General features: G+C 70.4%; 68 protein-coding genes (2 of these 68 running past the window's edge). 25 read left to right on the top strand and 43 right to left on the bottom strand.

The genetic code is table 11. The annotated features are described in order from the left end of the window. The 4 genes from E7742_RS09105 to E7742_RS09090 all read right to left on the bottom strand — a co-directional run. Positions 1-724, bottom strand: the 5' portion of a protein-coding gene (locus tag E7742_RS09105; protein ID WP_137798660.1) for a GNAT family N-acetyltransferase. The gene continues 35 nt to the left of window position 1, outside the view; 724 of the gene's 759 nt are visible here — the first part of the coding sequence; its start codon is at positions 722-724; the stop codon falls past the left edge of the window. A gap of 62 nt (positions 725-786) precedes the next feature. After that, on the bottom strand, positions 787-2304 hold the full coding sequence (locus tag E7742_RS09100) for an FAD-dependent oxidoreductase (protein WP_137798659.1): 1518 nt from the start codon (positions 2302-2304) through the stop codon (positions 787-789). Positions 2305-2309: 5 nt separating this feature from the next. Then, a complete protein-coding gene (locus tag E7742_RS09095) occupies positions 2310-2567 on the bottom strand; it encodes an SAP domain-containing protein (protein ID WP_137798658.1) in 258 nt (85 codons plus the stop codon). 139 nt (positions 2568-2706) lie between these two features. Further along, entirely contained in the window at positions 2707-3717 is a 1011-nt protein-coding gene (locus E7742_RS09090) for an aldo/keto reductase (RefSeq protein ID WP_137798657.1), read from the bottom strand. Between the two features lie 277 nt (positions 3718-3994). On the opposite strand from E7742_RS09090, the gene cynR reads away from it, so the two are divergent. From cynR to E7742_RS09070, 4 genes are all read left to right on the top strand, one after another. After that, on the top strand, positions 3995-4894 hold the full coding sequence (cynR, locus tag E7742_RS09085) for a transcriptional regulator CynR (RefSeq protein ID WP_137798656.1): 900 nt from the start codon (positions 3995-3997) through the stop codon (positions 4892-4894). Between the two features lie 111 nt (positions 4895-5005). Beyond that, positions 5006-5605 (top strand): carbonic anhydrase, encoded by a 600-nt coding sequence (locus E7742_RS09080; RefSeq protein WP_137798655.1) that lies wholly within the window; start codon positions 5006-5008, stop codon positions 5603-5605. Between the two features lie 40 nt (positions 5606-5645). Then, on the top strand, positions 5646-6116 hold the full coding sequence (gene cynS / locus E7742_RS09075; protein WP_137798654.1) for a cyanase: 471 nt from the start codon (positions 5646-5648) through the stop codon (positions 6114-6116). Between the two features lie 63 nt (positions 6117-6179). After that, complete coding sequence (locus tag E7742_RS09070; protein ID WP_137798653.1) at positions 6180-6695, top strand: nucleoside deaminase; 516 nt, start codon at positions 6180-6182, stop codon at positions 6693-6695. A gap of 25 nt (positions 6696-6720) precedes the next feature. Here E7742_RS09070 and E7742_RS09065 read toward each other — a convergent pair whose 3' ends face one another. Beyond that, positions 6721-6942 carry a hypothetical protein gene (locus E7742_RS09065; protein ID WP_137798652.1) on the bottom strand — a complete coding sequence of 74 codons (222 nt, stop codon included), beginning with the start codon at positions 6940-6942 and terminating at the stop codon, positions 6721-6723. A 108-nt stretch (positions 6943-7050) separates the two neighbouring features. On the opposite strand from E7742_RS09065, the gene E7742_RS23605 reads away from it, so the two are divergent. From E7742_RS23605 to E7742_RS09055, 3 genes are read left to right on the top strand one after another with little or no spacing between them, the layout of a single operon-like run. Then, the gene (locus tag E7742_RS23605) at positions 7051-7173 is read left to right on the top strand and encodes a hypothetical protein (protein WP_302661141.1); all 123 of its coding nucleotides are present in this window, start codon (positions 7051-7053) and stop codon (positions 7171-7173) included. 35 nt (positions 7174-7208) lie between these two features. After that, a complete protein-coding gene (locus E7742_RS09060; RefSeq protein ID WP_137798651.1) occupies positions 7209-8600 on the top strand; it encodes a cytochrome P450 in 1392 nt (463 codons plus the stop codon). A 23-nt stretch (positions 8601-8623) separates the two neighbouring features. Next, the gene (locus tag E7742_RS09055; RefSeq protein ID WP_137798650.1) at positions 8624-9028 is read left to right on the top strand and encodes a hypothetical protein; all 405 of its coding nucleotides are present in this window, start codon (positions 8624-8626) and stop codon (positions 9026-9028) included. A 6-nt stretch (positions 9029-9034) separates the two neighbouring features. Here E7742_RS09055 and E7742_RS09050 read toward each other — a convergent pair whose 3' ends face one another. Beyond that, positions 9035-9931: an SDR family oxidoreductase gene (locus E7742_RS09050; protein ID WP_137798649.1), complete on the bottom strand. Its 897-nt coding sequence runs from the start codon at positions 9929-9931 to the stop codon at positions 9035-9037. 160 nt (positions 9932-10091) lie between these two features. Between E7742_RS09050 and E7742_RS09045 the strand changes: the two genes are divergently transcribed. Next, a complete protein-coding gene (locus E7742_RS09045) occupies positions 10092-10664 on the top strand; it encodes a hemerythrin domain-containing protein (protein WP_137801114.1) in 573 nt (190 codons plus the stop codon). 84 nt (positions 10665-10748) lie between these two features. Here E7742_RS09045 and E7742_RS09040 read toward each other — a convergent pair whose 3' ends face one another. Beyond that, the gene (locus E7742_RS09040; RefSeq protein WP_137798648.1) at positions 10749-11639 is read right to left on the bottom strand and encodes a manganese catalase family protein; all 891 of its coding nucleotides are present in this window, start codon (positions 11637-11639) and stop codon (positions 10749-10751) included. A gap of 236 nt (positions 11640-11875) precedes the next feature. On the opposite strand from E7742_RS09040, the gene E7742_RS09035 reads away from it, so the two are divergent. Then, positions 11876-12838: a TIGR03557 family F420-dependent LLM class oxidoreductase gene (locus tag E7742_RS09035; protein ID WP_137798647.1), complete on the top strand. Its 963-nt coding sequence runs from the start codon at positions 11876-11878 to the stop codon at positions 12836-12838. Positions 12839-12878: 40 nt separating this feature from the next. Further along, positions 12879-13304: a ChaB family protein gene (locus E7742_RS09030; RefSeq protein ID WP_137798646.1), complete on the top strand. Its 426-nt coding sequence runs from the start codon at positions 12879-12881 to the stop codon at positions 13302-13304. A 62-nt stretch (positions 13305-13366) separates the two neighbouring features. Here the strand turns inward: E7742_RS09030 and E7742_RS09025 are convergent, their stop codons facing one another. The 5 genes from E7742_RS09025 to E7742_RS09005 all read right to left on the bottom strand — a co-directional run bounded on the left by E7742_RS09025 (position 13367) and on the right by E7742_RS09005 (position 16163). Further along, positions 13367-14044 carry a DsbA family oxidoreductase gene (locus E7742_RS09025; RefSeq protein WP_254699209.1) on the bottom strand — a complete coding sequence of 226 codons (678 nt, stop codon included), beginning with the start codon at positions 14042-14044 and terminating at the stop codon, positions 13367-13369. A gap of 130 nt (positions 14045-14174) precedes the next feature. Further along, entirely contained in the window at positions 14175-14615 is a 441-nt protein-coding gene (locus tag E7742_RS09020; RefSeq protein WP_137798645.1) for a hypothetical protein, read from the bottom strand. A gap of 155 nt (positions 14616-14770) precedes the next feature. Beyond that, entirely contained in the window at positions 14771-15493 is a 723-nt protein-coding gene (locus E7742_RS09015; protein ID WP_137798644.1) for a HemK2/MTQ2 family protein methyltransferase, read from the bottom strand. Between the two features lie 4 nt (positions 15494-15497). Then, on the bottom strand, positions 15498-15743 hold the full coding sequence (gene mbp1, locus E7742_RS09010; RefSeq protein ID WP_137798643.1) for a microaggregate-binding protein 1: 246 nt from the start codon (positions 15741-15743) through the stop codon (positions 15498-15500). Between the two features lie 135 nt (positions 15744-15878). Then, positions 15879-16163 carry a hypothetical protein gene (locus tag E7742_RS09005; RefSeq protein WP_137798642.1) on the bottom strand — a complete coding sequence of 95 codons (285 nt, stop codon included), beginning with the start codon at positions 16161-16163 and terminating at the stop codon, positions 15879-15881. Positions 16164-16399: 236 nt separating this feature from the next. Between E7742_RS09005 and E7742_RS09000 the strand changes: the two genes are divergently transcribed. Next, positions 16400-17584: a zinc-dependent alcohol dehydrogenase gene (locus tag E7742_RS09000; RefSeq protein ID WP_137798641.1), complete on the top strand. Its 1185-nt coding sequence runs from the start codon at positions 16400-16402 to the stop codon at positions 17582-17584. Positions 17585-17630: 46 nt separating this feature from the next. Here the strand turns inward: E7742_RS09000 and E7742_RS08995 are convergent, their stop codons facing one another. The 22 genes from E7742_RS08995 to E7742_RS08890 form a co-directional block, all read right to left on the bottom strand. Continuing rightward, a complete protein-coding gene (locus E7742_RS08995) occupies positions 17631-18116 on the bottom strand; it encodes a CinA family protein (RefSeq protein ID WP_137798640.1) in 486 nt (161 codons plus the stop codon). A gap of 146 nt (positions 18117-18262) precedes the next feature. Then, complete coding sequence (locus tag E7742_RS08990; protein WP_254699208.1) at positions 18263-18730, bottom strand: STAS domain-containing protein; 468 nt, start codon at positions 18728-18730, stop codon at positions 18263-18265. 278 nt (positions 18731-19008) lie between these two features. Next, positions 19009-19785: a SigB/SigF/SigG family RNA polymerase sigma factor gene (locus E7742_RS08985; protein WP_137798639.1), complete on the bottom strand. Its 777-nt coding sequence runs from the start codon at positions 19783-19785 to the stop codon at positions 19009-19011. Continuing rightward, the gene (locus tag E7742_RS08980; protein ID WP_137798638.1) at positions 19782-20222 is read right to left on the bottom strand and encodes an ATP-binding protein; all 441 of its coding nucleotides are present in this window, start codon (positions 20220-20222) and stop codon (positions 19782-19784) included. The genes E7742_RS08985 and E7742_RS08980 overlap by 4 nt, the downstream gene beginning before the upstream one ends. Positions 20223-20310: 88 nt before the next feature. Beyond that, positions 20311-21345, bottom strand: a complete 1035-nt coding sequence (locus E7742_RS08975; RefSeq protein ID WP_137798637.1) for a glycosyltransferase family 9 protein — start codon at positions 21343-21345, stop codon at positions 20311-20313. Next, positions 21342-22868, bottom strand: a complete 1527-nt coding sequence (locus tag E7742_RS08970) for an HAD-IIIA family hydrolase (RefSeq protein WP_137798636.1) — start codon at positions 22866-22868, stop codon at positions 21342-21344. The genes E7742_RS08975 and E7742_RS08970 overlap by 4 nt, the downstream gene beginning before the upstream one ends. Then, entirely contained in the window at positions 22865-24493 is a 1629-nt protein-coding gene (locus E7742_RS08965) for a carbamoyltransferase family protein (RefSeq protein ID WP_137798635.1), read from the bottom strand. The genes E7742_RS08970 and E7742_RS08965 overlap by 4 nt, the downstream gene beginning before the upstream one ends. Continuing rightward, entirely contained in the window at positions 24484-25479 is a 996-nt protein-coding gene (locus tag E7742_RS08960; protein WP_137798634.1) for an NAD-dependent epimerase/dehydratase family protein, read from the bottom strand. Before E7742_RS08960 ends, E7742_RS08965 begins: the two co-directional genes overlap by 10 nt. Continuing rightward, entirely contained in the window at positions 25476-26693 is a 1218-nt protein-coding gene (locus tag E7742_RS08955) for a glycosyltransferase (protein ID WP_137798633.1), read from the bottom strand. The genes E7742_RS08960 and E7742_RS08955 overlap by 4 nt, the downstream gene beginning before the upstream one ends. A 3-nt stretch (positions 26694-26696) precedes the next feature. Continuing rightward, positions 26697-27698, bottom strand: a complete 1002-nt coding sequence (locus E7742_RS08950; RefSeq protein WP_137798632.1) for a glycosyltransferase — start codon at positions 27696-27698, stop codon at positions 26697-26699. Positions 27699-27784: 86 nt separating this feature from the next. Next, on the bottom strand, positions 27785-28678 hold the full coding sequence (locus E7742_RS08945) for a glycosyltransferase family 2 protein (RefSeq protein ID WP_137798631.1): 894 nt from the start codon (positions 28676-28678) through the stop codon (positions 27785-27787). Next, positions 28675-29565 (bottom strand): glycosyltransferase family 2 protein, encoded by an 891-nt coding sequence (locus E7742_RS08940; protein WP_137798630.1) that lies wholly within the window; start codon positions 29563-29565, stop codon positions 28675-28677. The genes E7742_RS08945 and E7742_RS08940 overlap by 4 nt, the downstream gene beginning before the upstream one ends. Positions 29566-29605: 40 nt before the next feature. After that, positions 29606-29905 (bottom strand): gas vesicle protein K, encoded by a 300-nt coding sequence (locus tag E7742_RS08935; protein ID WP_137801111.1) that lies wholly within the window; start codon positions 29903-29905, stop codon positions 29606-29608. 35 nt (positions 29906-29940) lie between these two features. Then, positions 29941-30141, bottom strand: a complete 201-nt coding sequence (gene gvpJ / locus E7742_RS08930) for a gas vesicle protein GvpJ (protein WP_137798629.1) — start codon at positions 30139-30141, stop codon at positions 29941-29943. After that, positions 30138-30917, bottom strand: a complete 780-nt coding sequence (locus E7742_RS08925; RefSeq protein WP_137798628.1) for a GvpL/GvpF family gas vesicle protein — start codon at positions 30915-30917, stop codon at positions 30138-30140. Before E7742_RS08925 ends, gvpJ (E7742_RS08930) begins: the two co-directional genes overlap by 4 nt. Continuing rightward, positions 30904-31323, bottom strand: a complete 420-nt coding sequence (locus E7742_RS08920; RefSeq protein ID WP_137798627.1) for a gas vesicle protein — start codon at positions 31321-31323, stop codon at positions 30904-30906. Before E7742_RS08920 ends, E7742_RS08925 begins: the two co-directional genes overlap by 14 nt. Then, a complete protein-coding gene (locus tag E7742_RS08915; protein ID WP_137798626.1) occupies positions 31320-31619 on the bottom strand; it encodes a gas vesicle protein GvpO in 300 nt (99 codons plus the stop codon). The genes E7742_RS08920 and E7742_RS08915 overlap by 4 nt, the downstream gene beginning before the upstream one ends. Positions 31620-31622: 3 nt before the next feature. Beyond that, on the bottom strand, positions 31623-31877 hold the full coding sequence (locus E7742_RS08910; RefSeq protein WP_137798625.1) for a gas vesicle protein GvpG: 255 nt from the start codon (positions 31875-31877) through the stop codon (positions 31623-31625). Positions 31878-31881: 4 nt separating this feature from the next. Then, positions 31882-32664, bottom strand: a complete 783-nt coding sequence (locus E7742_RS08905) for a GvpL/GvpF family gas vesicle protein (protein WP_137798624.1) — start codon at positions 32662-32664, stop codon at positions 31882-31884. Continuing rightward, positions 32661-33047 (bottom strand): gas vesicle protein GvpJ, encoded by a 387-nt coding sequence (gene gvpJ / locus E7742_RS08900; RefSeq protein ID WP_137798623.1) that lies wholly within the window; start codon positions 33045-33047, stop codon positions 32661-32663. Before gvpJ (E7742_RS08900) ends, E7742_RS08905 begins: the two co-directional genes overlap by 4 nt. Positions 33048-33054: 7 nt before the next feature. Further along, a complete protein-coding gene (locus tag E7742_RS08895; protein ID WP_137798622.1) occupies positions 33055-34161 on the bottom strand; it encodes an SRPBCC family protein in 1107 nt (368 codons plus the stop codon). 5 nt (positions 34162-34166) lie between these two features. Beyond that, complete coding sequence (locus E7742_RS08890; protein WP_254699207.1) at positions 34167-34925, bottom strand: hypothetical protein; 759 nt, start codon at positions 34923-34925, stop codon at positions 34167-34169. A gap of 215 nt (positions 34926-35140) precedes the next feature. On the opposite strand from E7742_RS08890, the gene E7742_RS08885 reads away from it, so the two are divergent. Then, a complete protein-coding gene (locus tag E7742_RS08885) occupies positions 35141-35392 on the top strand; it encodes a DUF6480 family protein (RefSeq protein ID WP_137798620.1) in 252 nt (83 codons plus the stop codon). Between the two features lie 42 nt (positions 35393-35434). Here the strand turns inward: E7742_RS08885 and E7742_RS08880 are convergent, their stop codons facing one another. Further along, positions 35435-36043, bottom strand: coding sequence for a flavodoxin family protein (locus tag E7742_RS08880; protein ID WP_137798619.1), 609 nt, complete (start codon positions 36041-36043; stop codon positions 35435-35437). 119 nt (positions 36044-36162) lie between these two features. On the opposite strand from E7742_RS08880, the gene E7742_RS08875 reads away from it, so the two are divergent. The 5 genes from E7742_RS08875 to E7742_RS08855 are packed head-to-tail and all read left to right on the top strand — an operon-like array spanning position 36163 to position 41097. Further along, positions 36163-36735, top strand: a complete 573-nt coding sequence (locus tag E7742_RS08875) for a D-sedoheptulose-7-phosphate isomerase (protein WP_137798618.1) — start codon at positions 36163-36165, stop codon at positions 36733-36735. After that, positions 36732-38180, top strand: a complete 1449-nt coding sequence (locus E7742_RS08870; RefSeq protein ID WP_137798617.1) for a PfkB family carbohydrate kinase — start codon at positions 36732-36734, stop codon at positions 38178-38180. Before E7742_RS08875 ends, E7742_RS08870 begins: the two co-directional genes overlap by 4 nt. Next, positions 38177-38866 (top strand): SDR family oxidoreductase, encoded by a 690-nt coding sequence (locus E7742_RS08865; RefSeq protein ID WP_137798616.1) that lies wholly within the window; start codon positions 38177-38179, stop codon positions 38864-38866. The genes E7742_RS08870 and E7742_RS08865 overlap by 4 nt, the downstream gene beginning before the upstream one ends. Next, positions 38857-39783, top strand: coding sequence for a glycosyltransferase family 9 protein (locus E7742_RS08860; protein ID WP_137798615.1), 927 nt, complete (start codon positions 38857-38859; stop codon positions 39781-39783). Before E7742_RS08865 ends, E7742_RS08860 begins: the two co-directional genes overlap by 10 nt. A 6-nt stretch (positions 39784-39789) precedes the next feature. Beyond that, positions 39790-41097 carry a UDP-glucose dehydrogenase family protein gene (locus E7742_RS08855; protein ID WP_137798614.1) on the top strand — a complete coding sequence of 436 codons (1308 nt, stop codon included), beginning with the start codon at positions 39790-39792 and terminating at the stop codon, positions 41095-41097. A 49-nt stretch (positions 41098-41146) separates the two neighbouring features. On the opposite strand, the gene E7742_RS23170 is transcribed toward E7742_RS08855, so the two are convergent. Beyond that, positions 41147-41317 (bottom strand): hypothetical protein, encoded by a 171-nt coding sequence (locus tag E7742_RS23170; protein ID WP_175420443.1) that lies wholly within the window; start codon positions 41315-41317, stop codon positions 41147-41149. A gap of 30 nt (positions 41318-41347) precedes the next feature. Continuing rightward, on the bottom strand, positions 41348-41779 hold the full coding sequence (locus E7742_RS08850; RefSeq protein WP_137798613.1) for a hypothetical protein: 432 nt from the start codon (positions 41777-41779) through the stop codon (positions 41348-41350). 176 nt (positions 41780-41955) lie between these two features. Between E7742_RS08850 and E7742_RS08845 the strand changes: the two genes are divergently transcribed. After that, positions 41956-42432, top strand: a complete 477-nt coding sequence (locus tag E7742_RS08845) for a DUF4383 domain-containing protein (protein WP_137798612.1) — start codon at positions 41956-41958, stop codon at positions 42430-42432. 17 nt (positions 42433-42449) lie between these two features. Here the strand turns inward: E7742_RS08845 and E7742_RS08840 are convergent, their stop codons facing one another. The 4 genes from E7742_RS08840 to E7742_RS23165 are packed head-to-tail and all read right to left on the bottom strand — an operon-like array spanning position 42450 to position 45805. Then, positions 42450-43517, bottom strand: coding sequence for an NAD-dependent epimerase/dehydratase family protein (locus tag E7742_RS08840; protein WP_137798611.1), 1068 nt, complete (start codon positions 43515-43517; stop codon positions 42450-42452). Positions 43518-43519: 2 nt separating this feature from the next. Then, positions 43520-45124, bottom strand: a complete 1605-nt coding sequence (locus E7742_RS08835; protein ID WP_137798610.1) for a phytoene desaturase family protein — start codon at positions 45122-45124, stop codon at positions 43520-43522. Positions 45125-45128: 4 nt separating this feature from the next. Beyond that, positions 45129-45602 carry an SRPBCC family protein gene (locus E7742_RS08830; RefSeq protein WP_137798609.1) on the bottom strand — a complete coding sequence of 158 codons (474 nt, stop codon included), beginning with the start codon at positions 45600-45602 and terminating at the stop codon, positions 45129-45131. Between the two features lie 47 nt (positions 45603-45649). Continuing rightward, positions 45650-45805: a DUF6131 family protein gene (locus tag E7742_RS23165; protein ID WP_175420442.1), complete on the bottom strand. Its 156-nt coding sequence runs from the start codon at positions 45803-45805 to the stop codon at positions 45650-45652. Positions 45806-45993: 188 nt separating this feature from the next. Between E7742_RS23165 and E7742_RS08825 the strand changes: the two genes are divergently transcribed. Continuing rightward, positions 45994-46458, top strand: coding sequence for a DUF6098 family protein (locus tag E7742_RS08825; protein WP_254699206.1), 465 nt, complete (start codon positions 45994-45996; stop codon positions 46456-46458). 25 nt (positions 46459-46483) lie between these two features. Here the strand turns inward: E7742_RS08825 and E7742_RS08820 are convergent, their stop codons facing one another. Next, a complete protein-coding gene (locus E7742_RS08820; protein ID WP_137798608.1) occupies positions 46484-47548 on the bottom strand; it encodes an NAD-dependent epimerase/dehydratase family protein in 1065 nt (354 codons plus the stop codon). A gap of 63 nt (positions 47549-47611) precedes the next feature. Between E7742_RS08820 and E7742_RS08815 the strand changes: the two genes are divergently transcribed. Continuing rightward, entirely contained in the window at positions 47612-47791 is a 180-nt protein-coding gene (locus tag E7742_RS08815) for a tautomerase family protein (RefSeq protein WP_137798607.1), read from the top strand. An 8-nt stretch (positions 47792-47799) separates the two neighbouring features. On the opposite strand, the gene E7742_RS08810 is transcribed toward E7742_RS08815, so the two are convergent. Further along, a complete protein-coding gene (locus tag E7742_RS08810) occupies positions 47800-48294 on the bottom strand; it encodes a MarR family winged helix-turn-helix transcriptional regulator (protein ID WP_137798606.1) in 495 nt (164 codons plus the stop codon). Positions 48295-48448: 154 nt separating this feature from the next. On the opposite strand from E7742_RS08810, the gene E7742_RS08805 reads away from it, so the two are divergent. The 5 genes from E7742_RS08805 to trpB all read left to right on the top strand — a co-directional run. Then, positions 48449-49216, top strand: coding sequence for a dioxygenase family protein (locus E7742_RS08805; protein WP_137801109.1), 768 nt, complete (start codon positions 48449-48451; stop codon positions 49214-49216). 70 nt (positions 49217-49286) lie between these two features. Further along, positions 49287-50888 (top strand): anthranilate synthase component I, encoded by a 1602-nt coding sequence (locus E7742_RS08800; protein WP_137798605.1) that lies wholly within the window; start codon positions 49287-49289, stop codon positions 50886-50888. Next, on the top strand, positions 50881-51549 hold the full coding sequence (locus E7742_RS08795) for a TIGR02234 family membrane protein (protein ID WP_137798604.1): 669 nt from the start codon (positions 50881-50883) through the stop codon (positions 51547-51549). The genes E7742_RS08800 and E7742_RS08795 overlap by 8 nt, the downstream gene beginning before the upstream one ends. Before the next feature lie 79 nt (positions 51550-51628). After that, positions 51629-52438, top strand: coding sequence for an indole-3-glycerol phosphate synthase TrpC (gene trpC / locus E7742_RS08790; protein ID WP_137798603.1), 810 nt, complete (start codon positions 51629-51631; stop codon positions 52436-52438). Between the two features lie 60 nt (positions 52439-52498). Further along, a protein-coding gene (gene trpB, locus E7742_RS08785) for a tryptophan synthase subunit beta (protein ID WP_137798602.1) crosses the window boundary here: on the top strand, positions 52499-52836 show its start. The gene runs 985 nt beyond the window's last position; only the first 338 of its 1323 coding nucleotides appear in the window; it begins with the start codon at positions 52499-52501; its stop codon lies off the right edge, out of view.

The following is a 52836-nucleotide window of genomic DNA, read 5'->3' as shown; positions in this document are numbered from 1 at the left end:
GAAGGGTTTCGAAGCCGAGACGCCGGTACAGGTCGATCGCCCGGGTGTTGGTGTGGACGACGTGGAGGAACGCCCGCTCGTCGCGAGCCGCGATCCGACGCGTCAGGGCCTGGACGAGGCGGGCGGCGTGGCCGTGGCCGCGCGCCTCCGGAGCGGTGCACACGGCGCTGATCTCGGTCCAGCCGGGCGGACGGAGCCGTTCGCCGGCCATGGCGACCAGCACGCCGTGGTCGCGCACCCCGAGGTAGATACCGAGGTCCGGGGTGCGGACGCGGAACGGGCCGGGTTGTGTCCGGGCGACGAGGTCCATCATGGCCGGCCGGTCCGGAGCGCCGAGTTCGACCAGCTCCGAGCCTGCGGGGAGGTCGCGGCCCGGCGCTCCGACCGGTTCCGCTGTCGGCGCCACCATGCGCAAGCCGGTGACGTCGAACACCGGTTCCCAGTGTGCCGGTGGCGGTTCCGGGCAGTCGAAGAGGTCAGCGAGCTCACCGTGTCCGAGTAGCCGCGCGAGATCGGACCAGTCCTCGGGGGTCGGTTTCGGCGGGACGGCGCAGAACGTCGCCACGTCCGGGTGATACGTCGCGGCGCGTCCCACCCGACGCGCGAGCGAGGAATGATTGCCGCGCAACGACCAGTGCACCGGGTGCGCCAGACCGGGATCGTGGGCGGGCGGCGTGTCGCCCGCGATGAAAGAGTCGGTGTCGGGAAGGGGTGCCGCAGCCATGACTCTCAGCCTCGCACCCCGCACCGTGTCCCGGTTCGCCGGGTGCGCCACTGCCGCCGGGCCTACGCGTCCGGTGTCGGCGCGTCGTGCGACGACAGCGACCGCGTGGCCGGCCCTTCCAGGAGACGCCCGTCGGCAGCGAAGCGGGATCCGTGCAGGGGGCAATCCCAGCTGCGCTCGGCGTCGTTCCACCGCACGATGCCGCCGAGATGCGGGCAGACCGCCGAGACGCGGTGGGTGCTGCCGTCCACCGTGCAGACCGCCTCGGGCCGAGGGATTCCGGCGCGCACGTGACCGGCCCCCTCCACGGGTGTCGACGAACGAGAGCCGGCGAGTGGTGCCACCCATCCCTTCGCCATCTCGACGGCGACCGCCGCGTTGAGTTCGACGGTCGGCAGGACGCTTCGCGGCCCCCGGCTCGCGGCCCACGGATCGAACGCCCAGCCCCAGTCCGCCTCTTCGCCACGAACGCGGGCAGCGAGCATCGTGGCCGCCGCGACGGCGTTCGTCATGCCCCACTTGTCGAACCCGCTCGCCACCAGGATTCGATCGTCACCGGGGAGGAGCCCGCCGACCACAGGCATGTCGTCGGTGCAGTGATAGTCCTGAGCCGACCACGCGTGCGTGACCTCGCCCGCGGGGAAATGCTGCCGCGTCCACTCGATCAGATCCGCGATGCGCGGTTGCGTGGCCCCGCCCCGGCCTACGGTGTGCCCGTTTCCTCCGACCACGAGAACCTCGCCGTCGGAGGTCGGGGCGTAACGCAGGGAGCGCGTGGGGGAGTCCGCGGACAGGTACATACCGCGCGGCGGTCGGTCCAGGCCGCCGACTGCGATGCAGTAGGAGCGCCGGGGCTCGAGGCGAGCGAAGAACGAACCGCGGTCGAGGATCGGAATTCCGGTCGCGAGCACCACCCGGTCGGCGACGACACTGCCGCTGTCGTGCCGGACGGTGAGTTCACCGGGTCCGTGGCTGACGGTCCGTACCCGGGTGCGCTCGAGGACGGGGACGCCGCGACCCTGCAGTTCGTGCACCAGCGCCGTCGTGAATTCGACGGCGTCGAACTGGGCCTGGTCGGCGAGGGCGACCGCCCCGGTGACGGGGAACGGCAGTTCCGCGGCATCGTCCCAGTGGACGTCGAGTCCGGCCGCGGTGGCGGCATCGAACTCCGCCGCCACCGACTCGGCGCCGTCGGGCGTGGTCGCATATGTGTACGCCGTCTCGATCTGCACAGGCACGCCGAGGGTTCGGCAGTTCTCGAGGAGCCGCGCCTGCGCGGCCCTGTTGGCCTCGACGTAGGCGAGCGCGACGTCGGCCGGGTATCGCTCGGTCAGCTTCGACAGCTTGGTGCCTTGGAGGAGCGAGATCTTCCCTGTGGTGCGGCCCGTGGTGACCGAAGCGGCGCGCCGTGCTTCGAGAACCGCGACGGTGCGCCCCGACTGGGCCAGTTCGAGCGCAGTGCTCAGTCCGGTCAACCCCGCACCGACCACCACGACGTCGAAGCGACTGCCCTCCGGGAGCGTGAGCCTCTCGGTCGGTCGTGGCCGGTCGAGCCACAACGCCGTGCGTGTCGGAGGCACGACGGTCAGTGGTTGCGAAGTTCGGAAATGAGGTCGGCCTTTCGTTTGGAGGAGTAGCCGGACAGGCCGATCTCCTTGGCGCGCTTCTTCAATTCGTCGACGGTCCAATCCTCGTACGACGGCGCCTTTCCGCCCTTGTGGCCCACGTTCGAGCGCCCGCGGTTGGCGCTCGCATTGGCGATCCGGGCGGCCTTCTCCTTGGATTCGCCCTTCTCGCGCAACTTTTCGTACTGCTCTTCGTCCTTGATCGACGATCGGGCCATGGTCGTCTCCTTCCTCGGGGCTGCTGTCGTCGACATACCCAGAGGTGGTGGGTGCTACACCTGCCGCGCAGCGCGGTGCGTGAGGAGCTGAGGGGTCGGTCTCAGCCGGCAGCCGCGCCCGCGGGGCGTCGAAGCCGGGTCAGGCGTCGATGGGCAGCGGCGCGGCCGGGTTGACGAGACCTCGGGCCCGGAGTTCGTGCCAGAACGCGGCCGGAACGGACTGGTCGAGTGCCGCGGTGTCCTCGGTGATCCGACTGGGGCGCGTGGCGCCGGGAATGGCTGCCACCGACACCGGGTGCGCGAGCGAGAACTGCAGGGCGGCGGCCTTGATGCTGATGCCGTGCTCGTCCGTAAGGGCCTTGATCTTGCCGACCCGCTCGACGATCTCCGGCGGGGCCTGCTGGTACTCGAAGTTGGTGCCGCCGGCGAGCACACCGGAGCTGTAGGGCCCGCCGACGACCATGCTGACGTTCTGTTCCTGGGCCATCGGAAGCAGGCGTTGCAGCGCGTGCTCGTGGTCGAGCAGGGTGTAGCGCCCCGCGAGCAGGAAGCCGTCGGGTCGCGGTTCGTCGAGTTCCAGCGTCATTTCGATCGGCTCGGTGCGGTTGACCCCCAGTCCCCAGCCCCTGATGACGCCCTCGTCGCGCAGGCGCGTCAGCACCCGGAAGGCGCCCGTGCGGGCCTCCTCGAACTTCTGCACCCACAGATCACCGTGGAAGTCCTGGGCGATGTCGTGGACCCAGACGATGTCGAGGCGGTCGACGCCGAGCCGCTTCAGCGATCCTTCGATCGAGCGTTCGGTGGCGTCCGCGGTCCACTCGTGGAGGATCTTGTTCGGGTTGCCGTGCTCGAACAGGCCACCCTTCTCTCCGAAGTCGGGTTCGGATGACTCCGGTTCGTCGAGGATCACCCGTCCGACCTTGGTCGAGAGGACGAAGGAGTCGCGCGGCTTGGTCGAGAGCAACGTGCCGAGGCGTTCCTCCGCGAGGCCGGCGCCGTAGAAGGGCGCGGTGTCGAAGAATCGGATGCCTTCCTCCCATGCGGCTTCGAGTGTGGCCTCCACGTCTGCGTCGGGGATCGCCCGGAACATGTTGCCGAGCGGTGCGGTGCCGAATCCCAGGCGGCCGGGGACGATGTCGGTGAGCGACATGGTGTTCTTCTCCAATGTGGTCGTGGTGGCGCGATGCCGGACTCGGAACGGGACTCCCGACCGGCGGAACGCAGACGAGATATCTGCAAGCGCGCGTTGTATGTGATCCACAGTAATTGCAGACGCGGGATATGGGCAAGCGCAGGTGGTTGTGACGTGTGCGGCCCCGCGACGGCGCCACGCGAGTGGAGTGCCCGGCGGCGGGCCAACCAAACGCCGGGCGGGGCCTCCGTCCGGGGCGGATCCGGGCGCAGAGGGCGCCGCATATTGTCCTTGCATGGAGTTGCGCCACGTCCGATATCTGCTCGCGGTCGCCGACCACGGCAACTTCACTCGCGCGGCCGAATCCCTGCACATCTCCCAGCCGACGCTGTCTCAACAGATCAAGCAGCTCGAGCGCGCGCTGCGGGTGCAGTTACTGGATCGTTCCGGTCGGGCGGTTCGCCTCACCGACGCCGGGCAGGTGTACGCGGAGCACGTGCGGCGCGCTCTCCGCGACCTCGATGCCGCCGAGCGTGCCGTCCACGATGTCCAGGACCTCACGCGGGGCCAGCTGCGAGTGGCGATGACGCCGACCATCACCGCGTATCTCATCGGCCCGGTCGTGCACCGGTTCCATGCTGCCCACCCGGCGGTCACGGTGACCGTCGTCGAGACGACACAGGACCGGATCGAGGAGGGGCTGCTCGCCGACGACCTGGATCTGGGTATCGCGTTCGCCGGTGCACACGTCGCCGGAATCGAGAGCGAGGCGCTGTTCACGGAAGACCTTAGTGTGGTGTCCGGGCCGGGGCACGTCCTCCTCGGGCGCTCGGGACGGTTGCCTCTCCACGAGCTGGCGCAACATCCGCTTGCCCTGCTCAGTGGCGACTTCGCAACTCGAGTCCACATCGACCGGTACTTCGCCGAGAACCGCATCGATCCGCGCATCGCGTTGGAAGCCAACTCCATCAGTGCATTGCTCGAGTTCGTACGCGGTGGATCGCTCGCGACGGTCCTTCCGGACGCCATCACTCGCGCCCAGCCGGAGCTGGAACCGCTCGGTGTGGACCCGGCGCTGCCGAGCCGGACCGTCGAACTCCTGCGACGCCGCACCGCGTACCACTCGGTGGCCGCGCGCGCCTTCGCATCGATCGTGAGGTCCGAGGCGGTCGGACTGTCTAGCAACCGCGATTGACCACGTCTATGGAAACGATGGAAGACAAGTATTGGACGCTATAGCCGCCGCGGGGGCAGGGTGGATCTCGTCGGGCAACCTCGCCCGACCGATCCCATCACAGGAGGCTCGATGCCTGATCTCGCAGACGGCGTCACGCACTTCCAACGCGACGTCTTCCCCACCAAGGCAAGTCTTTTCGCCGAACTTGCCGCAGTGCATGCTCCACACACGTTGTTCATCGGATGCTCCGATGCGCGTGTAGTTCCGGAGCTGATCACCAGTAGCGAGCCGGGGGAGCTGTTCGTCGTTCGCACAGCTGGAAACATCGTCCCGGCCTACGGGCCGGGAGGAGACGGTACCGCCGCCAGTATCGAGTACGCGGTCGCGGTACTCGGTGTCGCCCGCGTCGTCGTCTGCGGCCACTCCGGCTGCGGAGCGATGACTGCGGTCGCGGAGCACCACGACCTGACAGGCGTGCCGGCAGTTGCGCAGTGGCTGCGGCACACCGACGCTTCCGCGGCCCGAGCCGTCCGCCGCACCGACGACGCCGTCTCGGCGCTGGTGGAGGCGAACGTCGTTGCGCAGCTGAGCAATCTGGCCACCCATCCGGCGGTGGCCCGAGCCCTGACCCGAGAAACCCTCACCGTCGAAGGTTGGGTGTTCGACATCCCGACCGGCGCCGTCACCGTCGCCGAGCACGCCGGTGGCGTCTCGACGCCCGCCGCGTGACCGCGCATCCGACAAGACCCTCCCCGAAAGGAACCACATCATGGTGCACGCACAACTCGACCCCACCGCCCGCCGAAATCTGGCCGTCGACGCCGTCGCCGCCAAGATCGAGAAGGATGTGACGTGGCAACAGATCGCGGATGCCGCCGACCTGTCGGTCGCCTTCGTCACGGCCGCGGTTCTGGGCCAGCACGCGCTCCCCGAGAAGTCCGCCCGCGCGGTCGCCGAACTGCTCGATCTCGGTGCCGATGCGGCGACGTTGCTTCAGACGATCCCCACCCGAGGTTCGATTCCGGGCGTCGTACCCACCGATCCGACGATCTACCGCTTCTACGAGATGCTCCAGGTGTACGGCACGACACTCAAGGCACTGGTACACGAGCAGTTCGGTGACGGCATCATCAGCGCCATCAATTTCAAGCTCGACGTGAAGAAGGTCGCCGATCCCGACGGCGGTGAGCGCGCCGTGATCACATTGGACGGAAAGTACCTGCCCACCAAGCCCTTCTGACCGGTGGAACCGCACCTCACCGCCCTCCGAGTCGCCCGGAACCGAGACGCCCAGGACATCACCATGGACTTTGCACAACGCACCATCGACCTCGCCCGCCGCAACGTCGCGGAAGGGGGACGCCCCTTCGCGACAGTCATCGTCGAGGACGGCACGATCCTCGCGGAGAGCCCCAATCTGGTGGCACAGACCGGTGACCCCACGGCGCACGCCGAGATACTCGCGATCCGGGAGGCATGCGTGCGTCTCGGGACCGAGCACCTCGTCGGCGCCACGATCTACGTTCTCGCGCAGCCGTGCCCGATGTGCCTGGGCGCGCTGTACTACTGCTCGCCCGACGAGGTCGTGTTCCTCACGACGCGGGAGGCGTACCAACCGCACTACGTCGACGATCGGAAGTACTTCGAACTCGATACGTTCTACGACGAGTTCGGCAAGAGCTGGGACGAGCGTCGTCTGCCCATGCGCTACGAACCGCGCCAGGACGCGGTCGACGTGTACCGCGCATGGCAGGAGGCCAACGGTGGTGACCGTCGCGTTCCCGGTGCGCCGACTTCCGGCCACGACGATCGACGGTAGCCGCGTCCGGACCCGGCAGCGCGCCTCACGCGTCGGGTCCGGGGGCAGCCGGGTCGTCACCCGAGGACGATCCGGCGTCCATCACTCGCCGCCACCACGGATCCAGCGGGCTCGGCTGCGGATAGCGGACGTCGGCGTCGTCGCTCTCCTCGTCGTCCGGGTCCGGCGAGGGCGCCGACGGGTCGCGCCGCGTCATACCGGGCACGGCGCCGGTGGAAGCGCAGCTCTCGGGGGTCTGGGTCCGCACATACCCCCAGGATTCCCCCGCCACCCGGATCCGAAACGCCCGAGGGGCGTGGTGGCGGCGGCCCGGCGCGCAGGTGTCAAGGTCGCCGAACCGGGGTACCAGCGCGACATGACGTCGAGGGACCGCATACTGACGGCGTTGTCCGCGCGGTGCCACCCCGAGACGCTTCGCCGGCTGCGCTGGGCCAACGCGATGCTGAAGACGCTGTCTCCGCAGGTGCTGGCCTCCTAGGGTTTGCGTTCGGGCTGTGCGGGTAGGTCATCGGCATGACCGGAAACCACACAGCGCTCGAGCCGGGCATTCGCGGAGCGGTCCCGGACGCCGCGACCGGGCTGCCCGTCCTCACCGGACTGCGAGCGGCGAGGGCCGTGGCCGCGTTGGGGGCGCCCTCCGTCGCTGCGGGCGTCATCGCGCGCCGACACCTCGTGATGCCGTTGCTCGAGAAGACCGGAGCCGACGCACTGTCGATCGACATGTTCCGGCGTCTGCGCCGCGAGTTCGGGCGGGGCCCGGTGGAACTGCGCCTGCCCGGCCGGCGCCTGGTGCTGCTGCTCGATCCGGACGACGTGGCCCGGGTCCTCGCGGACAGTCCGGAACCGTTCACCCCCGCCAACAAGGAGAAGCGAGCAGCGCTCGGCACGTTCCAGCCGCGCGGCGTGCTGATCTCCACCGGAGCTGCCCGCAGCCGACGCCGAGCCGTCAACGAGGCCGCGCTCGAGACACCGAAGCCGTTGCACAGCGCCGCCGAGTCCATCGCCGCGACGATCGACCGGGAGATCGGGGCATTCGCCGAGGACGTCCGCGTCTCCGGTCGACTGGACGCCGCCGACTTCGTCCGGACCTGGTGGCGCATCGTGCGGCAGGTGACGTTGGGTGCCAGTGCGCGAGACGACTCCGACGTCACCGACCGGCTGTGGAAACTTCGATCGGGCGGCAACTGGTCGTACCTGACCCCGCCCCGCCGTCACCGCCGCGACCGCTTCTTCGACAGCCTCTACGAGTACGCCGAGCGGGCGGAGGAGGGCACGCTGATCCACGCGCTCGCCGCCGCGGGATCGTCGCCGGACGTCGATCCGGTGGGCCAGATTCCGCACTGGCTCTTCGCCTTCGACGCGACCGGCATCGCCACCCTGCGCGCGCTCGCGCTGCTGGCGGCGCACCCCGACGACCTCGTCCGGGCGCGAGAGGAGGCGACCGGACGCGCGACGGGCACGGTGTCCACGCTGCCGTTCCTGCGCTCCTGCATCCTCGAGTCGCTGCGGCTGTGGCCGACGACGCCCGCGATCCTCCGGGACTCCACCGAGCCGACGTCGTGGCGGACCGGCGGCGGTACGACCGTCGTCCCTGAGGGCAGCGCGTTTCTCGTCCTCACCCCGCCCCTGCACCGGGACCGGGACCGGTTCGACTTCGCCGACGCGTTCGCCCCCGACATCTGGACGGACGGCCGCGCCGAGGGCCTGCGAACCCTCCTGCCCTTCAGCGCGGGGCCGGCCGAATGCCCGGGACGCAACCTCGCGCTGTTCGCGTCGAGCACCGCGCTGGCGGCCGTGCTGGCTGCGTTCGACCACCTCGAACAGACCAGCACACCGCGACTGCAGCCCGATGCGCCGCTGCCCCCGACTCTCAATCACTACGGACTGAAGTTCGCGGCGGCGTAGCCGCCCCCTACGGAGGAGTGCTCATGATCATCATCGGACTAGTCATTCTCGTCGCCGCCGTCGCGATCGGCGTAGCGGGCGTCGTGAACAACACCGGAACCGAACACGCCCTGCAGGACGACTTCACCATCTTCGGTGTCCACGTAACGGGTTCGACCGGCACACTGTTCCTCGTCGGCCTCGTGGTGGGCGCGGCCGGCATGCTCGGCCTGGCACTGTTGCTCGCCGGTGCACGCCGGTACTCGCGCCGGGAACGCTATGCGCGCCACGAGCTCGAGCGCCGCGACGCGGCCACCGCGGTTCCCGGACGCGACACCGCGGCGGTCACCACGCCACCGGCGGATGCGCGGCAGACCGCGCACCCGCGCAGCCTGCGGCATCCGTTCGGTGGCGATACGGGCCAGGGGACTCCGCACCCGTCGCACTGAGCGGCCTCACGTGAAGGGCGTGCCGCCCGTGACGCCGAGAACTTCGCCTGTGACGTAACTGGATTCGCGGGACGCGAAGAACACGTACGCAGGCGCGAGCTCGGCGGGCTGTCCCGGACGGCCGAGCGGCACGTCCTTCCCGAACTCGCGGTACTGCTCGGGCGGCATGGTCGCGGGAATGAGCGGCGTCCAGATCGGTCCGGGCGCAACAGCGTTCACCCGAATACCGCGGTCGGCGACGTCGTCGGCGAGGGCCTTGGTGAAATCCACGATGCCGGCCTTGGTGGTTGCGTAGTCCATCAGCGACGGCGACGGATTCCGGCCCTGGATCGACGACGTGTTGACGATCGTCGATCCGGGCGGCATCACCTCGACGGCAAACTTGCACAGCCAGAACAGTGCGTAGAGATTGGTCTTCATGACGCGGTCGAACTGCTCGGTGGTGATCTCCGCGATCCCGCCGGGCCTGGCCATCTGGTAGGCAGCGTTGTTGACGAGAATGTCCAGGCCGCCGAATTCCTGCACGGTGGTGTCCACCAGGGCGCGGCAGTGGTCCTCCGCCCGGATGTCGCCGGGCAGGGGGAGGGCGCGGCGTCCCGCAGCCTCGATCAGACGAACGGTCTCCTGTGCGTCCGACTCTTCCTCCGCCAGGTAACTGACGGCCACGTCCGCACCCTCGCGGGCGAATGCCACCGCGACGGCGCGCCCGATCCCGGAGTCGCCTCCGGTGACGAGGGCTCGGCGGCCCTCGAGTCGCCCGCTGCCCCGGTAGTCGTTTTCACCGTGGTCGGGTTTCGTCACCATTTCGGAGGTCAGCCCGGGATGCGCGATCGCCGGCTGCTCCTGCGACGCGGGAGCGGGGTAGCGGGTGGTGGGGTCCTGCAACGGTTCTCGCTCGTGCATACCGGTTCTCCCTACGGTCCTGTGACGGATCTGCGGCGGGTCGTGGTGCCCACCGTGCCCTGTCCGCTCCTTCCTGTCCACCGGGTCGCGCGTGTTTGAGATCGCTGCGATTCGGTTATGTCCTACCGGACAGCCCCGGACTCTGGAGGTGATGGGTGTGGTGAACGCGTTGACGTTTCTGCGCGCCGAACACGAGAGTGTGCTCGGAATGTTGGAGGTGCTCGAGGGCGCAGGTCCGGGGGCACCGGGCCGCGACGACATGGTGGCCAACCTGGTGATCGCGGAATCGCGGCACGAGACGATCGAACAGGAGATCTTCTGGCCGATCGTCCGTGACGTCGTGCCGGGCGGTGACGAGCTGGCCGACACCGCGATCGGTCAGGAGGTGGAGGGCGAGAAGTTGCTCGACACCATCGAGCACGGGAAGGCGGGTGAGGAGGAGTACGAATCGGCCCTCCGCCAATTCCTGTCGGCCGCACGCGAACACATCGAGTACGAGCAGAACGAGGTCTGGCCCCGGGTGCGGGAAGCGGTGCCGGAGTCGGACCTCGAGGATGCCGGCAATCGGTTGGAGGTCGCCCGTAAACGCGCCCCCACCCGTCCTCACCCGAAGACCCCGCCCAACCCGGCGGTGCTCAAGACGACGGGAGCGATGGCGGCGGCGGTGGACAAGGTGCGCGACGCGCTCAGTGGGCGGAGCCGGCACCATCCGCCCGAGACGCCCCCCAGCTGACGGGCCGGAGCAGCACAGGCACCGGAACTCCCCGCCGACCGGAAGGGGGCGGGGAGTTCCGGTTCGTCCTCGGGTCTGTCGTCCTCAGGTCGCCGCCACGTGCTGCTCGTGCGTGAACGGCTTGGTTCCCTGCACGGCCGGCTCACCCTGCGGGCTCGCGGTCTCGCCGCGATTGGCGCTGTCCTCGCTGTGCAACCACTGCTCGGCCGGGGCCTCCACGTAGCGCCATTCGGTTCCGGCCGGCCACGGTCCCTGCCCCTCGTTCCACGGCCCGCGGACCGATCCACCGTTGGACATGTTGAACGCGACGTTCTGGAACCGGTCGTCACCGGGAAGCTGGCCGGGCGGAAAGTTCACCGGCAGTTCGTTGAGCGCCGCCGTGAACTGCTGGTAGTGCGCCACTTCCCGGGTCATCAGGAAAGTCAGCGTGTCCTGCGCCCCCGGATCGTCGGTGAACTGCTTGAGGTACTCGTAGACGATCTTCGCGCGGGACTCCGCGGCCAGGTTGCTCCGCAGGTCCACCGACGGATCCCCGTTGGAGTTGACGAACGTCCCCGACCAGGGCGTGCCCGCCGAGTTGACGACGTCGGGTCCACCGCCCGTGAGCCCCAGGTACAACGGACTGACGGCGACCTGGTGGATGGCTTGCTCGCGACCGTCCGCGCTCGCCACGACGGGCATCCAGTCGCAGCGCTCGTTCGCCTGCTTGAGGTCGTCGTTGAGTCCGTCGAGCAGCATCGTGATCATCGAACCCACGATCTCGAGGTGGCTGAACTCTTCCGTCGCGATGTCCATGAACAGGTCGTACATCTGGGGATTCTTGCGGCGCAGCACGAAGGCCTGGGTGAAGTACTGCATGGCGGCTTTGAGTTCGCCGTTGGCGCCGCCGAACTGCTCCTGGAGCAGTGTCGCGAACTTCGGGTCGGGCTTGTCGATGCGAACTTCGAACTGGAGATCCTTGTTGTGCGTGAACATGTCACTTCCTCGGGCTGTGGGGCTCTGACCCGGGCCACGTACCCGCGAGGTCGCGGAGAAATCATGCACCGACGGATCCGTCGCCGATCGTGACGCGACCGCAACACCTCCACGCATCGTGAGTACCGGACCTGTCGCCCGTTTCATCGGTGACCGGCGAGGGTAACTGCACTTCGAGTCGTATTTCGGCGGCGGCCGTCCCGTTCGGCGCCACCGGTTCAGGAACGGAGGGCACTGTGAAGATCGGGTACAAGCTGTTCGCCGAGGCGTACACGCCGACCGAGTTGGTGCGGCAGGCGGTGCGCGCCGAAGAGGCTGGTTTCGATTTCGTCGAGATCAGTGACCACTTCCACCCCTGGTTGCACGACCAGAACCATTCGGGGTTCGCGTGGTCGATCCTGGGAGCGATCGCCGCGAAGACCACCACGCTGGGGCTGGCCACCGGTGTGACGTGCCCCTTCATCCGGTACCACCCGGCGATCGTCGCGCAGGCGGCGGCCACCACGGCGCTCCTGTCCGACGGCAGGTTCGTCCTGGGCGTGGGCACCGGCGAGCGACTCAACGAGCATGTCGTCGGGCGTGGGTGGCCGGCGGCGGCGACTCGGTCCGAGATGCTGCGTGAGTCGATCGACGTGATCCGGCTGTTGTGGAGCGGCGGATACCACAGCTACGACGGACGGCACATTCAGCTCGAGGACGCGCGGGTATTCGATCTACCCGACGAGCTCCCGCCCATCGTGGTCGCGGGATCGGGTGGTCCGGCCGCGAAGATCGCGGCCGAGTTGGGTGACGGGTTGTTCGCCACGGACGCCGACCCGGACCTGATCGACAAGTACGAGAAGGCCGGCGGCGCCGGTCCGCGGTACGCCGAGGTCTCGTTGTCCTGGGCGCCGACCGAGGAGGCCGCGCTGCAGTCCGCGCACAAGCTCTTCCGGTTCGCGGCCGCAGGCTGGAAGGTGCAGGCCGAACTGCCCAATCCGGTCAACTTCGAAGCCGCATCGTCGGTGGTGCGCGAATCGGACGTCGCCGAAAGCTTCGGGTACGGGCCGGACGCGGAGCGTCACCTCGACAGGATCCGCACCTACGCCGAAGCCGGTTTCGACCATCTCGCCCTGGTGAACGCGGGCCCCGACGTGGACGGGTTCTTCCGGTTCTACGCGGACGAACTGGCGCCGGCGCTGTCGTCGCTCTCGTCGTGACGGCGGCGTAGAGCCACGCTGGGGTCCCGAAGGAGGAGGCATGCCCAAGACGACGAAATCCGGACAACCGGTGCGCAGGGAGCTGCCCGAGACGCTGCGCCGCTCACCCGCGAAAGCGCAACGCACGTTCGCGAAGGCCCACGACGCCGCGATGGAGGAGTACGGCGATGACGAGCGTGCCCATCGGGTGGCCTACGCGGCGCTCAAACACAGCTTCGAGAAGGTCGGCGATCACTGGGAACCCAAGGAGCACAAAGGTCCGTCCGACGACCGCGCCCGGAGCGGAGGACCCCGCGCGTCCGGACCCACCGCCGAGGGTGTCGACGCGAACGCCGGTAAGCAGCACCTGTACGAGGTGGCGCGGCGGCTCGGTATCCCCGGCCGATCGACGATGCGCAAGAAGGAACTCGTCGACGCGATCGTGAAGGAGAATCGCCGACGGAGCGCGGCTTCCCGGGGCGGGTGACCCTCGACGACGAAGACCGGTCGTGGTTCACCGCGGCGGGGGACAGGCGGCGGTGTCGGTCCCTAACTGTCGGCAGCGCGCCGTACGAGATCGGCCATCGCGGACGGATCGTCGGCGTCGATCACCGGGAAGCCGGCGCCGGGGTCGCCCACCCAGTGCAGTGATATGCCTGGGTTGTGCACGTCGGAGCCGTCGGCGAGGAAGAAGTGGGGGCTGCCCTGCACCCGACCCACGTTGGTGCGGTAGTCGCGCATCATCGCCTCGCGCGCGGTGCCCGCGTCGAGCATCTCCGCCAGGGCGTCGACATCGACACTGGGGCAGCCGGCGGCGATGTCGCACAGTTCGTACTGCAGATGGATGGGGCGGGAGTCCCGGAAGAAGGCCTGCCGGATCGCCATGTCCAGTTCCTCCGCCGCCCGCGGCGACTGCCGGGCAGCAGCGTGGACGGCTTCGTTCGCAGGGAGCGATGTTCCGGGCCACGTCGACGGATCCTCCTGCCACGGCTTCCATCCGAAGTCCGGCTCGCAGGCTCCGAGGGGCGCGATCTCCGCTTCGAGGAAGCGTTTCGGGATGGGGAAGCGGTTGACGTCCTCGAGCGGGAACAGCCGATGGTCGACGTAAAGCGATTCGGTGAGCCCTGCCTTCTCCCGTTCGCGGAAGAAGCGATACAACGCAACAGTCGACCAGCCACACACCACATCCGTGTAGACGACGATCGTGCCGGGGCGGACGTCGATCACAGCGCACTCTCCTTCTCGTGGTCCCGCAGAACACTCGAACTTCGTGAAGAAGTACCCGCCGCTTCCGCCGCCCAACCGCCGCCGTCGGCGTCGTCGTCTTCCGATCGGCGCTCGCGCGTGTCGTTCGACGTCACGCGAGGGTGCTGTCGAGCCAGGACAACGCCGCCAGAATGATTTCCAGGCGTGACTCCCGGTCCATGTGCTCGGCGTCGTCGAGGAGGGCGGACAGTTCGTCGAAGTCGGCGTCGAACAGGGCCTCCACGCACCGCACGATCGTCGACAGCGGAGCCGAGAGCGACTCCGTCTCCACCGGTTCGCCGTCGGACGTGTGGACCCCGACCACGAACGTCTCGTTCTCGGCGAGGCGACCCATCCGCTCCTCCGCGACCACGAGGATGGAGAACAGAATCCACTCGACCACGTCGGAGTACATGGGGCGGGGAGGATGGGGTCGTCCGACGACATCGCTGAGTTCGCCCGCGAGTTCGGCGAACCGCTCCTCGCCGAAGAGTTCGAGGAGGCGGCCACCCAGCACCCCGGCCGGAACTGCGCCGTCACTGACATCTGCCACGGAGGGGGAGTTCCCCGTGACGGCCGTTCCTACTCATCCGTCGTCGGATTTACTGCGCATCGTCAGCCACCCGGGAGAGACCTGTGCCGGAAAGAGTCGGCGAGCGCAAGTGCTCGCCGACTCTTCGGGGTTTCTCCGCTACTGCGGCGGCTCGGTCACGCCGCCTGATTGACCGCCCGGAAGACGACCAGCTTCTCGTGCTGCTCGTCGGGGCCGAGCAGACCCCGTTCCCGGAAGAGCGGGGCACGTTCGGTGAGAACCGGTCCGAACGGGATGAGCGCGGTGGACACGACCTCCACCGAGAGGCCGCGGCCCTCCAACTCGCTCCGGGTCTCCTCGACGCCGCACAGCGCCGACTGCAGAAGGAGAAGGACACCACCGGGAGCCAGCCTGCCGGGTACGTCTCGGCAGATGCGGTCCAGGTACGCGCGTCCGTCCCGGCCCGCGTCCCAGCATCGTGCAAGACCGGTGGTCGGGAGCGCGTCGTCGGCGGCCGGCACGTAAGGCGGGTTGGAGACGACGAGATCGAAGTCGTCCTCCGCGAAGGTGGTGGTGAGATCGCCACGCACCGTGCGCACGCGTACTCCGTTGAGCGTCGCGTTCAGTCTCGTGTTCAACAGCGCACGCCTACCGACATCGACTGCCGTCACGTTGCGGGACCCTGCCAATGCGGCTGTGACGGACAGGAATCCCGTTCCTGCGCCGATGTCGAGAACTCGGGTCCCGGCGTCGATGGGTTCCGCGTTCAACGTCTGGGCCAGGAGGCGGGTGTCCTCCTGCGGGGGATAGACGCCGGGCAGTCGCCAGAATCTGGGCTCCGCCGGGACGGCCCCACTGGTGGGCGCGCCTGTTCCCCGGATCGTCATGTCCGCGGCCATCGCCCTAGCTGTCCTGCTCGGCCCGCTGGCGGGCCTCGTTCGCAGCCGCTTCGCCGCGTGCCTTCTCGGCCTCGGCCTCCTTCTGGGCGGCCTCTCGCTGGGCGTCGGCCTTGTCCTGCTGAGCCTTGCCCTCGCGTACGAGATCGTCCTGGCCGGTGACGGCGCCGGCAGCCTCCTTGGCCTTGCCCTTCACGCCTTCCACGACGCCCTTGACGGCCTCCGCGGGGCCCGAATTGTCCTTGTCCGACATGGCACGGTGTCCCTTCTGCAGATCTCGAATGTGTTGACGATTACCCGAACAATCCTTCGGACAATCGTGTGGACAGGCATCGGACGCTCGTCGTCACCACGACCGGGCCGACGACGTCCGAGTAGCGAATCGAGGTCAGTGCCCCATGGGTTCGCTGAGCGACTTGTTCTCGAGTCGTTTGATGCGGCGATGCTCGGCGAGTACGAGCAACGTACCGCCCAGCAGGCCGGCCACGCAGATGATTCCGGCGATCCAGGCCCAACCCGCGAATCCGTAGCCGGCCGCGACCAGTGTCAGGCCCAGCGCGACGATGGCGACGCCGATGAGGGCGTAGCCGGGCCAATTCCGTGCATCTTCGATGGCCTCGCCCGGGTGCTCCCGGGTGGTGTGTGCGAGGTCGCGAGGATCGTTGCTGTTCATCGGGCCTCCCCGGTGTCGAATTCGATTCCTCCGCGCCGAGGACCGGCGCGGCCCTTGGCGTGTGATGTCGATTGTCGTCCACGTCCATCGTTCTTGCACGGAACCGTGAAAGACCGCCGATGAGAGGCCCGCGAGCCCGGGGAGAGGAGATCCGTCGGTGGCAGGCGCGGGACGTTTGCAGCGGGTGCTGGCCGGGTAGGTGTCGAGACAAAGCGCCATACGATCAGGAGGCAGTTGTGAAAGCGGTGACGTGGCAGGGTAAGCGAAATGTCAGTGTGGACACGGTCCCGGACCCGGTGATCGAGGATCCGAAAGACGCGATCATCGAGGTGACGACCACCAATATCTGCGGTTCGGATCTGCATCTGTACGAGCTGCTTTCACCGTTCATGAACGCCGGCGACATCCTGGGGCACGAGCCCATGGGGATCGTTCGCGAGGTCGGTAGCGACACCGGCGACCTCGCAGTCGGCGACCGGGTGGTGATCCCGTTCCAGATTTCGTGTGGCCACTGTCCGATGTGCCACGGTGGTCTGCAGACGCAGTGCGAGACGACGCAGGTTCGGTCCGAAGGGACGGGTGCCGCCCTCTTCGGCTACTCCAAGCTCTACGGCAGCATTCCCGGCGCCCAGGCCCAGTACCTGCGCGTGCCGCAGGCGCAGTACACCCACATCAAGGTCCCCGACGGGCCGTCCGACGACCGGTTCGTGTATCTGTCCGATGTACTGCCGACCGCGTGGCAGGCGGTCGAGTACGCCGGCGTCCGCGAGGGTGACTCGCTGACGGTGCTCGGCCTCGGGCCGATCGGGGACATGGCCGCGCGGATCGCCGCGCACCGCGGCGTCCGTGTGATCGGGGTCGATCGGGTGCCCGAGCGTCTCGCGCGGGTGCGGGACCGGGGGATCGAGGTTCTGGATCTACGCGAGCACGACGACATCGGCGCCGTGATCCGGGACATGACGTTCGGGCACGGAACGGATGCCGTGATCGATGCGGTCGGGATGGAGGCGCACGGATCGCCGGGCGCGAAACTCGTGCAGCAGGCGACGTCGTTCATGCCGGACGCCGTGGCCGGCCCGCTGTTCACCCACGCGGGGATCGACCGTCTGGCAGCGCTCGAGGCCGCGATCGACATCGTGCGCCGTGGCGGCACCGTCTCGATCGTCGGTGTGTACGGCGGCGCGATGGACCCGCTGCCCATGTTCAAGATGTTCGACAAGCAGATTCAGCTGCGGATGGGGCAGGCGAACGTCAAGCGCTGGGTCGACGACATCCTCCCGCTGCTGACGGACGACGATCCGCTCGGCGTCGACAGCTTCGCCACCCACCGGCTTCCGCTGGCCGACGCACCGCGTGCCTACGACATGTTCCAGAAGAAGCAGGACGGCGCAGTCAAGGTGCTGCTCGAGCCCTGGACCTGATATGACCCCGGGCGGCACCGCGTGCCGGTGCCGCCCGGGACGCGGGTCACTGCGCGGCGATGCTCTCTGCGAGTAGCTCGAGCGCACGGCGGGCGGTCTGCTCGACGACCTCGGGCGGATCGCCCGCGAACGTCACCTTCTCGGCGGTGACCCGGCCGCGATCGAACAACGCGAACCAGACTGTGCCGGGGTCCTCGCCGTCCTGAGGATCCGGTCCGCCCGCGCCGGTCACGGCGATGACGGTGTCCGCCCCGAGAAGCCGGGCGGTGGTCGACGCCATGTTGCGTGCGCTGGGTTCGGAGACCACCGGGCCCTCGGGGACCTCCAGCAGTTGGTGCTTCACCTCGCTGGAATACGCGACGATGCTGCCGCGATACCACTCGGAGGAATTGGGTGCCGCGCCCAGTTGGCACGAGATGTGCCCGCCGGTGAGTGACTCCGCCGTGGCGACGGTGCGCCCCGTCTCCCCCGCGAGTTCGGAAATTTTCTCTGCCAGTGCCGACGTGTCGTCGCCGTTGTCCGCTGTCGCCATTTCTCGGTTATACCTCCTCGTGCCGGGCACGGCTGGGCACCGTTCGGTCGTCTCGGTTCCGAGAGCGGGTGGGGCGGCCATTCCATGCGAAAAGCAATACGCCGCAGCGCAATCGCCGCGGTCTCACACTCGACCGTCCAGAGTTCTCAGGGGCCTACCGGGTGACCGAGATCGGCGCCGCGGAGATCGGCCGCACGGCACTCGCATGCCCGCGCGGACTCCACGGAGGGGTAGCAACGGAAGAGCCGGAGCATGCCGGTGGCGGCGAGAGCGTGGTCGACGCCGCGACTGCAGGTGACCAGGGTGAAGTCGATGCCCCGTGTATCGGCGAGGTCCTTGGCCTCGACGAGGGCGGCGGTGCCGTCCACGCTGACGAAGCCGACGCGGGAGAGGTCGAGAACGACGAGATCTCCGGCGGTCAGACCGCGGGCCGTGGCCTGGTCGAACAGCATCCGGTACACACGGCGGAAGCGGTCGACCGTGGCCATGTCGAGGTCTTCCGCGAGGTCCACCACCAGGGCGGTGGTGTCGTTCAGGGGCACCGGTGAGCCGGTAGGGGCGGCCGCCGCCGCGGTGCGAATGGTGCTTCTTGCCGAGATGAGGAGTTCGGGCACGCCGTGCCTCCATCCGTTGCGAACGAATTCGACGGTGTCGCGTCCGGAGCGCTGGGAGCGGCGCTGTCGGTCGCGGCCGAGAACGCTCCCTTGCCTGTTGGGCGACAGGCTGTGTGCTCAACCTCTCTCGTTTCTAACACCGACTGGTCCTCGTGTACAGGCCGGGCGCGGGGGCCGGCGGCTCCGCGGCAGCTCAGCGGGTGCTCCGGATCGGGACGGTCCGAGCGTCGGACTGGGACAAAGAGGGGCTCGAATCCCGGCGAGGGTCGGCGAGGGCCTCAGTCCTCTGACTGTTCGCGCAGCCGGGCGAGGGTGTCCGACAGGATCCGGGAGACGTGCATCTGGGAGACACCGATGCGCGAGGCGATCTGGGACTGGGTCTGGTTTCCGAAGAAGCGGAGCAACAGGACGGTTCGTTCTCGGGCCGGTAGTCCCTCGAGAATGACGCGCAACGTTTCGTGGTCCTCGACGCCCGTGAGTGCGGCGTCGTCGTCGCCCAACAGGTCGCCCAGCGTCGAACCGGATTCGGAGCTGCCCACGACCGCATCCACGGACAGCGTCTGATATCCGCTCGCTGCCTGCAGGCCCTGAGCGACGTCGTCCTCGCCGACGCCGAGCTCGGCGGCCATCTCGCGAGTGGTCGGGGACCGCCCCAGCCGTTGCGAGAGGGTGGACGACGCCTTGGTGATGTCGAGATGCAGTTCCTTCAGTCGCCGCGGTACGCGCACCGCCCAGCCGGTGTCGCGGAAGTGGCGGCGGACCTCGCCCATGATCGTGGGGACCGCGAAGGCCAGGAAGTCGGATCCGCGGTCCACGTCGTAGCGGTCCACCGCATTGACCAGGCCGACGCTCGCCACCTGCACCAGGTCGTCGAACGGTTCACCGCGCCGGTCGAATCGGCGTGCGATGTGCTCGGCGAGCGGCAGGCACCGCGTGATGATCGCCCCCCGCAACTGCCGGCGGGCGGGATCGTCGTCGTCGAGTTCCCGCAGGGACGCGAACATCGGTTTCACATCACTGTATTCGTCGGGACGGTCGGTGGTCCGGGGAGTCATGTGACGTCCCCGCATCGCACGGCGAAGGAGATGGTGACGGTCGACAGTCTGCCGTCCCCGTTGCCGTGGTGGCGATGCAGTTTCAGATCGTCGGTCAGGGTTCGCAGGACATGCCATCCGAACCGGCGCTCGTAGGGCCCGTCGGCGTCCTCGCCCGTAGTGGCCACGCAGCCCGAGAAGTGGAACATGCGCGGCGACACCCGGAACCTGCACACGATGTCGCTGTCGCGGAGCGCGATGCGGAACAGCGTGCTGCACGCCTCGTCGACCGCCAGCCGCAAGTCCGCGATCTGATCGAGCGTCATGTCGCACTGCTCGGCCAACGACGCCGACACACTCCGGATCGGCGCCAGCTGCGACGCTTCGGCCGGCGTTCGCAGTTCGATCACGGGTCCGGAATCCTCAGGTCTTCTGGTGGAGGCGAACAGTTCGCTCATGACTCCTCGCTTCGAAGTCGGTCTGACGGCTCCGTCGGAGCGGCTGCGACGTTCCAGAGATTCCCGCGCCTCGTGGCTCCCAAACTCGTCACCGCGGATTTCCCAGGCCGACGGGTGTCGACAGCGTCTCGACGGCGGTGGTCACCTCCTCGGGCTCGATCGCGTCGAGGCACGGGTGCGCGGCGAGCCGGCACTCCCGAACTCGCGTCCCTCGGCACGGTGCCCGCTGGTCTCCGAGCACGACGCATCGCACCCCGTACGGTTGCCACCGCTCGACGGGCACGAGCGGAGCGAACAGTGACGCCACCGGCGTCCCCACGGCCGCGGACAGGTGGGCGGCGCCGGTGTTCGGCGCGACGGTGGCGTAGGCGCCGCGGAGCACGGCGGCGAGCTCGGCCAGGCTGGTCCGGCCGCCCAGGTCGGCGGCGTGGTCGGCTGCGACCGCGCGGGTCAGCGCCGTCTCGTCGGCACCACCGGTGACGATCACACGGTGCCCGCCGTCCACCAGCGCGTCCACCACTCGCGTCCACCACATCCGTGAGGGCGTGCGCGCAGGTGCCGACGCGCCGGGGTGGACGACCACGTACGGGGGAGCGCCGATGTGCCGGGACACGTCGGGCAGCGCCGCGCGCAGCCGCAGTCTGCCGTCGTCACCGGGCGGCAGGTCGAATCCGGCCCGGCGGGCGAGGCTCAGTGCGCGTTCGGATTCGGGGATGTCGGCATCGAGCCGGTGCCGCACGTCCAGCAGGGCGCCCGGGTAGTCCTCGGAGATGGCCGCGATCCACGGCACCCCGGCCAGCCGGAGCACCAGTGCGGTCGGCAGGGGGGACTGGTGGAACGACGTCAGGATCAGCGCACGGTCGATACGGCGGCGCCGAATCCGATCGACGACGTCCAGGACCGCTGCCTGCCCCGGCCACGACGGTTGCGGGTCGATCCACGGCGCCTCCCACTCGATCACTTCGTCGACACCGGGCAGCAGGTCGGCGGCCGCCCTGCCGCGGGGCCCGACGAGGACGGTGACCCGTTCGGAACCCGCGGCGGCGGCGCGGATGCACGGACCGGCCAGCAGGACGTCGCCGATGTTGTCCTGGCGCACGACGAGTGTGTGGTCGCCCCTCACCGGTCGGTGGTCCCGTCCCGGCCCAGGCCGATGACCGCGACGGCAGCGGCAAGATTGTCGGCCAACGCGCCCGCGGCCCGCGCCCGCACGACTTCGCGTCCGAGCGTTCGGGCAGTCGGAACCAGCACCCCGACGGCCCCGGCGGCGCGGGCCGCCTCGACGTCGGCCCCGGTGTCCCCGATCATCAGACAACTCTCCGGCGGCACCCCGAGATCGGCGGCTGCTCGTAAGACCAAGCCGGGCAGGGGTTTACGGCAGGAGCAGCGCCCGCCGTCGGCATGCGTGCAGATCTGCCAGGTGTCGAACCTGCCCAGCCGGCGTTCCACCTCGTCGTTGACCGCGCGGAGTTGGTCGACGGTGATCCGCCCGGTCGCCACGCCCGACTGGTTGGTCACCACCCCGACGAGGATCCCGTCCGCGCGCAGGCGGGCCAGCACATCGTGGGCTCCCGGGACGGGCTGTACCGCACGGTGATCCGCGAGGTACGGCACGTCGTGGATGAGCGTGTCGTCCCGGTCGAACAGGACTGCCAGCACGGGCGACCGCACCACGGTCCCGCCGCGCAGGACTCCGACCTCACCGCGAAGGCGATGCCAGACGGCGACGGGCGGGATGAGCGCACTCGTCGCGACCATCGCGGCGACCTCCCGCGCCGTGCGGGGCCCGGGGGCGATCCGTCGGACCGCGAACTGCGCCACGGCAGCGAGCCACACGGTCGACGCGATCGCCAGGGTGCGTCGGCGTCCGGTCGCGGCGGCGCCCAGCGCGATCGCCGCGACCGCGGTCGTCGCCGCGTGCCGGCCCGACCGGCCGGGCCCGTCGCCCGCTCGCCGCCGCCAGCCGCGCCCGTGGCGGTGCCGCATCAGCGCGTTGTCGGCGTTCCCGGCCTGGGCGCGGACGCTCGAGAGCACTCGCGTCGCTCCCACGGGGTGCCGGGTGACCCGGGCGCCGTCGGTGAGGGTGAAGCCCGCGGCCATGAGGCGCAGGGCCAGATCCGCGTCCTCGCGGTAGGCGCGCGGGAATCGTTCGTCGAAGCCGCCGACCGCGAGCAACGCGGACCGTCGCACCGCCGCGTCGGCGGTGATCCATCGCGCCGTCTGCAGGCTCAGCGTGCGGCGCTCGTCGTCGGTGGGACGCCGTCCGACCGGCGCGGGAACGTCGATGCGGGCGTACGAGGCGGCCACTTCCGGGCCGAGTGGGCGCAGGTCCGCGGCCAGCCGCCGCGCCCAGTCGTGGGGCACCACGACGTCGTCGTCGAGGAAGACGACCCACGGATCCCGGGCGACACGCCAACCCCGGTTGCGGGCGGCCGCCGGCCCCCGGCCTCCCGACGACAGCCACCGGACGGGAACCGCGCCGCACTCGGACTCCGGCCCGCCGTGCGGACCGGCGGCGGGACGATCGACCACCACGACGATCTCCGACGGCCGCGGGCCGGCGGTCCGGGCGAGCGCCGCCAGCAGCGTGTGCAGACTCGGCCGCAGCACCGTGGGCACGACGATCGTGTAGCTCGGATCGGTCATGTCGGTCTCCGAACCGCGTAGGGACCGAGCGCGAGCAGGTCGATCGGTGCGGACCCGAAGCACTCGAGTGCGTCCCGGGGGGAGTCGACCATCGGTCGCCCCGCGGTGTTGAAACTGGTGTTGACCACCACCGGAACCCCAGTCCGGCGTTCGAAGGCGGCGAGCATGCGGGAGACCAGCGGTTCGGTCCGCGGGTCGACGGTCTGAACCCGGGCGGTGCCGTCGACATGGGTCACCGCGGCCAGCCGGTCCTGCCAGTCCGGCGCCACGTCGTGCACGAACAGCATGTACGGGCTCGGCACCGGTCCGCGCCCGAAGACCTCCGCCGCCCGGTCGGCGGCGACCATGGGCGCGACGGGACGGAACTGCTCGCGTCCCTTCACCGCGTTCAGGCGGTCGATGTTCGCGGCCGGCGTCGGATGTGCCAGGAGCGAGCGGCGCCCCAGGGCACGGGGCCCGAATTCCGCGCGGCCCTGGAACCACCCGACGATCCGATCCTGGGCCAGAGCCTCGGCGACGGTCTCGGCGATGTCGGGGGGACGCTCGTACGGCACGGCCGCGGCCAGCAGTGCGTGCTCGAGTTCGGCGTCCGTCCAGCCGCGCCCCAGGTCGTATCCGGGCCGGGGTCGCGGCGTGTCGCCGAGTTCCGCGGCCGCCAGCAGCGCACCGCCGAGCGCGGTACCGGCATCGCCGGACGCCGGCTGCACCCACACCTCGTCGTACGGGCCCTCCGCGTGCAGACGCGTGTTGGCCACGCAGTTGAGAGCCACCCCGCCGGCCAACGTCAGGAGCGGGTGGCCGGTTCGCGCGTGCAACCAGCCCGCGAGCTCGAGCAGGACGTCTTCGAGGCGGCGCTGCGCGCTGCACGCGAGATCCGCGTGCGCCGGCGACCACGGCTCCTCCGGTCGCCGCCGCGGCGCCAGTGACGCCCAGTCGATCGGCGCGACGCGGAACGTCCCGTGCCCGGTGGTGGTCACGAGGCGTTCGAACTCGGGCAACAGCCGCGGCGTCCCGTACGCGCCGAGCGCCATCACCTTGTATTCGTCGCTCGACCGCGCGAACCCGAGATGTTCGGTCAGCTCCTCGTACATCAGGCCCAACGAGTGGGGCAGACGCTGCGACGCGAGGGGCGTGAACTTCCCGTCCCGGAACTCGCCCGCCAGATACGACGTGGACTCGCCGCGGCCGTCGGCCACCAGGACCGCGCAGTCCCGGTGCGGGGACGCGAGCGCCGCCGACGCCGCGTGCGCGAGGTGGTGGGGGAGAAAGCGCACGACGGACGGATCGACCCCGGGCAACGCGGTGGTGAGGAAGCGCGGGAAACGCTCCGCGTACAACGTGCGCAGGAACTCCCAGTCCTGCTCCGTGCCGGCCAGGTCCGGCTCGACGAGGCCGGGATCGTACGAGTAGGTGACCGCGTCGAGGTCCGCGGCGGTGATCCCGGCTTCCGCCAGACACCAACGCATCGCCTGCTCGGGGAGCTCCCACGTCGAGAACGCGTACGGGCGTTTGCCGTGCTTGCGTCGGTTGAAGCGTTCCTCCTCCGCCGCCGCGACCACTCGGCCGTCCACCACGACCGCCGCGGCCGGGTCGTGGAAGACCGCGTTGACACCCATCACCCGCACCGGAAACCCCCTGCCGTGTACGTCCGGTCCCGGGAGGGCCGGGCGAACCACTCGACCGTGCGCCGCAGTCCGTTCTCGAGGGACACTCGCGCGTGCCAGCCGAGCGTGCGACGGGCCAGAGCCACGTCGGGGCACCGGCGCCGTGGATCGTCGGGTGCCGCCGGGACGAAGCGGACACCCGCATCCGAATGCGCGATGCGGTTGACCGTGGCGGCGACGTCCAGCACCGAGACCTCGTGCGCAGAGCCGATGTTGATCGGTCCGGGATGATCGCTGTCGGCCAGCGCGATGATCCCCGAGACGGTGTCGTCGACGTAGCACAGCGACCGGGTCTGCCGTCCGGTCCCGGCCACCGGTAGCGGCCGACCGTCGAGGGCCGCGCACACGAACGCCGGCACCATCCGCCCGTCGTCGGCCCGCATTCCCGGCCCGTAGCTGTTGAAGATGCGCACGATGGCGGTGTCGGTCCCGTGCTGGCGGCGGAACGCGGACGCGAGCGCCTCAGCGAATCGTTTCGCCTCGTCGTACATGCTGCGCGGGCCCACCGGATCGACGTTGCCCCGATAGGCTTCCGGTTGCGGATGCACGTCCGGGTCGCCGTACACCTCGCTCGTCGAGGCGAGGACGAAACGCGCGCCGGACGCCTGGGCACGGTCGAGCATCTCGAGGGTGCCCAGTCCGCCGGTCACCAGCGTGCCGACGGCGTCGTTCTGGTAGTCCCGCGGCGACGCCGGGCACGCGAGGTGCACGAGGAGATCGATCCGACGCGGCAGGACCGGTGGATCGGTCACCGAACTGTCGATCACCGTGACCCGGTCGAGGGCACTCAACGTGGAGCGGGCCCACGGCGCCGACGTCGAGAAGTCGTCCACGCAGATCACCGAATCCCCGCGCCGGGCCAGGCGCGTACACAGGTGCAGGCCCAGAAAACCGGCGCCGCCCGTCACCACGACCCGACGTGGCCCCCGCCGCCGGCCGGTGCTCATCGGCCCACCCCGCCCGCGGCCCGCGGCATCAGCTGCCCGAGCACGTTCTCGTAGACCCGTTCGGTCTCACCGGCCACGCGATTCCACGAATACCGTTGCACCGCACGGTCCCGGCCCGCGTGACCGAACTGCTCCCGTTGGACCGGCTGGGCCAGCAGCCGGTGCAGGGCGCGTGCCAGTGCATCGGAGTTGCGCGGCGGAACGTGCATGCCCGTCACTCCGTCGACGACGGTGTCGGTGAGTCCGCCCACGGCGCTGGCGACGACGGGTTTTCCACACGCCATCGCCTCGAGCGGCACGATGCCGAACGGCTCGTACCACGGGGAGCACACGACCACGTCGCTCGACCGCAGGAGTTCGGGCATGCGGCTGCGGGGGATCTGGCCGGGCATCGCGACCCGCTCACGTACCCCGATCTCCTCGGCGAGACGGAGCAGTCGGCCACCTTCGTCGTCCTCGCACACCGCGCCGGCCGCGGGCCCGCCCGCGATCACCAGTTCGGCGTCGGGAAGCGCGGTCAACGCTCGGATTGCGACGTCGAACCCCTTGCGGCGTACCAGTCGTCCCACCGTGGTGAGGCGCAGCCTCCCGGTCCGGCGGGCACGGGGGCCGTCCGGGCGGAACTCCGCCGTGTCGACTCCGCACGGAACCACGGCGATCCGGGCGCGCGGAATGCCCATCCGGACCAGTTCGAACACCTCGTCCGAGCACGTCGCCGCGACGGCGTCGGCACTCTGACCGATCTTGCACTCGAGCGAAACGCGTTGCGGCGGGCTGGTGTCGGCGGCCCCCTGATACCGCTTCTTCACGATGCCGAGTGCGTGGAAGGTGTGCACGAGTGGAATGCCGCACGCGCGACTCGCGAGACGTGCGGTGAGACCCGACATCCAGAAGTGCGAGTGCACCACGTCGAACTCCGCCTCCGCGAAATGCTCGCGCAGGCCGCACGCGAATTCCTGCATGTGGGGCAGTAACTCGTCCTTGGGGATCCGCCGCGGCGGCCCTGCGGGCACGTGCACGACGTCGTAGCCGTCGTCGGCGCGCACCCGATCGGGCAGCACGGTGTCGTCGCGTCGGGTGAACACCTCCACCTGGTGACCGCGTCCGACGAGCGCCGCCGACAGGGCCGCGACGTGGACGTTCTGTCCACCGGTGTCCACCCCGCCCATCGCGACGAGAGGGCTGGCGTGGTCGGAGACCATCGCGATCTTCATTCGCTACCTCCTGGACAACAGCGGTTGGCGTGCGGTCTCGTCGAGGACGTCGTCCCAGTCGCGGAGAAATCGGTCGAGTGCGAAGTGCGCGAGCGCGTACGTGCGCGCACGCCGGCCCGCCTCGGCCGCGGCCTCCGGATCGTCCATGTAGTCGCGGGCGGCGGCGACCATGCGTGCGGGGTCCGTCGCGACCGCCCCGGCCTCGGGGGGAACCGAGACCGCCACCTCCGTACTGGCGAGGGCGACGATCGGCATCGCCAGCAGCATCGCCTCGACCAGCGAGAGCCCCAGCGACGTCCACCGGGCGGTGTGCAGGTACAGCCTTCGCTCGGCGACGGCGTCGTGCAGGCGGTCGCGGGGGAGGTCTCCACACGGGGTGACCAGCGGCGGGATGTCGGTCCGGTGGGCGAGCTCACCGGTGCGCATGCCGAAGACGTCGATCGGCGCGGCGGACGCCAGCAGCGGCAACAGGTCGGTCCCCACCGCGCGCCAACGGCGGACCGGGTCGTTGATCATCGTGGCGCTGCGGGGGAGGCGTCCGCGGTAGCGGGCGCCGGGATCGACGACCCCGTGCGCGACGACGCGGGTCCGCGTGCGGCCGGTGTCCCACATGACCCGGTTGAAGTGGGTGACGTGGACGAGTGTGAGGTCGTCGCGGTCCGCCATCGGGTGGCGGGACGTCGGGGCGTGCCCGCCGGGTGTGTTGTGCTCGACGTACACGAGGGGCACGTCCCGGCCGGGGGTGCGGCCGAGCCACCGCGTCGCGAGCGGGATCTCGCCCGGGTTCTGGGCGACGACGACGTCCACGTCGGCGTCTTCGAGTTCGCGCGGTCCTACCTCCACGACCTCGGCCGGCCAGTCGCGTCCCATCCGGCCGCGTCCCCACGGCCCGTGCCCCGGAAGGGTGGGCACCAGATACCGATGGCCGCCGCGGACGAAGGCGTCGAGCCACGAGCCGTGCACGTGCCAGACCAGGATGTTCCGGGCGTCGCCGCGAGCACTCATGCAGAGAGGGTTACCGATTCCGCGGGGTTCAAACTCTATGGATAGGTAATCGTGCGCGGGACGCGCGCCCACCCCGGGCGTCCTGCTCAGCCCACGTACCGGCGGGCGGTGGAACGGACCTGGGAGTCCTCGAGCGCGAGGAGGCCCGCCTCCACGGCCGCCGGGACGACCGCACGGTTGCGGACGACCCAGGGCGCGGACCGAGCGGCCTCCGCGACCGCCAGCACGGTGTATCGATCCGCCGGCGCGGACCTGAGGATCTGGACGGATCGGCGCAACGCGGAGCGGACCGGCCGGCGCAACCACAGCGTCCAGAGCGTGTTGCGAATGCCGAGTTGGCGGCGTCGCCGCGCGTCGCGCACCTGCGACGGCCGGTGATGGATCACCACGTCCTCGCGCCAGCACATCCACCAGCCCGCGGCGGCCAGGTCCAGCGCGAGCAGTTCCTCCTCGCCCCCGAGCCACATCCGCGGCTCGAAGCCACCCACCTCGCGGAACGCCCGGCACCGGATCATCGTCAACCCGGCCATGATGCCCAGCAGCGTCGGTCCCGGCATCCAGTCCGGACCGACGACGGGGGAGTACCGCAGTTCGGGAGTGAGGGGATCCTCCGCGAGTGACGGCGCGACGAGGCACCGGCCGGTCACCGTGGCGAGCCCCGGGTACCGGTCCAGGACATCCGCGGCAGTGGTGAGCGCGCCGGGTTGCCACACCGTGTCGTCGTCGCAGAACGCGACGTACGGCGTGGTCACACGCTCCACCGCGAGGTTCCGGGCCGTCGCACCGAGATTGCGGGGCAACCGGAGGACGGTGACCTCGGGGAACTCGGCTTCGACCATGTCCGCGCTGCCGTCGCCGGATCCGTTGTCGGCGAGGATGATCGGGGCGGCGTCGGGGAGAGCTGTCATCGCGTGCAGGGTGCGTTCGAGCTCGTCGCGGCGGTTGTGGGTGATGACGACGACGGTGGTCCGGTCCGTCACGGCGACACCTCCGCCGGGGTGCCGGGCGGATGCTTCTCGAGAAGACGGACGTCCCGCTCGACGGGCGCGGGCAGCGGGCGACGGCGGCTCAGCGCGGACGGCAGGAGTCGCAGTACGTCGCTCGCCGCGCCGCGTGCGCTCGCGTCGGTGAGTCCACGGCCGACCAGGCGCGCCGTGGACCCCAGGGCGACGCCCACGGGCCGGCGCATCCACTCGGTGAGCGCATCGTTGCGCATCTCGCGGCGCCGACGCCACGCCGACGGTGGACGAATGTCCGAGGGATGGTGCCGCGCGATCAACTCGGGGAGGTAACACAGATCCCATCCCCGCGCGGCCAGGTCGAGCGCCAGCAGCCGCTCCTCCCCGGCGAAGTGCAGGAGGGGATCGAACCCACCCGCACCGAGGTACGCGTGGCGGCGCACGATCGCCGAACACGCGAGGAAGCCGAGGACCCGCGGTCCGGGCAGGGGACGCATGCTCGGGAGGGGACTGGTGGCGAGCGCGGGTGTGATGGCGTCGGGCCGCTGGTCCTCGCCGACGAGTGTGCGCGCGGCGAGCAGGCCCAACGTCGGATAAGCGTCGAACGTTCGTTCCGCGACGGCGGCGGCGCCCGGATCCCACGTCGAATCGTCGTCGCAGAAGGCGACGAACTCGGTCCGCGCGCGCCGCACGCCGACCGTGCGGCCCGCGGCGCCGCGGTTGGACTCCAGCCGAATCGCCTCGACGTCGGGGTACTGCCCAGCGATCCAAGGCTCCAACGGGTCGGCCGAGGCGTTGTCCACCACCACGACCGGTGTTCCCGGCAGATCGGTACGCAACCGGCAAAGTGTGCGGGCGAGCTCCACCGGACGGTCCCGGGTGGCGATGACGACGGTGGTGCGGGCCATGGCAGCCTCCCTGCGGTGCGGGGTTCCCTCGGGGCGGGTGTCACTCCTCGGCCAGGAGCGGACCGAGCGGCCCCAGGTCGATGTTGAGATCCTCGGGTTCGAGCCCGAAATGCTCGCGCAGTTCCTCCATCTTCTCCTCGAGCAGCATCAGTGTGGTCCCGATCCGTTCGATCTGGTCCTCGGAGAGGTCCCCCACGTCCACCCGCCGCAGCGCCTGCCGCTCCATCAACTGGCGGAGCAGTTCGACGAGCGTGAGCACCAGGGCCACCAGGCCACGCTCCACCGACTCCGGGTCGGAGTCGATCCGCTGGCGCACCGACGGGGGACGGTCGGCCGACAGATCGTCGGATGGGTGGCGGCCGCCCCCGGGATCGCTCACCGCGGGCTCTCCGGCGTTTCGCCGGGGCCCGGTACGAGTCCGCTGACCGAGGACACGAGCGTGCGGAGCGAGATGTGGACCATGTCGACGTCGGCGATCGAGAGCGTGATCTCGCCGGCGACCACCACGCCGCCCCCCAGGACCCGGTCGAGAAGATCGACGAGGGCGAGTCGGCGCTCGGGATACGCGCTGCTCATCGAGCACCTGCCTCGACCGAGGTGAACGAGTACGGCGGCCACGGACCGGTGAGCACGGTCTCCACATCGTCCAGGCGGGCGTCGACACCTTCGACGGCGGAGACGAATTCGTGAGTGCGTACGTTGTCGACCAGGAACGACGCGTTGAGAATCTCCGGGGAACGCCGGGTGGCGAGGTCGGGCGGCGAGGGCGGTTGCCGCACGCCGGCGACCGCCAGCCGGCTGAGCTCGGCGAATATTTCGTCGGCGCGGCGGGCGGCGACCGTCTCCGCCCGCTCGCGGGCAGCCGCCTTCGCGCGCCGCTGCATGAGATATGCCGTACCCGACGGTCTGCCGCCCTCCGGACGGGACGGCGGCTGCTCGGTGCGGGGGAGCTCGAGGTAGCACCGCAGGCCCCACTCGGAGCGGTCGGTGATCTGCTCGAGGGCCTCGGACAGCTGCTCGGCATTGTCCCGCAACATTGTTCGCACGCGGTCGTCGTCGTAGTACACCGTCGCCAGCCGCAGGGGGACGGTGGCGCCGCCCGCGCAGATCGCGGCCACGACCGCATCGTGCCGTCGGGCCGTCTCGGCGAGCCAGTCGAGGTCCTCGAGGTTGCGCCGCAGCGCGTCCTCACCGAACGCATCCAGTCGTACGGAGCCGACGACCGCGGTGAACCCGTCGGCGTCCACGGTGCGCAGCTCCTCGCCGGCGACGCCGCGGATGCCCGAGATGCCGCCGGGAAACGGGCTGCCGGCAGTCACGGCGTACACCCATACTCCGTCATCGGGCGTCATCGCCGCGCTCCTCGTCGACGGCCCGCGGGGCCGGCTCCCTCGTCGCCGACGATCCCGTCGTGATGTCGCCCGCCGTTCCCGCATTCGCCTCGAGCGCCTCGATGCGGGAGCGGAGGCGCTTGTTCTCCAGTTCCAGATCGCTGTTGCTTCCGGACAGCCACGGATCGTGTTCCCACCAGTCGATGCCGACCTCGCGGGCCGTCTCGAGGGACGCCACGATCAGGCGGAGTTTGATCGTGAGGAGCTCGATGTCGAGCAGATTGACCCGGATGTCACCGGCGATGACGATGCCCTTGTCGAGCACCCGCTCGAGGATGTCCCCCAGATTCGTCGGCTCGTGTCCACCACTCCCGAGCCCCTGGCCGTACTGCTGGGGGTAGTTGCCTCCGCTTCCCGAGACCGTCATCGTTCGGCACCTCCCGCGTCCCGGCCGCGCATGTACTGTCGAATCCTTCGGTAGGACAACAACTCTCCGTCGAGGTCGAGCGCGACCACGTAAATCGCGAGGATGTCGGACGAGGAGGGGATACGCCGGTCCTCGACCACTTCGACCTCGACGGACCAGCCCTCGTCGCTCGGTGCGACCGAGACCGCCCCGATCGGGGTCCGGCCGGTGAGTTCGGCGATCCGGCGGGCGGCCACGGTCGCGGCCTCGGGCGCGGTGACGTCGACGGGTCCTCCCGTGTCACCCGGGCCTGTCATCTGTCACTCCTCTCCACCGGTGGAGCCGGTCCCTCCGCCGCCGACCACCCGCCGAATGATGGCGTCCTCCTCGCGCGCGGCGTCCTCCTCCGAAAGCTGCCCCGAGCGCAGCGCCTCCTCGACCGCCTCGAGATCGCGGCGCATCGCAGCCGGGCTCGACATCTCCTGCTCGACCTGATCGCGAACGATCTCCCCGATCCACAGGACACCTCGGACCGGTGCGAGGGGCAGCCCGAGGATCGCCGAGAAGATACCCATGTCGTCAGCTCCCCGGGGTCCGCGTCTTGACGAAGTCGTAGGCGGCGAGGGGGCCGCTGACGGTGACCTCGACGCGCCCTTCCCACTCCTCGATCAGGGGCTCGAGGGCGCGGTCGAGGTCGTCCACCCGGTCCGCCGGCAGGAGCACCGCCACCGACCCGGCGTCCTCCTCGTGGGTGGGCTCCCGAACGTTCACGGCCGTCGCGATGTCGTCCACCGCCTCTGCCATGCGAGCGGTGTCCCGCTCCCGTCTGGCGACCACGCTGTTACTGATCAGTTCGCCGAGAGCCAGGCGCTCCTCGCGTGCGGCGTCCTCCGGCTTGTCGCGGATGGCCTCCCGCAGCCGCTGAGCCTCCGGATCGTCGGCCAGGATCTCCCGCAGAATCGCGTCCTCGACGTATCTACCCTTGACCATGTATTCGACCGAGCCTTCCAGTTGGTCGAGCGCGGATCGGAACTCGTCCCGGTACGGTTCGAGCAACTCGGCCACCACCGCCTCGGTGTCGGTCAGTACGGCCCCGAACCGCAGCGGCAGCACCGGCGCCACCGCGGCCGTCGAATCGAGGACCGTCGCGTGCGCGCGAAGATCCGCCGGGGTTCCCAGTGGGGCATCCGCGTCGATTTCGCTGACGAGAGCCGCCACGTCCTCGTAGGTCACGACGTCCAGCGGCCGGGGCGGCGATCCGATGCCGGTCGCACCCGGATTCACCTCCACGTCCGCGGGCACCATCCCGTAGACGTACACCACCGGTTTCTGCGCCTCGGGGGTGGATTCTGTCTCCGTCATCGGTCCTTGCCTCCCCGACCCTGCCGCTCGCGTTCGTCCTGGGTACCGCCGAGGAAGTCGAGCACCTTCTCGCCGGCGGCCTCGATGGCTCCCTTCGTCTTTCCCTCGGCCACGCCCGACGTCATGTCCTGCACCATGTCCGGGAGGCCCTTCGGTTGGGTCTCGGAGATCTCCAGGCGGTTGACCGCCGAAGCGAAGCGCAGGTAGGTGTCGACGCTGGCGACCACGACGCGGGCATCGATCGTGACCAGCTCGATTCCTACCAGGGACAATCGGACGTAGGCGTCGATCACGAGGCCCTTGTCGAGAATCGTGTCGATGACATCGGCGATACTCCGGGAGCTGGGCCCGCCCGCTCCGCCACCGCCTTGCACCATGGTCATTCGCTCATCACTTCTTCCCGGCGGCCTTCCGGCTCCTGGCGGGTGCCCGGTCCTCGGCCTCGTCGTCCGGTTCGGTGCCGTCCTCGTCTTCGTCGTCGTCCGGTTCGTCGCCGTCCTCGTCGTTCAGTTCGTTGCTCTCGTCGTCTCCGGCGTCGCCGTTCTCCTCGGTCTCTTCCGTGTCCTCGGTGTCGTCCGTGCCTTCGCCGTCCTCGGTGTCCTCGGTGCCTTCGCCGTCCTCGGGCTGTTCCTGCTCGTCGCCCTCCTGCTCGTCGGCTTCGTCCTCCTCGCGCTCTTCCGGCGGGGTGACCTTGCTGTCGTGAATCTCACCGAGCCAGCCCTCGACGTCGTCCGGATGCAGCAGCGTCTGCGTCATGACGTGGCGCCGGAATTGCTTGAGTTCGAGCCGGATCCGCCGTCCCTGGGCGCGCCAGATGTTGCCGGTCTTCTCGAAGAACCCCTGAGGGTGGTACTCGATGGAGACGAGCACCCTCGTCAGGTTCGGCGCGAGCTCGTGGAACGACACTGCACCGTCGAGATATCCCTTGTCGCCCTTGGAGCGCCACACGATGTGTTCGTCGGGGACCTGTTCGAGAATCGTCGACTCCCACGAGCGGTGCGACCAGAAGACCTGGGCCTTCCAGCGCAGCTTCTCGTCCTCGATCTGCTCCACCTGTTCGAGCTTCTTCATGAAGCGAGGGAAGTCGGCGAACTGCGTCCACTGGTCGTAGACCAGGGTGATCGGTGCGCCGATGTCGACCTGCTCGACGATGTTGGTGATCTTGTCCTTCTTGCCCTTTCCCTTCCCCTTGCCTCCCGTGATGGCGTTCTTGAGATCGCTGCCCTTCTCCTTGATCTTGTTCGTCAGCCCGGACATGCCGGCCTTGACCGCCACCTTTGCGGGCGAATCGCCCTGGGCCAGACCGGAGATGGCCGTGCCGAAACCGCCGCTGCCGCCGTTGGCGGTGAACTCGTCGAGATGACCGACAGTGGACGTCACGGTGTCGGTCAGCGACTTGACGCCCTTCTGGGTCACGGCACCGACGAGGTGCTGCAGAGACGTCTTGAGTTGGTCCGGACCGCTCGCGGGCGGGCCGTCCTCCTTGGTCGTCGTCATCGCTCTCACCTTCCGGTGCGTCGAACGGGCGCATCACCCGCTGCCGTGGACCGAGACCGTGTGCGCGTCTCGGATTCGGATTCCCGGCGGGTGCGCGGTGTGCGGCGGGTGGTGGAGCTACGCGTGCTCCCGGAGCCGGCGCGCCGGCGCGATTCGCCTCGGGCCGACCGCTCTTCCGACGGCTTCTTTTCCTCCTCCTGCTGTTCGTCCCCTTCGTCGCCGGAGGACTCGTCTCGCGCTTCGTTCTCGTCGCCCTGGTCCTCGTCGCCCTGGTCCTCGTTGCTCTCGTCCTGCGCCTGCGATTCCTCCTCCGGCGGCTCCTCGTCGCCTCCGCCTCCGCCTCTCCGGGAGCCGGCGACGCCCTTACCGACGGCCTTTCCGGCCTTTCCTACGCCCTTGCCGACCTTCCCGACTGTTTCGCCGGCCTTACCGACGGTCTCGCCGACCGCGCCGGCGCCTTCCTCGACTCCTTCACCGACACCCTCTCGGGTCCCTTCCAATCGACCCGTGAGCGCGTCGATCCGGTTGCTCGCGGCGGCGACCGCGGCGCGCTTGGCGGCGTCGACCAGTTCACCTCGCACGCTCTCGGTCAGCTTTCCGACCTCCGCGGAGCCACCGAGTCGTTTGACGCCCTCGCGCAGCAGGTCACCCGAGCTGCCCGGCAGCCGGCCGGTCGCGCCCGCGCCCGCAAGCATCAGCGCGGCCTTCATCTTGTGCGTTCGACCCAGGAAGTAGCCGAGGGCGACGGCTCCGGCGACTCGCATGCCACCTTTCATGACCGTTCCTCCGTACATGGGAGACGCGTCCCCGGTACCCCGACGGCCCGGATCGACACCGCTCCACGCGACGGTTAACCGCGATCGTGGGGTGGCAAACACGAAACGGCAGATTGACGCCGACGGGTGTGGACGATCGCGGCCCGGACGCATGACCAGCGACCGAATCGGGTACTGGGACGAGGAATCACGAGGAGGACACGATGACCGACCCAGCCCACGGACCCGACCCCGAACCGCGTGAGACCCCGGACCTCGAGCCGGGCGGCGGAGTTCCCGCCGGTTCCACGCCCCCCGCGTCGGGAAATACGTCCGGCGTGTCCGAGCACGAACCCGACACCCGCCGAGCCTTCCCGGCGACCGGCGTCGCGACGATGGTCGTCGTAGGCCTGATCGCGCTGGTCTTCGTGGTGGTGATCGTCGGACTCATCCTGATGGCGACCGGCGTGTGGTAGCGCGGCGGTGCCGCCGTCACGACGCGGGCGGCGGTGCCGCCGTCATGAAGCCGGGTAACGCTGTTCCCCGAGGACGCGAGCGAGATGCGCGGCGTTGGCGGCCATGGTCGCGTTGGTGGCGGCGACGGCGTCCGGGATCTGGTCGAGGTCGTTGTAGTCCCCGGGCGTCATCGCCTCGCCGTTCCAGTACGTGCAGCCCTGCGCGGGCACGGAGAAGCCCAGGTCGTTCAGCGCCTGGAACAGGTTCGCCACTATTGCGTGCGCGCCGTCCTCGTTCCCGACGACGGCGGCCGTCGCGACCTTGTCGAACAGAATGGGGCGGCCGTCCTCGTCCGTCTCGGACAGTTCGGCGTCGAGCCGCTCGAGGACGCGCTTGGCGACACTGGACATCTGCCCGAGCCAGGTGGGCGTCGAGATCACCAGGATGTCGGCGTCGAGAACCGCCCGCCGTAGCGTCGGCCACTCGTCGCCGTCTCCCATGTCCTGCTGGACGCCGGGGGCGATGTCGTGGTCGACCACCCGGATGGCGCGTCCGGACACGCCGTGCTTGTCGAGTTCGGCCAGGACCTGCCGGGCGATCAGATCGCTGCTCGACGGTGCCGGTGAGGGTTTGAGGGTGCAGACGAGGACCAGTGCAGTCGGTGCAGTCATGACCACGGGTACCCCGGATTCCGGGATCTCACGCCCTCCGGCGGGAATCCGCAAGGTCGGTGTTTGACGCCTCCGTGCCCGGGTAGCCGGTGGACGCCCACGCGGAACCGGAGGCATCCATGTCGGAGCATCTCGACGATCACGCAGCGCGCCTGCACGCGGCCCTGGACGGGGTGGTGACGTCGACCCCCCGCCTCGCGCGGTGGGGCCGGCACCTCGCCGCCGTCCTGTCCGACGGTGGCAGGTTGTTGACATGTGGAAACGGCGGCAGTGCGGCCGAAGCGCAGCACCTGACGGGGGAGCTCGTCGGTCGTTTCGAAGGGGAGCGCAGACCGCTGTCGGCGATCGCGTTGCACGCCGAGACGTCGTCCGCCACGGCGATCGCCAACGACTACGGCTTGGACGAGATGTTCGCGCGGCAGGTGCGTGCGCACGCCAGGACCGGCGACGTGTTGCTGTGCCTGTCCACCAGCGGCCGAAGCCCCAACGTGCTGACCGCGGCGAAGGCGGCCCACGAACTCGGTGTCACGACGTGGTCGATGACGGGCCGCGAACCCAATCCGCTGGCGTCACTGGTCGACGAGTCGATACCGGTCGACGCGCCGAGCGTGTCGACCGTCCAGGAGATACACCTGGTACTGGTGCACGCGCTGTGCGCCGAGATCGACGCGGCCCTGGGGAGCGCCCCGTGACCCGCGTCGTGGTGCTCGGCGATTCCGTCCTCGACGTGGATCTCGAAGGCCACGTCGACCGCGTGTCGCCCGAGGCCCCGGTACCCGTTCTCGACGCCGACGACATTCGGGTCCGTCCGGGTGGCGCCGCGCTGGCGGCGGTGCTGGCCGCCCGCGACGTCGACGACGTGGTGCTGGTGACCGCGGTGGGCGCGGACGCCGACGGCCGACGACTCGTCGACCTCGTCTCCGCGCACTGCACCGTCGCGCCGCTCCCGCTGACGGGAACGACGGTGACCAAGACGCGCGTCCGTACCGACGTCCAGCACCTTCTGCGGATCGACTCGGGGGACGGGGTCACCGCTGACGTGGCCGTCCCACCCGCGGCCGCGGAGGCTCTGGCACGCGCCGACGCGGTAGTCGTCGCCGACTACGGGCGCGGCACCACCCGCCACCGCGGCCTCCGGTCCCTGCTGCGGTCGCGGGCCGCGGATGTGCCGGTGGTCTGGGATCCCCATCCGCGGGGCGAGGTGCCGCCGGCCGAGTGCGCGCTGGTCACCCCGAACCTGCGCGAGGCATACGGCGCGCTGGGCGCCGGCTCCGAGGTGCTCGCGCCCGCCGAGGCCGCCCGCCGCCTGATCGAGAAGTGGGGAACGGCGGCGGTGGCCGTCACGCAGGGCGCGGGGGGCGCGATCGTGATCGAACGGGGGCGGCGGCCGCGCGCCGTGCCGGTGCCGGACGTGCCCGTGACGTTGCGGGTCGGTCGTCCGGACACCTGCGGTGCGGGCGACCGGTTCGCGGCCGCGGCCGCGGCCGCGTTGGCCACGGGCGCGTCGATGCCGGCGGCCGTCGCGATGGCGGTAGACCACGCGTCGCGGTTCGTGTCCGCCGGCGGGGCGGGAGCCATGGCCACCGCCGACCGGGTGGGAACCTCGCGCCGGCTGCACCGCCCGCAACGCAACTGCGCCGACGCGTGCGCGGTGGCCGACGCGGTACGGGCCCGGGGCGGTCGGCTGATCGCGACCGGAGGCTGCTTCGACATCGTGCACCCGGGTCACCTCCGGCTCCTCCACCAGGCGGCCGCGTTCGGGGACGCGCTGATCGTGTGCCTCAACTCGGACGCCTCCGTCCGCCGGCTCAAGGGCGACGGCCGCCCCGTGCTCGGGCAGGATGCGCGCGCCGCGATGCTCCGCGAGCTCGACGCCGTCGACGCCGTCGCGGTCTTCGACGACGACACACCGGCGCGGTTGCTCGCGCGGCTGCGGCCGGACGTATGGGTCAAGGGCGGCGACTACCGGTCGGCGGACCTCCCGGAGGCCGACGTGGTCCGCCGGTACGGGGGAGACGTGCGAGTGGTCCCGGTGCTCGGTGACTACTCGACCACCAAGGTCGTCGCCGCGATCGCATCGCAGCGGGAAGCATTCCGGGACCGCACCGGTCTCGGGTCCGAAGGGAGGAATCCGTGACCGACATCGGCAACGTGCTCATTTCCGGCGGTGCGTCCGGCCTCGGCGCCGCCACCGCGACCGCCGTGGCCAAGGCCGGCGGGACGCCGCTGGTGCTCGATCTGGCGGTGCCCGACTCGGAGCATCCGTACCGGGTGGTGGACATCGCCGACAGCGAGGCGGTGGCTGCCGCGACCGCCGACCTCGCGGCCGGTGTGGAAGGCCGGCTCGACGGTGTCTTCACCGCCGCGGGCATCGACTGCTGCGGCCGCCTGGAGCAGGTGCCGGCGTCCGACTGGGAGCGGGTGATCGCCGTCGACCTGATCGGGACCGCGGCCGTCGTCCGTGCCGCGCTGCCGTACCTGGCCAGTCCCGCCGGGCGCATCGTGACGTGCGCGTCGACGTTGGGCTTGAAGGCGGTGAGCGACGCGACCGCGTACTGCGCCGCCAAGTTCGGCGTCGTCGGGTTCACACGCGCGCTGGCGGTCGAGACGGCCGGCCGGTTCGGCGTCACCCTCCTCGTGCCGGGCGGGATGGACACCGCGTTCTTCGACGGTCGCTCCGAGCAGTACCGTCCGCCGCCCGACGCCCACCTGAATCGGCCGGAGGACGTGGCGGCCGCCGTGGTCCACGCGCTGAGCCAGCCCGTGGGGTGCGAGATCCGCGAGATGGTCGTGTGCGCGTCCGAAGAGTCGTCGTGGCCGTGAAGGACGTGCTGGTCCTGCGGGCGCTGGGACTCGGGGACCTGCTCACCGCGGTGCCGGCGGTGCGGGCGCTCCGGCGCGAGTGCCCGCGGGCACGGCTGCGGCTGGCGACCGCGATCGGCCTGCGGGACCTCGTCCGCCTGATCGGCGGCGTCGACGACATCGTGCCGACCGTGGGACTGCGCGCGATGGCGTACTGCGACCGTCCCGACCTGGCGGTCAATCTGCACGGCCGCGGACCGCAGAGCACCGAGCTGTTGCGCCGCACCGATCCGCGGGCGCTCTGGTGTCACCGTGATCCGGACATCGGCGCCGACGGACCCGAGTGGGACGAGAGCCTGCACGAGGTGGATCGCTGGTGCCGGCTGCTCGGCTGGCACGGGGTCGTGGCCGACCCGACCGATCTACGGATCCGCCCGCCCCGAACCGCGCCCATCGAGGGCGCGATCGTGGTGCATCCCGGGGCGGGCAGCGCCGCCCGCCGCTGGCCGGCCGCGCGGTTCGGGGCCGTGATCCGCGAGTTGGTGGCCGGGTACGGCGGCGCCGTCGTGGTCACCGGCGGACCGGGCGAGCGCGCGCTCGTGGACGCCGTCTGCCGTGCCGTCGGTCCGGGCGTACCGATCCGGCGGGCGGTCCCGTGCCGACTGGCGGAGCTGGCCGCAGTGGTGGCCCACGCCCGGTTGGTGCTCTGCGGCGACACCGGAACCGCCCATCTCGCAACCGCGTTCGCGGTGCCCTCGGTGGTGCTGTTCGGACCGACGCCGCCGGCGCAGTGGGGGCCGCGCATCGACGCCCGGCTGCACACCGTGCTGTGGGCGGGGCGACGGGGCGACCCGCACGCCACCCGACTGGACCCCGGACTCGACCGGATCGGCGAGGGCCGCGTGGTCGCGGCGGCGTCGGCGCAGTTGGGTGGGTGAGGGGCGATGACGGCGCGGCGGATCGGGGTCGTGGGTGCCGGATACGTGGGGTTGACGACCGCCGCGTGTCTCGCGCACCTCGGACACGTCGTCCATTGCGTGGACACCGCGGCGCCACGGGTGGCCCGGTTGCGGCGGGGGTCGGTGGACATCGAGGAACCGCGGCTGGCCCAGCTGGTGTCCGCCGGACTGCGCGCCGGCCGGCTGCTGTTCGACACCCGACTCGACACCGTTGCCGGATGCGGCATCGTCGTGCTCTGTCTGCCGACCCCGTCGGGGCGGGGCGGTGCCCCGGACCTGCGGAGCGTCGTCTCCGTGGCGGAGGCCGTCGCGCATGTGGTCACCGGCCCGGTCGTGCTGGTGGTGAAGTCGACGGTCCCGCCGGGCACCGCCGCCGCCCTGCAACGCTCGGCCGGCGACGGCCCGGTCGACGTGGTGAGCAATCCGGAGTTCCTCCGCGAGGGACGATCCGTGGACGACTTCCTGCGGCCCGACCGCATCGTGGTGGGCGGTCGCCGGGCCGAGGCCGTCGCCGCCGTCGTCGAGATGTACCACGACATTTCCGCTCCGGTCATCCGAACAGATTGGGCCAGTGCGGAACTCGCGAAGTATGCGTGCAACGGATTCCTCGCCGTGAAGGCGTCCTACACGAACGAACTGGCCGACCTCTGCGAGGCCGTCGGCGCCGACGTGCGGGATGTGACCGCGGTGATGGCGGCGGACCCGCGGATCGGTCGGCACTTTCTCGCCCCCGGCCCCGGATGGGGTGGCTCGTGCCTACCCAAGGACACCCGTGGACTGCTCGACACCGCCGACCGGGCTGGGGCGGTCTTCGACACCGTGCGGGCCGCCGTCGAGGCCAACGCCCACCACCGCGCGCGTCTGGTGCGCGTCGTCACCGAGGCACTCACCGGCGATCCGGAGGGGGAACTGCACGGCCACCGCATCGGGATCCTCGGGCTGACGTTCAAGGCGGGCACCGACGACACCCGCGACTCGCCCGCGGTGGCCGTCGTGCAGGACCTGTGCGCGCGCGGCGCCACCGTGACGGCCTACGACCCGGCCTGCGGGTCGCGGCGCGCCGCCGCCGTCGACCACGACGGCGCGTTCCAGGTGGTCGACGAACCACTGCTGGCCGCGAAGAGCGCCTCGGTGATCGTGGTGCTCACCGAATGGCCCGAGTTCCGGACGATCGACTGGGCAGCGGCCCTGCGCGAGGTGGTCCGGCCCCTGGTCGTCGACGCGCGAAACGTGCTCGACCCGGCCGTCGTCACGGCCGGGGGCTTCTCCTACCGCGGCATCGGTCGTCCGTGACGGCGCCGGGCCGCGCGGCGCGCCCGTTCGGACTCTGCGCGGGACCGGATCAGGCCTCCTTCTCCCGACGCTCGCGGTGCACGTCGTTCATCTGACGCGTCTTGCCTTCCGCGGTACCCGGTTCCGCTGTCGGGGCCTTGCCCTGCCGCTTGCGGTACCACCAGCGCAGGTTGATCGCCGCGACGACGACCACCAGCGCGACGATGACGAGAATCTCCATTGTGCGTGTGCCTTTCTCCGCCGGTCCTACCTACTGTTCGTCCGGATGCGTCGTCTCCGGCGGTTGGTCCTCACCGCGCCGGGTGCCCTCGTGATGCGCCGGACCGACACCCGGGTCGGAACTCGACGGCTTGTCGTGTTCGACGGCACTTCGCTGCGCCTGTCCGCCGCCGTCGGGATTCCCTGCGCGGGCCCGCATGAGCTCCTCCGACTGGGCCTCCTGCTGTCTGTCGTCGTAGGGCGGTGCGGGCGACTCCTCCGACGTCGGCGCGGCGCCCTTCCCGGCGTCGTCGGGCCGCTTCCAACCCGGCTCGCCGGACGAGATCATCGACTCCTCGTCGAACGCGCCTTCTCTGCGGTGCTCACCGGCGCTGGGGTCGTCGGCGCCGGTGTCGCGCGAGCCCGGCGCCCCGCGCGCGGACTGCGGTTCCTCTTCCAGGTGTTCGCCCGGTTCCCCGGTCATGACTGCCTCCTCGGTGTCCGCCGACATCGCCGGCCGGCGGACGGATCGGTTCGGTGTCTTCCGGAGTACCCAGTCGCCCGAACGGCTACACCATGACCGCGCCGACCGGGTGAGATTATCGGCGGCCATCGGGGGTACCCGGTGCCGGAACGAGTCGACTCGGAGCGAGGTGGACCATGTCCGGAGACAACCGATCGGCGGCGGCAGGAGCACGCTCGGCGACGCAGTGGGTGGCGCTCGTGCTCGGCATCGTGTTCCTGGTCGTCGGCGTCCTGGGCTTCATCCCCGGAATCACCACCGACTACGACACGATGACGTGGGCCGGCCACCACTCCGACGCGAAACTGCTCGGCATCTTCGAGGTGTCGGTTCTGCACAACGTCGTCCACCTGGCCTTCGGAGTGGCCGGCCTTCTGATGGCGCGCAGCCTGTCGCTCGCCCGGACCTACCTGATAGGGGGCGGCGTCGTCTACTTCGCGGTGTGGATCTACGGCGTGAGCATCAATCGCGACGACGCCGGCAACTTCCTTCCCGTCAACGACGCCGACAACTGGCTGCACCTCGGACTCGCGGTGGTGATGATCCTCGTCGGCGGCTTCCTGCCGCCGCTCGAAACCCGGAACGCCGAGCCCGCGTCGCACCGCGTCGACTGAGACGCGGCGCCGACGGGTCACGTCGGCTTGCGGACTCCCACACTGCCGCGGCGAACCGCGGATCCGAGCCGCTCGCGCACCGACCGGTCCGCGAGCACGGGGCTGCCCGTTCCCGCGCGATGCACCATCCCGTCGACCACTTCACGAACGACGGCGGGCCCGTCCGTGCGTGCCGTCCAGCCCAGCTCGTCGCGGATGCGTGCGGCATCGACCAGTGGCGTCGCGTACGCCAGGTCGACCCACCCGCCGTCGACCGGCTGCACGTGCAGCCGCCACGTCGCATCCGCGACGAACCGCAGCGCGGACGCGGGCACGTCGACGCCGACGGCACTGAGCCCCGCCAGGACGTCGGCGCCCGTCGCCGGCACGTCGGAGGCGAGGTTGTAGACCCGGGAGCGGGGGTGTCCCAGGGCGCGGACGATCGCGTCGGCCGCGTCGTCGGCGTGCACCGCGGGGATGCACAGCTTCTTGTCGATGACGACGAGCGGTGCCAGGCGCAGCACCCCGGCCGGAACCCAGTCCGGGAGGATGTAGTGCAGCAACTGGTTTCCCGCCTGGTACTGGCCGATCAGGCCGGGACGCAGCACCGTGACCGCGGGCCCGGCGCCGGACGCGACGTGCGCGGCGATCGTCCGCTCTGCGGCCACCTTGTCCTGGCTGTACACCGACGACTGCACCCCGGTCGTCGGCCACGACTCGTCCACCGGGCGCCCGTAGGAGCCGGGGGAGTAGACCGCGGACGACGACACGTGGATCACATGACGGACGCCGCAGTGCGCCGCGGCCGCCAGCGCGGCACCGGTGCCGTGCACTCCGGTGGCCCCCAGATAGCGCCGACGGTGGGTGGGCTGGAACCCCCACGCGAGATGGACGACCGCGTCGGCGCCCGCGAACGGCACCCGGAGGCGCTCGGCAGCGTCGGGAGCCGCGACGTCGACCGTGTGCCATGCCGTCCCGGCGTACGGTTCCTCGTCGGGCGGACGCCGCCGGGCGACGCCGACGATCTCGTGCTCGCCGTCCTGCCGGAGCCGGCGCAGCACGGCCGTCCCCAGATTCCCGGTGGCGCCGGTGACCGCGACGCGCATCCTCAGGTCGCCTTCGCCGAACGCCACACGATGTCGGCGACCGCGCGGTTGAGTCGGCGGCGCACCGGTCCGCTCACACTGTGCTCGGCGAGGGCGGCGCGCGCGGCGTTGAAGCCGCACACCCCGTGGACGCCCCCACCCGGGTGCGCGGACGCACTGGCGAGGAACAGGTTCTTCACGGGTGTCTCGGGCCGTGACGAGCCGGGGATCGGGCGGAACACCAGCTGCTGGTGCAGCTGCGCGGTCCCACCGTTGACCGCGCCGTCGACCAGATTGGCGTCGTCGCGTTCGAGGTCCGACGGTCGTTGCACGGTGCGCGCGATCACGTTGGACGCGAAGCCCGGGGCGAACCGCTCGAGCTGCTCGTCGGTGCGTTCGGCCAGCTTCTCGGCGCTCGCGTCGTCGGCCACGCCGCGCGGCAGGTGGGTGTACGCCCACGCGCTCTCGGTGCCCTCCGGCGACCGGCTGGGGTCGGCGGTCGTCATCTGACCCACCAGCAGGAACGGGTGCTCGGGGATCTCCCCGGCCGCCAACTGGGTGTGCCACTTCGCGAGTTTGGTGGTGTCGCCGCCCACGTGCACCGTGCCGGCTCGGCGCACGGCGTCGGCCTTCCACGGGATCTTCTGCCGCAACGCGTAATTGAGTTTGACCACGGGGGTGTCCCACTCGAAGTTCTCCAGCGCGGATCGAACGTTGGCGGGAACGGCGTCCTGTGGCAGCAGCTTCTCGTAGAGTGCCGGCGCCGACACGTCGGCCAGCACGGCGCGCCGGGCCCGGAACGTCCTGCCGTCGGCGAGGCGGACCCCGGTGGCCGCACCGGACTCCACGGTCACGCCGTCGACGCGGCTGTTGCATTCCACCCGGCCGCCCGCCGATTCGAGTCGGCGGACCAGCGCGTCGGTGAGCGCGCCCGCCCCGCCGACGGGGACCGGGAAGCCCACGTCCTGGGCCAGCATGCCGAGGAGGAACCCCATTGCGCCGCTGACCGGTGCGTCCGGCGGAACGTCGGCGTGCAGTGCGTTGCCGAGGAGCAACACCTTGGCGGCCTCGCCGCGGAACAGTTCCTGGCCCATCCGGTTGGCGGGCAGCAGAAGGAATCGCAGGATGCGCAGTGCCTCGGCGGAACCGAGTTCGCGCAGCAGCTTGGCCGGCCCGCGCAGCGGCGGGAACGGGCCGAAGAGCGTGTCGAGCAGAGGTGCGCGGATCCGTTCCCACGTGCGGTAGAGATCGAACCACCGGTCCCCGTCGCCGCGCCGGAACTGCTCGAGCTCGGCGGCGGTGTCGGCGGGGTCGGGATGCACGGCGGGCGCGTACTCGTCGTCGGCGCTCAGCGGGTGCGCGACCGCGATGGGCGCCCTGCTCCAGGACAGGCCGTGCGCCTGCAGGTCGAGCGTCTCGAACGCGGGGGAGACCGCGCTCAGGGGATAGAACGCGCTGAACCGGTCGTACCGGAACCCGGGATGGAGCTCGCCGGAGCGGACCGCCCCACCCGGCGTCTCCTCGGCCTCGAGAACGAGGACGTCCCACCCTCGATCGGCCAGAGTGATCGCTCCCACCAGGCCGTTGGGGCCGGCTCCGATGACGATCGCATCGACTTGTTCGGCCATCGTGCTACCCGAGTCTCGGTGCCGTCGAGCCGTCACCGGGATGCGCCGGGCCCTCCGCCAGCAGCGCCAGCCGACGAATGCACTCCCGGTTCCGTGGCACCGCAGCAAGTTCCACCGCGCTCTGCGGGAACCAGGACATCGGGGGGGACGCGAGATGCTCGCCCATCTCGATCACGCTGCCGACGCCGTTGGGGCGCACCTGCAACTCGATCCGGGCGCGCCCGAAGGCCTTGGCTCGGGCGATGAGCGTGAGGGAGTGGCCGGGATCGGCCTCGAGAACCTCGGTGTGGTCGTCGATCAGGAACGGCCACAACCCGACCGAGTGATGGATGCGAGTGCCCGGGGCGGGCCAGTCGGGGTCGACCGCCCGCATTCGGGACGCGCCGACGACCCATCCCGGATATTGCCAACCATCCGCCAGTACGTCCCACACCCGGCTGGGGGACGCGGTGGTTTCCCAGTGCGCCTCGAATCTCATGTACGCCTCTCGCTTCGGCTGTTCGTTCGGAGTGCTCGCCCGGCGCGCTAGTACCAGTAGCGGCGGCCGCCGACGGCGCGTCCGGTGGCGCCGAGCAGTGCGAGGATCACCCCGATCACCACGAGGATGATGCCGATGGTCCAGAGGATCGGGATTCCCGCCAGGAACCCGATGACCAGCAAGATCAAGCCCAGCACGATCATGACCGCACCTCACCTTCGTTCGGGGTGGATCCGGCGCCCTGACGGGGTGCCCGGAGATCCACTCGCAGTGGGTATGCCCAGACCGGCGGAAAGTGAAACGTCGCGGAACACGGTTGACGCCGCGGTCGCGTGGGTACCCCGCGGCTGTCGGTGTTCGTCCCCACGTGTGGTCGAGGAGTTCGTGGACCGTGGAAGTTCGAGATGACGAGGTGGCGGGTCCGGCGGCCGAGCCCGAACGGCCCGCGGACCGGCTCGTCCGGCTCACGACGCTGGACGAGTTGGTCGCGCTGACGGTCACCACGCACGGGATGTATCTGCGCTATTCGCCCGGCCCCGCCGCCGACGCGGCGGACTGTAGGAGCCGGGACCGTGGGTCCGGGGTCGACATGCCGGGCCTCACCGTGACGCCACTGTCACCCGAGCCGTGGTGGCCGCGCTCGGCGGAGGAGTGGGTGGCCCGGCGCCTGCACCGGTCCTGTGGTCTGGACGAGGAGCGCGGGAATTTTCCGTGGTTGCTGACCGGGACGGTCATCGGGCACAGCCTCGATCTCGAACCGTTGGTCGTCCAGTTCCGTCCCCTGGCCCGCATCGACCGGTCGGTGCTCGACGAGGCGGCCCGCCTGTACGACCGGTTCGGCCGGCCGACGCCCTAGACGTCCCCGGCCGGACGGCCTCGGCTCAGGCCCGCTCGCCCACGCCCTTCGACAACTCGCCGAGCCGACGGCGCGGGGAGTCTGGGGCCAGCGGCGGTGTCGGCAGGCCGGCGCCGTCCTGCAGTCCGCCCAGGAAGGACTCGAGCGTCTCCCGGGGCGTGATCCGCGGATGCCAGTCGAGTTCGGACTCCGCCCGGGTGCTGTCGAGCAGCGGCAACTGCAGGACCGTGTCGAGCAGGCCCGGGGACGCCGGCACCGCCCGCAGGTGCCACCCCACCCACGCCGCGAATCGCAGTGCGCGCCGGGGCAATCGGACGGGACGTGCGCCCAGTAGGTCCGCGAGGTAGTGGCCGTCGACCGCAGGCGTCGTGGCCAGGTTGAAGGCGCCGTGCACCGGGCGTAGCGTCGCGCGGACGATCGCGTCCGCGGCGTCGCTCGTGTGCAGCACCTGCGCCTTCAAGCCGGAGACGAGCGGCACGACGGGGACCAGTCCCCGGCGCACCAGCCGGCCCGGTGCGAACGGGCCGATGAACAGCCTGCGCTGTTCGGTCGCGGACTGCCGTTTGAACAGGAAGCACGGCCGCATCCGGACCACACGGGTGTCGGGGTGGCGGAGCTCGAACGTGTCGAGCCACCGTTCGAGATACGACTTCTCTCGCGGGTACGCCGCGCCGGGCCAGCCGTCCGTCGGCCAGTCCTCGGACACCGCCCGGTCCGACGGGCCGGGCGAGTAGGCCGCCAGGGACGATGTGTACACGAGCGCGGGAACGTGCTCGTCGGCCACCGCGCGAAACACCCGGATCGCCCCGAGAACGTTGTTCTCCCAGGTGACCTCGGGCCGGTGGGTCGGCTGGAACAACCACGCCAGATGGATCACGACGTCCGCCCCCCGGACGATGCCGTGGAGGTCGGAGGTGGTGGTGTCCGCGGTCACGAAGGTCGTCTTGGGATACCGGACGTCGACCGGGCGCCGCGCCACTCCCACGATCTCGGCGACCGCGGACTGCTCACCGAGCGCCTCGACGACACTGGTGCCGACGTTGCCGGTGGCTCCGAAGACGACGACGCGTAGTCCCGAATCAGCTGTCATGGACGTCGAATACCCCGGATCGCGGACGGTAATCCTGGGCGGGTCGTTTGGCACAATCCACGCATGCCGTTGATACAGATCAGCCAGACCCCCGGACTCACCACCGAGCAGAAGCGCGCAGTGATCGCCGCGGTGACGCAGGCGTACGCCGACGCCGCGGGCAAGGACCCGTCGAAGGTGTGGGTCACCATCGACGAGGTGCCCCGCGAGAACTGGGGGGTCGGCGGCGAACCGCTCGGCTAGATCCGCGCTCAGGCCTTTCCGGTGCCGGCCGCGATGCCCTCGTCGAGCTGGGCCACCAACGCGGCGCCGAGCGACCGCAACTGCGCGACCTGATCGTCGTCGAGGCCCGCGAAGACCAGTGCCTGCACCGTGCTGACGTGCTGCGGTGCGGCCTCGACGACCTTGGCCATGCCGGCGTCGGTGAGGACGGCGAACGCGCCGCGGACACCGCTCACGGTCTCGCGGCGTACCCAGCCCCGCTTCTCGAGGCGCGTGACGACGTGCGACAGGCGGGAGAGCGACGCGTTGGCCTGACCCGCCAGCTCGGACAGCCGCAGGCGGCGCTCCGGAGACTCGGAGAGTACGGCCAGGACGAAGTACTCGAAGTGCGTCAGGTCCGAGTCGCGCTGCAACTGGGTGTCGAGCGCGGCGGGCAACCTGGTGATCAGCGAGACGAGGACCCGCCACGCGTCCTGCTGGGCCTCGCTGAGCCACGGGGTCTCGGTGCTGTTCTGCGCGCCCATCGGGTCGTTCTCCGATCAGTGGAAGCCGATTCTCGGGTTCCAGGGTGTCAAACCGGGACCGACCCCGCGCGCGGTGGGGAACAGGCGACCGGATCCGCGCGTTCATGGGCATGTTAGGTTGAAGCTTCAACGAAGGAGTTCCTCTGTGAGTGACATGCCGGCGCTCTTCCTCAGTCATGGCGCGCCCCCGCTGGTGGACAGCGAACGGTGGGTGGCCGAACTGTCCCGGTGGTCCGCCGGACTGCCTCGACCCACGGCCGTCCTCGTGATCTCGGCACACTGGGAGTCCGCGCCGCTCACGATCGGTGCGACCGAGACCGGCACCCCGCTCGTGTACGACTTCGGTGGCTTTCCCCGCCGCTTCTACGACGTGACGTACACGGCGCCCGGCGCACCGGATCTGGCGCGGCAGGTCGCTGCCCTGATGCCGGACGACGAGCCCGTCCGTCAGGCCCCGGGGCGCGGCCTCGACCACGGCGCCTACGTACCGCTCACCGTGATGTACCCCGATGCCGACATCCCGGTGCTGCAGGTGTCGATGCCCACCCTGGACCCGGCGCGATTGCTGGAACTGGGGCGGCGCCTGCGACCGCTGCGCGAGCAGGGCGTGCTGATCGTCGGATCGGGCTTCACGACACACGGGCTGCCGTTTCTGCGGGACCCGTCCCCCGACGCGGTCGCGCCGGGCTGGTCCGCGGACTTCGACGCCTGGGCCGGTGAACGGCTGGCCGCCGGCGACGTCGACGCGCTGATCGACTTCCGCGCGCAGGCGCCCGGCATGCCGTACGCGCATCCGACGGTCGAGCACTTCGCTCCACTGTTCGTCACGCTGGGCGCGTCGAGCGATCCCGCGCTGGCTCCCCGGCAGGTGATCGACGGGTTCTGGATGGGACTGGCGAAGCGATCGATCCAGGTCGCCTGACGCGTGCCGGTCCCGGCGCGCGGGACCCTTGGCGGCGGACCCGCACGGTCCTCCTGGGATGATGGGGGGCATGCGCGGCGAGTCCACCACCATCCCAGCAGCTCCCTCGGCGTCCGCCCGGGCGGCGGCCCCCCACGATTCGACGACCACGCGTGAGCAGTTCCGCGCGCTGGCCGCCGAACACCGGGTGGTTCCCGTCACTCGAAAGGTGCTGGCGGACGCGGAGACTCCGCTGTCGGCCTACACCAAGCTGGCCGACAACCGGCCCGGGACCTTCCTGCTCGAGTCCGCCGAGAACGGCCGGTCGTGGTCGCGGTGGTCGTTCATCGGTGCCGGCAGCCCCGCCGCGCTGACCGTGCGGGACGGCGAGGCGGCCTGGTACGGCAGTGTGCCCGCGGGCGCGCCGGCCGGTGGCGATCCCCTCGTCGCACTCGGACGGACGCTCGAGTTGCTGCGCAGCGAACGGCTGCCGGACCTGCCGCCGCTGACCGGCGGCATGGTCGGCTTCCTCGGATACGACGCGGTCCGCCGGCTCGAGCGGCTGCCCACGCACGCCGTGGACGATCTGGGGATTCCCGAGATGGTGATGCTCCTCGCCACCGATCTCGCCGCGGTCGACCACCACGAGGGGGCGATCACGCTCATCGCGAACGCGGTGAACTGGGACGGCTCGGACGAGCGCGTCGATGCCGCCTACGACGACGCGATCGCCCGCCTCGACCGGATGACCGATGCCCTCGCCGCCCCCGCGAGTTCGACGGTGTCGACGTTCGCGCGGCCGCAGCCGGAGTACCGACGCCAGCGCACCACCGAGAGCTTCGGTGCGGACGTGCGCCGGCTGATCGGTGAGATCGAGGCGGGGGAGGCCTTCCAGGTGGTGCTCTCGCAACGCTTCGAGATGGATTGCGACGCAGCGCCGATCGACGTGTACCGGATGCTGCGTGCGTCCAACCCGAGTCCCTACATGTACCTGGTGCAGGTGCCGGGCGCCGACGGTGAGACCGCGTTCTCGATCGTCGGGTCGAGCCCCGAGGCGCTCGTCACGGTCAAGGACGGGACCGCGACCACGCACCCGATCGCCGGCACCCGGTGGCGCGGCGCCACCGAGGAGGACGACATTCTGCTCGAGAAGGATCTGCTGGCGGACGAGAAGGAGAACTCCGAGCACCTGATGCTGGTGGACCTCGGCCGCAACGACCTCGGCCGGGTGTGCGAGCCCGGCACCGTGAAGGTCCACGACTACCGCCACATCGAGCGCTACAGCCACGTAATGCACCTCGTCTCGACCGTCACCGGGCGCCTGGCTGCGGGCAAGCACGCGCTCGACGCCGTCACCGCGTGTTTCCCGGCGGGCACGCTGTCGGGGGCGCCCAAGGTGCGCGCGATGGAACTGATCGACGAGCTCGAGCCGACGCGCCGGGGAATCTACGGCGGTATCGTCGGCTATCTGGACTTCGCGGGGGACGCCGACACCGCCATCGCCATCCGCACGGCACTGGTCAAGGACGGCACGGCGTACGTCCAGGCCGGTGCGGGAGTGGTCGCCGACTCCGATCCGGTCTACGAGGACACCGAGGCCCGGAACAAGGCGATGGCCGTGCTCAGTGCCATCGCTGCGGCGCAGACGCTGCGGCCCTTCGGCGGTCGCACGGAGGTGAACAGTGGTGAGTGAGAGAAAGGCCGGTAGGCGCGCGACGGGAATCGCGGCGCTGCTGCTGGCGCTGGCCGCGCTGTGCCTGTGGGGTTCCTCGCGCATGACCTGGGTGACGGTCACCTCGTCCGACGGCCTGGGCGTGGACCGTGTGACCGAACTCGACGGCGGAACGTGGGCGGCGGCCACCACCCCGCTCGCGCTCGTGCTCGTCGCCGCGATCGCCGCGGCGTTCGCGGTCCGGGGCTGGGTGGTACGCGTCGTCGGCGTCCTCGTCGCGGTGGTCGCGGTCGTCGCGGCGCTGCCGGCGCTGGGCCTGCTCACCGGGGGCGCATCGGACGAGCAGGCCGCGGACATCGCGGGATTCGAGCGGGTCGGAACGCAGGTCGTGGCGACCGAGGTCGCGACCGCGCCCGCGCTGTTGGTCCTGCTCGGGTCCTTGCTCACGCTCGCGGCGGCCGGAGTCCTCGTCCGCAAACCGGCTGCGACGGGAGGGCTTTCGTCGAAGTACGACAGCCCGGCGGCCCGACGCGAGGCCACCGCGCGTCGCGGTGCCGGGGAGGGCCACGAGCAGCCGCGAACCCAGCGGATGCTGTGGGACGCGCTCGACGCGGGCGAGGACCCGACCGACGACGGGGAGAAGCACCCCGGTGCTCCGGGTACCCGCCCGGAGGGTGACTAACTGCAACCTCTAGGCTGAGTCAAGATCCGATGAGCTTCCTCACATCGGTTGACATGCCGGAAAGGACTCGGGGCCTTCGATGACCGTTCTCGACTCGATTCTCGACGGGGTGCGCGCCGATGTCGCCGCCCGCGAAGCCGTTCTCGATCTCGCCGCGGTGAAGGCTGCCGCGGCCGCCGCACCGCCCGCCCTCGATGCCGCTGCCGCTCTGCGCGCGTCGGGGATCGGGGTGATCGCCGAGGTCAAGCGGGCGAGCCCATCGAAGGGTGCTCTCGCCGACATCCCGGACCCCGCGGTGCTCGCGGCCGCCTACGAGGCGGGTGGGGCGCGGGTGATCAGCGTCCTGACGGAGGAGCGTCGCTTCCACGGGTCGCTGGCCGATCTCGACGCCGTGCGCCGCGCCGTGAACATCCCGGTCCTGCGCAAGGACTTCATCGTGGGCCCGTACCAGATCCACGAGGCCCGGGCCCATGGGGCCGACGTGATCCTGCTGATCGTCGCGGCGCTCGAGCAGAGCGTGCTGACCTCGCTGCTGGAGCGCACCGAATCACTGGGCATGACCGCGCTCGTCGAGGTGCACACGGAGGAGGAAGCGGATCGGGCCCTCGAAGCCGGCGCCAGCGTCATCGGTGTGAACGCCCGCAACCTCAAGACCCTCGAGGTCGACATGGACACGTTCGGGCGGATCGCGCCGGGACTGCCCACCGACGTCGTGAAGATCGCGGAGTCCGGCGTGCGTGGCACCGGGGATCTGCTCGCGTACGCGGGCGCGGGCGCGGACGCCGTGCTCGTCGGTGAGGGGCTGGTGACCAGCGGCGACCCGCGTGCGGCGGTCGCCGAGCTCGTGACCGCGGGCGCGCATCCGTCGTGCCCCAAGCCCGCTCGCTGACGGCCGCGCGGATCCGGACCCGACCATTCGTTCTCGGCGGCGGTGGGGCAGACTGGAGGGGTGACTTCACGGAATGACGCCCTCGTCTCCAAGGGTGGGAATCTGCCCACCGCCAGCGTCGGTCTGACCGAGCGATCCGGCCACGATCCCGATCCCGGCGGCCACTGGGGCGTCTTCGGTGGACGGCACGTCCCCGAGGCGCTCATGGCGGTCATCGAGGAGGTCACCGCCGACTACGAGAAGGCCCGCGCGGACGACTCGTTCCTGCACGAGCTGGATCGGCTGCAGCGCGACTACACCGGGCGTCCGTCGCCGATCTTCGAGGCGACCCGACTGCGGGAGCACGCGGGCGGCGCGCGCATCATCCTCAAGCGAGAAGACCTGAACCACACCGGTTC

Origin of the sequence: Rhodococcus sp. SGAir0479 (genome assembly GCF_005484805.1) — a bacterium.
GTDB lineage: Bacteria > Actinomycetota > Actinomycetes > Mycobacteriales > Mycobacteriaceae > Prescottella.
Note: the sequence above shows the minus strand (reverse complement) of the source record. Positions and strands in the feature narration are given on the sequence as shown.

Coding starts and splice junctions, on each gene's coding strand:
- E7742_RS08980 (WP_137798638.1), bottom strand. CDS start 20,222: ATGAGCGAACTGTTCGCCTCCACCAGAAGACCTGAGGATTCCGGACCC.
- E7742_RS08830 (WP_137798609.1), bottom strand. CDS start 45,602: ATGAGATTCGAGGCGCACTGGGAAACCACCGCGTCCCCCAGCCGGGTG.
- E7742_RS09090 (WP_137798657.1), bottom strand. CDS start 3,717: ATGTCGCTCACCGACATCGTCCCCGGCCGCCTGGGATTCGGCACCGCA.
- E7742_RS08840 (WP_137798611.1), bottom strand. CDS start 43,517: ATGCGCGTCGCGGTCACCGGCGCCACCGGGAATCTGGGGACGGCCGTG.
- E7742_RS08885 (WP_137798620.1), top strand. CDS start 35,141: ATGACCGACCCAGCCCACGGACCCGACCCCGAACCGCGTGAGACCCCG.
- E7742_RS08955 (WP_137798633.1), bottom strand. CDS start 26,693: ATGAAGATCGCGATGGTCTCCGACCACGCCAGCCCTCTCGTCGCGATG.
- E7742_RS08910 (WP_137798625.1), bottom strand. CDS start 31,877: ATGGGTATCTTCTCGGCGATCCTCGGGCTGCCCCTCGCACCGGTCCGA.
- E7742_RS09060 (WP_137798651.1), top strand. CDS start 7,209: ATGACCGGAAACCACACAGCGCTCGAGCCGGGCATTCGCGGAGCGGTC.
- E7742_RS23170 (WP_175420443.1), bottom strand. CDS start 41,317: ATGGAGATTCTCGTCATCGTCGCGCTGGTGGTCGTCGTCGCGGCGATC.
- E7742_RS08950 (WP_137798632.1), bottom strand. CDS start 27,698: ATGAGTGCTCGCGGCGACGCCCGGAACATCCTGGTCTGGCACGTGCAC.
- E7742_RS09015 (WP_137798644.1), bottom strand. CDS start 15,493: ATGGCCGCGGACATGACGATCCGGGGAACAGGCGCGCCCACCAGTGGG.
- E7742_RS08855 (WP_137798614.1), top strand. CDS start 39,790: ATGACGGCGCGGCGGATCGGGGTCGTGGGTGCCGGATACGTGGGGTTG.
- E7742_RS08895 (WP_137798622.1), bottom strand. CDS start 34,161: ATGACGACGACCAAGGAGGACGGCCCGCCCGCGAGCGGTCCGGACCAA.
- E7742_RS09050 (WP_137798649.1), bottom strand. CDS start 9,931: ATGCACGAGCGAGAACCGTTGCAGGACCCCACCACCCGCTACCCCGCT.
- gvpJ (WP_137798623.1), bottom strand. CDS start 33,047: ATGACCATGGTGCAAGGCGGTGGCGGAGCGGGCGGGCCCAGCTCCCGG.
- E7742_RS08800 (WP_137798605.1), top strand. CDS start 49,287: ATGCGCGGCGAGTCCACCACCATCCCAGCAGCTCCCTCGGCGTCCGCC.
- E7742_RS08995 (WP_137798640.1), bottom strand. CDS start 18,116: ATGGCGACAGCGGACAACGGCGACGACACGTCGGCACTGGCAGAGAAA.
- E7742_RS23165 (WP_175420442.1), bottom strand. CDS start 45,805: ATGATCGTGCTGGGCTTGATCTTGCTGGTCATCGGGTTCCTGGCGGGA.
- E7742_RS08920 (WP_137798627.1), bottom strand. CDS start 31,323: ATGACGGTCTCGGGAAGCGGAGGCAACTACCCCCAGCAGTACGGCCAG.
- E7742_RS08815 (WP_137798607.1), top strand. CDS start 47,612: ATGCCGTTGATACAGATCAGCCAGACCCCCGGACTCACCACCGAGCAG.
- E7742_RS23605 (WP_302661141.1), top strand. CDS start 7,051: ATGACGTCGAGGGACCGCATACTGACGGCGTTGTCCGCGCGGTGCCAC.
- E7742_RS08890 (WP_254699207.1), bottom strand. CDS start 34,925: ATGCGAGTCGCCGGAGCCGTCGCCCTCGGCTACTTCCTGGGTCGAACG.
- E7742_RS08875 (WP_137798618.1), top strand. CDS start 36,163: ATGTCGGAGCATCTCGACGATCACGCAGCGCGCCTGCACGCGGCCCTG.
- E7742_RS08845 (WP_137798612.1), top strand. CDS start 41,956: ATGTCCGGAGACAACCGATCGGCGGCGGCAGGAGCACGCTCGGCGACG.
- E7742_RS08925 (WP_137798628.1), bottom strand. CDS start 30,917: ATGACGCCCGATGACGGAGTATGGGTGTACGCCGTGACTGCCGGCAGC.
- E7742_RS09055 (WP_137798650.1), top strand. CDS start 8,624: ATGATCATCATCGGACTAGTCATTCTCGTCGCCGCCGTCGCGATCGGC.
- E7742_RS08810 (WP_137798606.1), bottom strand. CDS start 48,294: ATGGGCGCGCAGAACAGCACCGAGACCCCGTGGCTCAGCGAGGCCCAG.
- E7742_RS08960 (WP_137798634.1), bottom strand. CDS start 25,479: ATGAGCACCGGCCGGCGGCGGGGGCCACGTCGGGTCGTGGTGACGGGC.
- E7742_RS09095 (WP_137798658.1), bottom strand. CDS start 2,567: ATGGCCCGATCGTCGATCAAGGACGAAGAGCAGTACGAAAAGTTGCGC.
- E7742_RS09080 (WP_137798655.1), top strand. CDS start 5,006: ATGCCTGATCTCGCAGACGGCGTCACGCACTTCCAACGCGACGTCTTC.
- E7742_RS08970 (WP_137798636.1), bottom strand. CDS start 22,868: ATGACCGATCCGAGCTACACGATCGTCGTGCCCACGGTGCTGCGGCCG.
- E7742_RS08820 (WP_137798608.1), bottom strand. CDS start 47,548: ATGACAGCTGATTCGGGACTACGCGTCGTCGTCTTCGGAGCCACCGGC.
- E7742_RS08880 (WP_137798619.1), bottom strand. CDS start 36,043: ATGACTGCACCGACTGCACTGGTCCTCGTCTGCACCCTCAAACCCTCA.
- cynR (WP_137798656.1), top strand. CDS start 3,995: ATGGAGTTGCGCCACGTCCGATATCTGCTCGCGGTCGCCGACCACGGC.
- mbp1 (WP_137798643.1), bottom strand. CDS start 15,743: ATGTCGGACAAGGACAATTCGGGCCCCGCGGAGGCCGTCAAGGGCGTC.
- E7742_RS09070 (WP_137798653.1), top strand. CDS start 6,180: ATGGACTTTGCACAACGCACCATCGACCTCGCCCGCCGCAACGTCGCG.
- gvpJ (WP_137798629.1), bottom strand. CDS start 30,141: ATGAGCAGCGCGTATCCCGAGCGCCGACTCGCCCTCGTCGATCTTCTC.
- E7742_RS08940 (WP_137798630.1), bottom strand. CDS start 29,565: ATGGCCCGCACCACCGTCGTCATCGCCACCCGGGACCGTCCGGTGGAG.
- E7742_RS08905 (WP_137798624.1), bottom strand. CDS start 32,664: ATGACGGAGACAGAATCCACCCCCGAGGCGCAGAAACCGGTGGTGTAC.
- trpC (WP_137798603.1), top strand. CDS start 51,629: ATGACCGTTCTCGACTCGATTCTCGACGGGGTGCGCGCCGATGTCGCC.
- E7742_RS09040 (WP_137798648.1), bottom strand. CDS start 11,639: ATGTTCACGCACAACAAGGATCTCCAGTTCGAAGTTCGCATCGACAAG.
- cynS (WP_137798654.1), top strand. CDS start 5,646: ATGGTGCACGCACAACTCGACCCCACCGCCCGCCGAAATCTGGCCGTC.
- E7742_RS08835 (WP_137798610.1), bottom strand. CDS start 45,124: ATGGCCGAACAAGTCGATGCGATCGTCATCGGAGCCGGCCCCAACGGC.
- E7742_RS08805 (WP_137801109.1), top strand. CDS start 48,449: ATGCCGGCGCTCTTCCTCAGTCATGGCGCGCCCCCGCTGGTGGACAGC.
- E7742_RS09005 (WP_137798642.1), bottom strand. CDS start 16,163: ATGAACAGCAACGATCCTCGCGACCTCGCACACACCACCCGGGAGCAC.
- E7742_RS08850 (WP_137798613.1), bottom strand. CDS start 41,779: ATGACCGGGGAACCGGGCGAACACCTGGAAGAGGAACCGCAGTCCGCG.
- E7742_RS09030 (WP_137798646.1), top strand. CDS start 12,879: ATGCCCAAGACGACGAAATCCGGACAACCGGTGCGCAGGGAGCTGCCC.
- E7742_RS08915 (WP_137798626.1), bottom strand. CDS start 31,619: ATGACAGGCCCGGGTGACACGGGAGGACCCGTCGACGTCACCGCGCCC.
- E7742_RS08985 (WP_137798639.1), bottom strand. CDS start 19,785: ATGACTCCCCGGACCACCGACCGTCCCGACGAATACAGTGATGTGAAA.